The organism is Sporolactobacillus pectinivorans, assembly GCF_002802965.1.
GTDB lineage: Bacteria > Bacillota > Bacilli > Bacillales > Sporolactobacillaceae > Sporolactobacillus > Sporolactobacillus pectinivorans.
In genome coordinates, this window is sequence record NZ_NXGA01000001.1 from 598,744 (window position 1) to 656,414 (window position 57,671).

Annotated in this window: 49 protein-coding genes, 1 tRNA gene, 2 pseudogenes and 1 riboswitch (1 of these 53 running past the window's edge); of the genes and pseudogenes, 36 read left to right on the forward strand and 16 right to left on the reverse strand. The window is 45.6% G+C overall.

What is annotated here, in order from left to right; all coding sequences use genetic code 11:
• On the reverse strand, positions 1 to 682 hold a 682-nt coding region (gene istA / locus COP04_RS03205), incomplete at its 3' end, for an IS21 family transposase (RefSeq protein ID WP_157800396.1).
• 229 nt (positions 683 to 911) lie between these two features.
• On the opposite strand from istA, the gene COP04_RS20180 reads away from it, so the two are divergent.
• The 5 genes from COP04_RS20180 (at position 912) to COP04_RS03230 (ending at position 8,559) form a co-directional block, all read left to right on the forward strand.
• Complete coding sequence (locus tag COP04_RS20180) at positions 912 to 2,696, forward strand: Na+/H+ antiporter NhaC family protein (RefSeq protein ID WP_239984747.1); 1,785 nt, start codon at positions 912 to 914, stop codon at positions 2,694 to 2,696.
• A 347-nt stretch (positions 2,697 to 3,043) separates the two neighbouring features.
• Positions 3,044 to 3,286, forward strand: coding sequence for a YciI family protein (locus COP04_RS03215; protein ID WP_275656853.1), 243 nt, complete (start codon positions 3,044 to 3,046; stop codon positions 3,284 to 3,286).
• A 149-nt stretch (positions 3,287 to 3,435) separates the two neighbouring features.
• Positions 3,436 to 4,662, forward strand: a complete 1,227-nt coding sequence (locus COP04_RS03220) for a DUF2075 domain-containing protein (protein ID WP_100486667.1) — start codon at positions 3,436 to 3,438, stop codon at positions 4,660 to 4,662.
• Between the two features lie 111 nt (positions 4,663 to 4,773).
• Positions 4,774 to 5,727, forward strand: a complete 954-nt coding sequence (gene msrA / locus COP04_RS03225) for a peptide-methionine (S)-S-oxide reductase MsrA (protein WP_275656854.1) — start codon at positions 4,774 to 4,776, stop codon at positions 5,725 to 5,727.
• A gap of 684 nt (positions 5,728 to 6,411) precedes the next feature.
• On the forward strand, positions 6,412 to 8,559 hold the full coding sequence (locus COP04_RS03230; RefSeq protein WP_157800154.1) for a YhgE/Pip domain-containing protein: 2,148 nt from the start codon (positions 6,412 to 6,414) through the stop codon (positions 8,557 to 8,559).
• A gap of 120 nt (positions 8,560 to 8,679) precedes the next feature.
• Here COP04_RS03230 and COP04_RS03235 read toward each other — a convergent pair whose 3' ends face one another.
• A complete protein-coding gene (locus COP04_RS03235; RefSeq protein ID WP_239984748.1) occupies positions 8,680 to 9,174 on the reverse strand; it encodes an ECF transporter S component in 495 nt (164 codons plus the stop codon).
• A gap of 29 nt (positions 9,175 to 9,203) precedes the next feature.
• Positions 9,204 to 11,435 (reverse strand): ribonucleoside-triphosphate reductase, adenosylcobalamin-dependent, encoded by a 2,232-nt coding sequence (nrdJ, locus tag COP04_RS03240; protein WP_100486669.1) that lies wholly within the window; start codon positions 11,433 to 11,435, stop codon positions 9,204 to 9,206.
• A gap of 471 nt (positions 11,436 to 11,906) precedes the next feature.
• On the opposite strand from nrdJ, the gene COP04_RS03245 reads away from it, so the two are divergent.
• From COP04_RS03245 to COP04_RS03265, 5 genes are all read left to right on the forward strand, one after another.
• Positions 11,907 to 12,776, forward strand: a complete 870-nt coding sequence (locus COP04_RS03245) for a DMT family transporter (RefSeq protein ID WP_100486670.1) — start codon at positions 11,907 to 11,909, stop codon at positions 12,774 to 12,776.
• Positions 12,777 to 12,928: 152 nt separating this feature from the next.
• The gene (locus COP04_RS03250; RefSeq protein ID WP_100486671.1) at positions 12,929 to 13,312 is read left to right on the forward strand and encodes a hypothetical protein; all 384 of its coding nucleotides are present in this window, start codon (positions 12,929 to 12,931) and stop codon (positions 13,310 to 13,312) included.
• Between the two features lie 250 nt (positions 13,313 to 13,562).
• Complete coding sequence (locus COP04_RS03255; RefSeq protein ID WP_100486672.1) at positions 13,563 to 14,747, forward strand: pyridoxal phosphate-dependent aminotransferase; 1,185 nt, start codon at positions 13,563 to 13,565, stop codon at positions 14,745 to 14,747.
• Between the two features lie 89 nt (positions 14,748 to 14,836).
• Positions 14,837 to 16,066: an EAL and HDOD domain-containing protein gene (locus COP04_RS03260; protein WP_100486673.1), complete on the forward strand. Its 1,230-nt coding sequence runs from the start codon at positions 14,837 to 14,839 to the stop codon at positions 16,064 to 16,066.
• A gap of 139 nt (positions 16,067 to 16,205) precedes the next feature.
• The gene (locus tag COP04_RS03265; RefSeq protein WP_100486674.1) at positions 16,206 to 17,018 is read left to right on the forward strand and encodes a hypothetical protein; all 813 of its coding nucleotides are present in this window, start codon (positions 16,206 to 16,208) and stop codon (positions 17,016 to 17,018) included.
• A 283-nt stretch (positions 17,019 to 17,301) separates the two neighbouring features.
• Here COP04_RS03265 and COP04_RS03270 read toward each other — a convergent pair whose 3' ends face one another.
• The 4 genes from COP04_RS03270 to COP04_RS03285 form a co-directional block, all read right to left on the reverse strand.
• A complete protein-coding gene (locus tag COP04_RS03270; RefSeq protein WP_100486675.1) occupies positions 17,302 to 17,682 on the reverse strand; it encodes an NAD-dependent epimerase/dehydratase family protein in 381 nt (126 codons plus the stop codon).
• Positions 17,683 to 17,788: 106 nt separating this feature from the next.
• Entirely contained in the window at positions 17,789 to 18,457 is a 669-nt protein-coding gene (locus tag COP04_RS03275; RefSeq protein ID WP_100486676.1) for a hypothetical protein, read from the reverse strand.
• A complete protein-coding gene (locus tag COP04_RS03280) occupies positions 18,450 to 19,685 on the reverse strand; it encodes a glycosyltransferase family 4 protein (RefSeq protein ID WP_100486677.1) in 1,236 nt (411 codons plus the stop codon). The genes COP04_RS03275 and COP04_RS03280 overlap by 8 nt, the downstream gene beginning before the upstream one ends.
• A 250-nt stretch (positions 19,686 to 19,935) precedes the next feature.
• A complete protein-coding gene (locus COP04_RS03285; protein ID WP_100486678.1) occupies positions 19,936 to 20,304 on the reverse strand; it encodes a DUF4183 domain-containing protein in 369 nt (122 codons plus the stop codon).
• Between the two features lie 443 nt (positions 20,305 to 20,747).
• Between COP04_RS03285 and COP04_RS03290 the strand changes: the two genes are divergently transcribed.
• On the forward strand, positions 20,748 to 21,128 hold the full coding sequence (locus COP04_RS03290) for a DUF4183 domain-containing protein (protein WP_100486679.1): 381 nt from the start codon (positions 20,748 to 20,750) through the stop codon (positions 21,126 to 21,128).
• Positions 21,129 to 21,226: 98 nt separating this feature from the next.
• A complete protein-coding gene (locus COP04_RS19380) occupies positions 21,227 to 21,403 on the forward strand; it encodes a hypothetical protein (RefSeq protein ID WP_157800155.1) in 177 nt (58 codons plus the stop codon).
• 70 nt (positions 21,404 to 21,473) lie between these two features.
• Here the strand turns inward: COP04_RS19380 and COP04_RS03295 are convergent, their stop codons facing one another.
• The gene (locus COP04_RS03295; RefSeq protein WP_157800156.1) at positions 21,474 to 21,650 is read right to left on the reverse strand and encodes a hypothetical protein; all 177 of its coding nucleotides are present in this window, start codon (positions 21,648 to 21,650) and stop codon (positions 21,474 to 21,476) included.
• Positions 21,651 to 22,284: 634 nt separating this feature from the next.
• On the opposite strand from COP04_RS03295, the gene COP04_RS03300 reads away from it, so the two are divergent.
• The 7 genes from COP04_RS03300 to COP04_RS03330 all read left to right on the forward strand — a co-directional run bounded on the left by COP04_RS03300 (position 22,285) and on the right by COP04_RS03330 (position 29,895).
• On the forward strand, positions 22,285 to 23,310 hold the full coding sequence (locus tag COP04_RS03300) for an NAD(P)-dependent oxidoreductase (RefSeq protein ID WP_100486681.1): 1,026 nt from the start codon (positions 22,285 to 22,287) through the stop codon (positions 23,308 to 23,310).
• 665 nt (positions 23,311 to 23,975) lie between these two features.
• The gene (locus tag COP04_RS03305) at positions 23,976 to 24,944 is read left to right on the forward strand and encodes a ketopantoate reductase family protein (RefSeq protein ID WP_100486682.1); all 969 of its coding nucleotides are present in this window, start codon (positions 23,976 to 23,978) and stop codon (positions 24,942 to 24,944) included.
• A 143-nt stretch (positions 24,945 to 25,087) separates the two neighbouring features.
• Positions 25,088 to 26,281 (forward strand): phosphopentomutase, encoded by a 1,194-nt coding sequence (locus COP04_RS03310; protein ID WP_100486683.1) that lies wholly within the window; start codon positions 25,088 to 25,090, stop codon positions 26,279 to 26,281.
• 16 nt (positions 26,282 to 26,297) lie between these two features.
• Entirely contained in the window at positions 26,298 to 27,599 is a 1,302-nt protein-coding gene (locus COP04_RS03315) for a pyrimidine-nucleoside phosphorylase (RefSeq protein ID WP_100486684.1), read from the forward strand.
• Positions 27,600 to 27,618: 19 nt separating this feature from the next.
• Positions 27,619 to 28,266: a deoxyribose-phosphate aldolase gene (gene deoC / locus COP04_RS03320; RefSeq protein WP_100486685.1), complete on the forward strand. Its 648-nt coding sequence runs from the start codon at positions 27,619 to 27,621 to the stop codon at positions 28,264 to 28,266.
• A gap of 127 nt (positions 28,267 to 28,393) precedes the next feature.
• Positions 28,394 to 28,465, forward strand: a tRNA-Glu gene (locus tag COP04_RS03325).
• A gap of 227 nt (positions 28,466 to 28,692) precedes the next feature.
• Entirely contained in the window at positions 28,693 to 29,895 is a 1,203-nt protein-coding gene (locus COP04_RS03330) for an NAD(P)/FAD-dependent oxidoreductase (protein ID WP_100486686.1), read from the forward strand.
• Positions 29,896 to 29,992: 97 nt separating this feature from the next.
• Here the strand turns inward: COP04_RS03330 and COP04_RS03335 are convergent, their stop codons facing one another.
• The 4 genes from COP04_RS03335 to rpiA form a co-directional block, all read right to left on the reverse strand.
• Positions 29,993 to 31,300, reverse strand: coding sequence for an O-acetylhomoserine aminocarboxypropyltransferase/cysteine synthase family protein (locus COP04_RS03335; protein WP_100486687.1), 1,308 nt, complete (start codon positions 31,298 to 31,300; stop codon positions 29,993 to 29,995).
• Positions 31,301 to 31,435: 135 nt separating this feature from the next.
• Positions 31,436 to 31,536: riboswitch (SAM riboswitch) on the reverse strand.
• A gap of 160 nt (positions 31,537 to 31,696) precedes the next feature.
• Positions 31,697 to 33,193: an aldehyde dehydrogenase family protein gene (locus tag COP04_RS03340; RefSeq protein ID WP_100486688.1), complete on the reverse strand. Its 1,497-nt coding sequence runs from the start codon at positions 33,191 to 33,193 to the stop codon at positions 31,697 to 31,699.
• Between the two features lie 137 nt (positions 33,194 to 33,330).
• On the reverse strand, positions 33,331 to 34,299 hold the full coding sequence (locus COP04_RS03345; protein WP_100486689.1) for a Gfo/Idh/MocA family protein: 969 nt from the start codon (positions 34,297 to 34,299) through the stop codon (positions 33,331 to 33,333).
• A 6-nt stretch (positions 34,300 to 34,305) separates the two neighbouring features.
• Positions 34,306 to 34,992: a ribose 5-phosphate isomerase A gene (gene rpiA, locus COP04_RS03350; protein WP_338062824.1), complete on the reverse strand. Its 687-nt coding sequence runs from the start codon at positions 34,990 to 34,992 to the stop codon at positions 34,306 to 34,308.
• 246 nt (positions 34,993 to 35,238) lie between these two features.
• Here rpiA and COP04_RS03355 point away from each other — a divergent pair.
• The 9 genes and pseudogenes from COP04_RS03355 (at position 35,239) to rlmN (ending at position 44,657) form a co-directional block, all read left to right on the forward strand.
• A pseudogene (locus COP04_RS03355) lies at positions 35,239 to 35,869 on the forward strand (amino acid ABC transporter ATP-binding protein).
• A gap of 265 nt (positions 35,870 to 36,134) precedes the next feature.
• Positions 36,135 to 37,346 carry an NRAMP family divalent metal transporter gene (locus COP04_RS03360; RefSeq protein ID WP_100486691.1) on the forward strand — a complete coding sequence of 404 codons (1,212 nt, stop codon included), beginning with the start codon at positions 36,135 to 36,137 and terminating at the stop codon, positions 37,344 to 37,346.
• A gap of 39 nt (positions 37,347 to 37,385) precedes the next feature.
• The gene (locus tag COP04_RS03365; protein WP_100486692.1) at positions 37,386 to 38,144 is read left to right on the forward strand and encodes a LamB/YcsF family protein; all 759 of its coding nucleotides are present in this window, start codon (positions 37,386 to 37,388) and stop codon (positions 38,142 to 38,144) included.
• A 20-nt stretch (positions 38,145 to 38,164) separates the two neighbouring features.
• A complete protein-coding gene (locus tag COP04_RS03370) occupies positions 38,165 to 38,965 on the forward strand; it encodes a putative hydro-lyase (protein ID WP_100486693.1) in 801 nt (266 codons plus the stop codon).
• Between the two features lie 91 nt (positions 38,966 to 39,056).
• The gene (pxpB, locus tag COP04_RS03375; protein ID WP_100486694.1) at positions 39,057 to 39,788 is read left to right on the forward strand and encodes a 5-oxoprolinase subunit PxpB; all 732 of its coding nucleotides are present in this window, start codon (positions 39,057 to 39,059) and stop codon (positions 39,786 to 39,788) included.
• Entirely contained in the window at positions 39,769 to 40,764 is a 996-nt protein-coding gene (locus COP04_RS03380; RefSeq protein WP_100486695.1) for a 5-oxoprolinase subunit C family protein, read from the forward strand. The genes pxpB and COP04_RS03380 overlap by 20 nt, the downstream gene beginning before the upstream one ends.
• Positions 40,765 to 40,884: 120 nt before the next feature.
• Complete coding sequence (locus tag COP04_RS03385) at positions 40,885 to 42,228, forward strand: C1 family peptidase (RefSeq protein ID WP_100486696.1); 1,344 nt, start codon at positions 40,885 to 40,887, stop codon at positions 42,226 to 42,228.
• A gap of 215 nt (positions 42,229 to 42,443) precedes the next feature.
• On the forward strand, positions 42,444 to 43,493 hold the full coding sequence (locus COP04_RS03390) for an AI-2E family transporter (protein WP_100489503.1): 1,050 nt from the start codon (positions 42,444 to 42,446) through the stop codon (positions 43,491 to 43,493).
• 90 nt (positions 43,494 to 43,583) lie between these two features.
• Positions 43,584 to 44,657, forward strand: a complete 1,074-nt coding sequence (gene rlmN / locus COP04_RS03395) for a dual-specificity RNA methyltransferase RlmN (RefSeq protein ID WP_100486697.1) — start codon at positions 43,584 to 43,586, stop codon at positions 44,655 to 44,657.
• 459 nt (positions 44,658 to 45,116) lie between these two features.
• Here rlmN and COP04_RS03405 read toward each other — a convergent pair whose 3' ends face one another.
• A complete protein-coding gene (locus tag COP04_RS03405; RefSeq protein WP_100486699.1) occupies positions 45,117 to 46,289 on the reverse strand; it encodes an MGDG synthase family glycosyltransferase in 1,173 nt (390 codons plus the stop codon).
• 264 nt (positions 46,290 to 46,553) lie between these two features.
• On the opposite strand from COP04_RS03405, the gene COP04_RS03410 reads away from it, so the two are divergent.
• The gene (locus COP04_RS03410) at positions 46,554 to 47,954 is read left to right on the forward strand and encodes an MFS transporter (protein ID WP_100486700.1); all 1,401 of its coding nucleotides are present in this window, start codon (positions 46,554 to 46,556) and stop codon (positions 47,952 to 47,954) included.
• Positions 47,955 to 48,027: 73 nt separating this feature from the next.
• Here the strand turns inward: COP04_RS03410 and pepT are convergent, their stop codons facing one another.
• The 3 genes from pepT to COP04_RS03425 form a co-directional block, all read right to left on the reverse strand.
• Entirely contained in the window at positions 48,028 to 49,260 is a 1,233-nt protein-coding gene (gene pepT, locus COP04_RS03415) for a peptidase T (protein ID WP_100489504.1), read from the reverse strand.
• Between the two features lie 126 nt (positions 49,261 to 49,386).
• Positions 49,387 to 50,487 carry a hypothetical protein gene (locus COP04_RS03420; RefSeq protein ID WP_157800157.1) on the reverse strand — a complete coding sequence of 367 codons (1,101 nt, stop codon included), beginning with the start codon at positions 50,485 to 50,487 and terminating at the stop codon, positions 49,387 to 49,389.
• A complete protein-coding gene (locus tag COP04_RS03425) occupies positions 50,487 to 51,302 on the reverse strand; it encodes an ABC transporter ATP-binding protein (protein WP_100486702.1) in 816 nt (271 codons plus the stop codon). The genes COP04_RS03420 and COP04_RS03425 overlap by 1 nt, the downstream gene beginning before the upstream one ends.
• Positions 51,303 to 51,652: 350 nt before the next feature.
• On the opposite strand from COP04_RS03425, the gene COP04_RS03430 reads away from it, so the two are divergent.
• From COP04_RS03430 to COP04_RS03460, 7 genes and pseudogenes are all read left to right on the forward strand, one after another.
• Positions 51,653 to 52,423 carry an ABC transporter ATP-binding protein gene (locus COP04_RS03430; RefSeq protein WP_100486703.1) on the forward strand — a complete coding sequence of 257 codons (771 nt, stop codon included), beginning with the start codon at positions 51,653 to 51,655 and terminating at the stop codon, positions 52,421 to 52,423.
• 47 nt (positions 52,424 to 52,470) lie between these two features.
• A complete protein-coding gene (locus COP04_RS03435) occupies positions 52,471 to 53,298 on the forward strand; it encodes an ABC transporter permease (RefSeq protein ID WP_100486704.1) in 828 nt (275 codons plus the stop codon).
• Between the two features lie 15 nt (positions 53,299 to 53,313).
• The gene (locus COP04_RS03440) at positions 53,314 to 54,324 is read left to right on the forward strand and encodes an ABC transporter substrate-binding protein (protein WP_100486705.1); all 1,011 of its coding nucleotides are present in this window, start codon (positions 53,314 to 53,316) and stop codon (positions 54,322 to 54,324) included.
• A 239-nt stretch (positions 54,325 to 54,563) separates the two neighbouring features.
• On the forward strand, positions 54,564 to 55,019 hold the full coding sequence (locus tag COP04_RS03445) for a MarR family winged helix-turn-helix transcriptional regulator (protein WP_100486706.1): 456 nt from the start codon (positions 54,564 to 54,566) through the stop codon (positions 55,017 to 55,019).
• 12 nt (positions 55,020 to 55,031) lie between these two features.
• Positions 55,032 to 55,596: pseudogene (locus tag COP04_RS03450) on the forward strand (isochorismatase family protein).
• Complete coding sequence (locus COP04_RS03455) at positions 55,593 to 56,966, forward strand: MFS transporter (protein ID WP_100486707.1); 1,374 nt, start codon at positions 55,593 to 55,595, stop codon at positions 56,964 to 56,966. The pseudogene COP04_RS03450 and the gene COP04_RS03455 overlap by 4 nt, the downstream one beginning before the upstream one ends.
• Before the next feature lie 112 nt (positions 56,967 to 57,078).
• Positions 57,079 to 57,671 carry the 5' portion of a TerB family tellurite resistance protein gene (locus COP04_RS03460; protein ID WP_100486708.1) on the forward strand. 379 nt of this gene lie beyond the right edge of the window, so 593 of the gene's 972 nt are visible here — the first part of the coding sequence; its start codon is at positions 57,079 to 57,081; the stop codon falls past the right edge of the window.

The window sequence follows — 57,671 nt, forward strand, 5'->3', positions numbered from 1 at the left end:
CGTAATGCGCCTGGAGCGCGATAAACGCTTCCTGTTCCAGGCGATGCCGGCCCTCCAGAATTTTCTCTACGGCTGTTTTCAAATTGTCCAAGAGGCCTTCGACCGGCACACCTCCCAGAAATTCAAAAGCGTGTACAAAGCCATCCAAAAAAGCCTCCTGTTTCTGATGGGCATAGGCTCGGACAAAACGTAAACGGCTAGATGAGAGCTGGAGACAAAACAAAAAGATTCTCTGCGTCCGCCCGCTCAGGATGATATCCGCCTCACCCCAGTCGAACTGGAATTGAAGGCCCAATTGAAACTCAAGGGGGATGAACACCTCCTTCTGTTTTTGCCTTCTCCGAGCAACGAGTTTACGAATGTTAGAGGCAGATCCTTTGAAGTTGTATTCTTCGACCAATCGTTGATAAACTCTCGCCGCCGTATGTTTCTGTTTGACCCAGTGTTTTTGATCCTCAAGGAGCCACTGATCGATGACGGGCAGAATGCGTTGAGTTTCCTCTGAGTATTCTTTCTTCCCGTACGAACGTTGCCGAACCGCAAGGGTCGGAGGCTCCTTCTGTTTGAGATATTTACTCACCGTATTTCTTGAAATCCCTAAATTTCTCGCAATCTCACGTTGAGAAAGGCCTTCAACCTCCTTCATAATTTTGATACGATCATAGAGAGCCATATCGATCATCCTTTTTTCCCTCTCCCTTATGTAGAATTGCTGGTTACTTTTCTATCATAGGAAAGATGGGCTAAAAATTGGAAATCATGTGGCTCATTTCTATGCGATCATTTTGCCTATAAATGGCTCAATTCCAAGTTATCAAAAACACGAGTGAACACGCTAAATTGCATAATTACGTATCCCTAAAGCCATACTCATTTAAAGGCTCTTATTTTAAAGGGGGTAGCTTTGCTTTATGCATCCATCATGGTTATCACTGGTTCCGTTTCTTTTAGTTATTCCCATCTCAATCTTTACACGCCAGGTCCAGCCGGGATTATTTGTTGCACTGCTTGTCGGCAGCTACATCATCGAGCCCTCATTTTTCGGAGGTGTTCATAAGTTTCTTGATTATATCCTCCAAGCCATTGTTAAACCAAACAACATTAAAATTATCTTATTTCTGTATGGATTCTCGGGGCTCCTCAGCGTCATAAAGATGGCTGGAGGCATAAAAGGATTTGTCGACTTGGTCGGTAAAAAAATTAAAACAAAAAAAAGCGCCTTGGCGCTTATATGGATTTCTACCATCGGAACTTTTAGTGATCCTGATTTTCGAATAGTCACGGTAGCCCCTATTATCAATGCCCTTCAGAAACGGCTGAAAATGTCAAAACGGCAGGTCGCTTACATCATTGATGTCACCTCAAATCCCATTGTTGTTCTTGTGCCCATCGCAACAGGTTTTGTTGGATTCATGGTAAGCTTAATTAACACATCATTCAGACAAAACGGGATCAGCCAGCAGCCCTATATCGTTTATATAAAGAGCATTCCTTTTAACTTTTTCTCATTTACGATTATACTGGTCGGACTCTACTACACTTTTTTTATGCATTCAAAGGAGGAAAAGACTGAAGAGGTCTCTGCTGGTCCGAATCGCAAAAAACAATTTTATCAAAATGGTTTACACTCAAATTCAGGGACGGCACCGGGGGCTGATCACTTATCGGATAGCCATGGAACATTTCAACCCGGTAATAACAATCTGGAAATGGGACAAACGGCTTTACAGACTAACGAACATAAAACTGGAACCGGATCGATTAATCCGGCGACGGGACAAGCAGAAATCCCTGATTCTTCATCAACTTTAAATCCGACAACAATAGGATCTATGAACAATACAAGTCAACGACAATCATTAGATACAAAATCAGTGAATGACGATTATTCTGATTCACGGCTGTACCATGAAGAGTATGCCCGCCATTTAGACGTGGCAAATCGGGTTAACCAACCATCCAAGATAAGTGAAAGTGAATCGGATATTCAGAATGGTGAAGAAGAAGCGAATACACCTTCAAAACCATTCAATTTGATTATCCCAATTGCACTTTTAATTTGTCTCACTCTTTTTTTAAGCTGGTGGAATGGCCGTGCCGGAACGCGTTCATTTATTGGCGCTTTTTTAAACGTTGATGAATTGGACGTTATGGTTGAATCCGTGCTTATTACGCTGATTGTAACGATTGTCTTAGTCATATTGCAAAAATTCCCGACTGCAAAAGTGGTCACCCATTTCATAAACGGGGGCAACCAGCTGATGTCTGTCATCGTCCTGTTAGCGCTTATCTGGGGCGTTTCAGATGTCTCCACTGATCTTGGCTTTTCCCAATTTATAACTGAACACGTCAGCGGATGGATTCCGCCGCACTTTGTTGCTCCTATATTATTTGTTCTGGGTATTTTCCTGTCCTATTTTATCGGCTCCTCTTGGGGGACATGGGGCCTTTTAATGCCTCTTGGCATCACACTTACCCATCAATCAGGGGCCAACCTTTTGCTGGTGATCGGTGCTGTCTTTGCAAGTGGAACCTATGGCGCGACTTGTTCTCCGCTTAGTGACAACAGTGTTACTCTATGCACGATGATGGATATGCAGGTCATGAAATATTGCAAATGGAAGCTGCTCCCCACAACCATTGCGGCAGGACTTGCCTTAGTGCTGTTCGTCATTGCTTCGTTCATTTTTAAATAGGGGCCGAATCGGAGATTTCTGAGTTCCGATAAAATCGCTTGAGTTCTGATATATTTTACTGAGTTCTGATAAAACTGTTTGAGTGCTGATATACTTTGCTGAGTTCCGATAAAACTGTCCGAGTTCTGATATATATTCTTACTGCTTTTAAATCCCTTTAACTGCAAAAGTCAGACGACAATACTTGATAGCTCTTTTTGATATAATAAAGATATAGAAATATTTTAGAAAATTTTATAGGCTGGCAGACCACGCGTCATTATTTTCTTTATGGAGGGGTATCTATGCTGGAAAAGAAGTGTTTTGCTTTAAAGGCCATCCCACCCAGACCAACTTTTCAATAAGACATGACTGAAGAAGAAAGAAAAATGATGTTACGGCACTTTGCCTACTGGACAGACAAGCTTGAAAGGGGAATCGTCCATGTTTTTGGACCCGTATCTGATCCCAACGGCGGATACGGGCTGGCGATTATCGAGGTTGAGGGCGAAGAGCAAGTTCAGGCTTTATTTGAAAGCGATCCGGCAGTGATATCAGGGCTGCTTAGTGAGGAGTTCTATCCGATGCGTGCGGTATTGCCCAAACATTAATTAGTTTCTAAGAGCAGTAAAATGTCGCTTGACCGCGTGGCAACATATCACGGGGGAGCGGGATGCTTTTCTGTTTCCCCGTGATCAATATTTTTCTCGACAAAAAGCAAAGGGCGTTTCGGGGGCATAAATAGAAGGAGTACTAGTTCATGAGATTAAGTAATCCTTTAGAAAAAAAGCAAGATGACAGGGCAGTCTATAAACTGTCACCCTTTAAAAAGTTATCTTTTGAACAATCCACCTTAAAGGGAAAAATTGTAGCTTTTTGCAGAGCACATGTAAAAGAGAAAGCATCTTCTTTGTTTGTCATTCACGGTGAAGCGGGCACGGGCAAAAGCGTTGTGCTAAGTTCAACCTTCAATGACATTCAAAGTCTGTCAAAAAAAGAAGATCCGGAAAATCCGTTTTTTCATACTGCTAATCGCCTGATTGTCAATCATCCGGAAATGATCAAACTCTACAAGGAAATCTCTGAAGCGCTGCCCGACGTCAGAAAAAAGGATATCGAACGGCCCACCACTTTTATTAATCAAATGCAAAAACAAGAAAAATATGCTGACATTGTGTTTATTGATGAAGCTCATTTATTGCTTACCAGAAGTGATAAATACAATAAATTTAATCAGAATAATCAGCTGGAAGAGATTATTAAGCGCAGCAGTGTTGTTGTCATGATTTTTGATGAGCAGCAGGTTTTAAAACTGAAAAGCTATTGGAATGAGGGAAATGTCCGGCACTTTATGAGCCGTTTTCCAAGCGGAAGTTATCATCTTACCCATCAATTCAGAATTCATGCCAATTCGGATGTAATGATGTGGATCAAAGGTTTTGTCCATAAAAGAGTACTTCCGCTGCCTAAAGATCAGTCGTTTGATTTCAGAATTTTTGAAGATGCGGACGCGATGTACCAGGCCATTAAAAAGAAGAATGAAAAATATCATCTTTCGAGAATGGTGTCAACCTATGATTATCCGTATAAATTAGATGGTCAGGATTATTTTATTCATGAGAAAAACTTTGAGCTTAGATGGGATCGGGAGAAGCCAGGTGCAAAAAAAGCATGGGCTGAGAGAGACGATACCATTGATGAAGTAGGTTCCGTGTATACTGTTCAAGGGTTTGACCTGAATTATGCAGGTGTGATCTTAGGCCCGTCCGTATCATACAATCGGGCGAGTGACCGGATTAAGATCATGAGTGAATACTATGAAGATCAGGCTGCTTTTCTTGGTAGCAAAAACTTGAAAGATTCGGAAGCCGTCAAGGAACAAATCATTTTAAATTCGATTAATGTTTTGATGACACGAGGTGTACACGGTCTGTACATTTACGCGAGCGATCCGAAACTGAAAAGGAAGCTTATATCATTGAAGTAATCTGACAAAGATTTTAAAGAAAAGTTGCAATGTCATTTTGCCGTATAAGCGTGTCCTTGTTAATGTAAGTATAAATGCAACCGCTGTCATAATAGATGAGGAGGGGTTCAGTTGAGTCAATCAGAAAAAGCAACTTTTGCAGGCGGCTGCTTCTGGTGCATGGTTCAGCCTTTTGATCAAGAACCGGGCATCATTCAGGTTTTGTCAGGATATACGGGCGGAGAGGTTGCAAATCCAACCTATCAACAGGTCAGTTATGGGAAAACAGGCCATGCTGAAGCTGTTCAGATCACTTTTGATCCCGAAATTTATCCTTATCAGAAACTACTCGACCTTTACTGGCAGCAGATTGATCCGACTGACCGTCGCGGACAGTTTAAAGACCGGGGCAATCAATACAGAACAAGTATTTTTTATCATACAGAACAGCAGAAGCTGCTTGCCGAAGCATCCAGAGAAGCGCTTGAGAGAAGCGGACGTTACAGGAAGCCCATTGTAACGCCAATCATACCGGCAGGCCCTTTTTATCCAGCGGAGGATGTTCACCAGAATTACTATCGGAAGGCCCCGTTTGACTATAAGATGTACTACCAAAGATCGGGGCGTGAAGATTTCATCAGAAAGCACTGGGCCGTGAAAAAAAATAAAAAGATGTTAAAAACACGATTGAGTGAACGTCAATACCTCGTCACCCAGAAAAAAAAGACCGAACCGGCCTTTCAAAATGCATACTGGAACAATAAAAGGCAGGGCATATACGTTGATGTTGTCTCTGGTGAGCCTTTGTTCTCGACAACGGATCAGTATGATGCAGGCTGCGGTTGGCCAAGTTTTACACGGCCTCTGAGTGACAGCCGCATTGTGACAGAAACGGATAACACGCTTTCATTGATTCGTGATGAAGTGCGCAGCAAACTGGGCGATTCGCATTTGGGGCATGTTTTCCACGATGCGTCTGTTCCCGGCGGAATGCATTACTGCATCAATTCCGCTGCACTGCGTTTTGTACCGAAAGAAGCGCTGGATTCAGAAGGGTTTGGGGAGTATAGACATCTCTTTGATTGACCCGGGACGCGATGGTGCCCACCATGTGAAGCACAGGTACTATAAAGATTTATCTTCGGAAGCTTATTAATGAGACTAAAACCACAGGGATCAATTGACTTTTGCCAGCCGGAAGCTGCCATATATCCAGATGAGACAGGCATCTGCAACCAATGCCTGCTCAACCATCCCGATACCAAAGATAGGATTCCATAAAAGCGCCGATGGCTCCCCCGATAAAATTTGAAACCATGTAGAAGGTATCCAGGCGGTTTCCCGCTCCGGGTTTAAGCGTCTGGTTTCTTGTCTTGTTAGAAACTTCCGTGCACTTGTACCCCCAAGATCCAATAAAAATACCCAGATATGTGTGCCCAGAAAATCGAAGCAGCTTTGTCTTTGTATCTTTATCTTCTCAAAGTCATCCGGTTTCAGTTAGGGAGAGCGAATCGAGAGACTCTGAGAAACTTCATTTTAGGTATAAAGATGATATCCACCAAAATTAGGAAAAAAGGCATAGCCAAATCCCCCTCAAAACTGTACAATGAATAAAATTATTCTATAGTATCATGGATTACTATTACTCTTCGATGCCCCCATTTATATTGCAGGGTGTTTTTTCCTCAGATGCAATACAACATGTCCTTTTTCTAACTGGCATTATCTAACGGCTCTTTACATTTTACACGTGAATGGGGTGCTGACTTCGTGAAAATTATTGTTGAACAGTGGAAAGAAATTTTCTGTAAACGCTCATTGCTTGTTACTGTAATCGCTCTCATGCTCGTACCTTTGCTCTATGGTGGGATTTTTCTGTCTGCTTTTTGGAACCCATATGGACATACTAGCCAGTTAAAAGTTGTCGTTGTCAATCAGGATGCCGGAACACAAATATCTGGAAAGACGATTGATTTAGGCCACTCTCTGACTGGAAGTCTTAAAAAAGATAAAACGTTTCATTGGGTCTTTCTGAAAGACACGAAAACGGCAATGCAGGGACTTGAAGAGGAGAACTATTATATGGCCTTGATTATTCCTTCAAGTTTTTCAAAAAATGCTGCGACTTTGATGCAGGGAAAGCCAAAACAAGTCGAACTCAGCTACTATACCAACTCAGGCGAAAGTTATACCGCATCTCAGATGGTTAAAAGTATCATTCCTAAAATCGATCAGACGATTGCCAAAGAAGTGACCAGAAACTATGCGCTGTCCTTATTTTCCGTGCTTAAAAAAATAGATAATCAACGGGTTAAAGATGGTGAACAATTACCCCAGGCGACAAAAAATCTCTCGCTTTTCGTAAGCGGATCAAACAGTATAGATAAAGCAATGAAACAGTTCGCCCATTCCTCTCTGCTTTTTAAAAACGGGTTGGATCAGGCAAATCGTGGCTCACAAGACCTGGACATAGGCATGCATGCACTTCACACCGGAATGAAAACGCTTGATCAAAAAATCGCTCAATTAGCGGCGGGCCAGGATAAAATCAATTCCGGAGTCATGGAAACAGCAGATGCAAGCAAAACACTGCATCAGCGCATGAATCAGCTAAATATGGGTGAGCAGCAGTTTAATCAAGAATTAGGCATCATTCTCAGCTATGTAGAACAGGTTGACAGCATAGCTAATGCAAGGGGAATAACGATGCAGCAGCTGAATGATTTTATAAAGACCCAGAGCCAAACAACGGCTCTTGATGGGACACTTCAAGGCCAGCTGCCGATTAGTCAAGCTGACTATGATCAATGGATCAAGGGACTTATGTCCAACCCGAAAACCAGTTATACGGTTGGACAACTTTTGGCCTCTTTCCAACAGAGCAGCTCTAAAATTGCGGCAGGCACACAATCGCTGACCAATGCCTCTAAGAAGATGTCGGATGCATTGTCGCAAATCCAGTCAGGAACCCAGACTATAAATGACGGAATAAAAGGGATAAAGTGGGGAAGCACAATACTTTACTCCGGCTCAGGGAAAATCATGAACGGAAATGATCAACTCGCAAAAGGCCTTAATACGCTCCATCAACAACAAAATAAGTTAAGCAGCGGGGCTAACCGGCTTTCCGTAGGATCTGACCGGATGAATGGAAAACTGGTGAGCCTTACAAGCGGTGTCGATCAATTCAGCAACCGTTTGAATAATGGTTTGAATCGTCCCATCTCCCCGGGTAATGTTGATCAGCAGGCAGAACTGTTCTCCAATCCTGAACGATCTCAAATCAAGGATTTACACCAGGTGAACAATTATGGCGAGGGTTTATCTCCATATATACTTTCTCTCGGGTTGTTTGTGGGCGCTTTGGCTTTTGCAACCTTTTTCCCATTGCGCAGACCGGCTATAAAACCGACATCCGGGGGATCCTGGTTTTTAAGCAAATATAGCGTGACCGCAGCTGTTTCAGTTTTTCAGGCCATCTTAATCTGCATATTGCTGCTAAAAGGGGTGGGACTTCAGGTTACAAATGAGGGCCAATTCTACTTCTTTTCAATTTTGGCCAGTCTATCCTTTTTCACGCTGATTCAATTTTTGGTGACAGCATTTGGAAATATCGGCAGAGCCATTGCGGGATTGCTCTTGCTTGTACAGTTTGGAGGCAGCTCCGGTATTTTTCCGGTGTCATTAACACCGGCGTTTTTTCAATGGATTCATGCTTTTCTTCCAATGACTTATTCCGTTAATGGACTCCGGCAAATCATTTCTATTGGTGATGATTCAACTTATTTGATCCGGCAAGTGTTTATTCTCATTGGAATAACCGTTATCTCCATGCTGCTGACATGGCTGACCTTCAATACTTTACTGAAAAAAGGCGATTCGAAAGTGATTAATGATCAGCGTACTCTGAATGTGTGATCAGTCATTGGAAATGGGGAAAAACATGTGGTTCCAATCCGTCTATGTTTTTTCAGCCGTATTAAGTTAAGTGTAAAGGTATAAAAAAATCAGGCCAGTGACCTGATTTTTTTAACGTTCCTATTTAATATTTAATGCTCTTTGCTCTTTCCTGAATAACTTAAAAAGCACAGGAGAGAAGAGGCCAAACATTAAGTTCCCTACAGCATGATAAGTGTCGAAAAACAGGCCGCTGAGGTACATACCTGCAACGATCCAGATATTGGGTGACATGATGAAATAAGAAAAAGCCATAATCAAGCCGAATAAATAACCGGAAACAGCTAACCAACCGACGTAAATAAACTTATTTTTAGGGATAAAGCTGGAAATCAACCCAATTAATCCCCAGGCGGCCATTTGAAAGGGTGTCCAATAGCCAAGACCCAGAACCAAATCCGATACGAGACCGACCATTAAGCCTTCAGCTAGCCCCATCTTCCAGCCAAAAAACCATCCAGTAAGAATAATAATGATGGTTGCCGGCTGGATATTTATGCCATGAATGAGCAGCCGTCCGGCCACGGCGGCCGCAGTTAGCAGTGAGAGTACGGTCATTTTACGAATCCTTAGCAATTTAACCCCTTCTTGTGCTTATAAGATTTTTATCTAACGGGGCATGCACCGGATATGCAGTCTGTCTGGTCAACGATTTCCAGATCTTTTTGTTCATTCAGCTCTTGATTCATCGCTTGGTAAATGGCCTGAACACTGCCTTTAATTGCCGCTTTTATTTCGATATATTTTTCCCTGCTGATCGGTTCTTTGGGTGCCTGAACAAATCCGTGACCACTGTAAGGAAGAAGCGATGTTGATTTGCAGGAGTTCCGGTACTGGCGGAATAATCCGGCGATTTTCTTCTTCTCTTCCGGATGAAAAGTGACCGTGCAGCTGACTGAGTTATCTGCCCAATAAGTCTGCAGGAAGGCCTGTGTCGCAAACTGTTCTTCAATCGATACGTCATTTGCCGACACGAAATTTTTCAATTCAGCGCCCTCGGCTTTAACAGGAAATTCGACAACCATTGTATTTTCTGAGTATGCATCTTTTTCGATATGATAACCCGCTTCTTTCATGGCAGGAATGAGCGGATCACTGTCTTGGAAGCGAATCCTCTGGATGATATATTTATCAAAACTGAAATGCATCCCTTCGGAGACGCCCGCAAGCTTGGACACCGTACCGGAAGGCTTGACCGTTGTGTGCTTGATGGATGTACGGCAGCCAAGATCTCTTGAATAATCCTGGTCTGCTTGAAGCACTGCTCCATAAAAAGAATTTACAACTTGAACGGCGTTATCATTAAATGTTGCTGCTTTAAAGGTTTTTCCTGTCTCAGAATCATACTGATCATGAAAGCCGGTTACTAAGCGCTGTCCAAACCTTTTGAGTATCCAGTCCTGAATGCTGCTCATCGAAATACCGATGCGCCGGTTTTTATTAATAATATTTCTGGATATTTCCCAGTCGTAATTTGAAAAGGTCACGCGTTTGGCATATCGAGTGGCAAGGCTGAACACTTCATTCATGTCCCATTCCTGATCTTCGGCAACCAATGGGAAGACTTCAAATAGATTGCACGGCTCGCCGTTGCTAAGAGAAATTTCTCCGCAAGGGTTTGTGCCCTCTGCCTCCCCGTCAATACCTTCCTGCCGGCCGTCGGCAAGTCGTCCATAGTTTCTGATTAAGTCCATGTTGACAATGCCGGGCTCGCCGTTCTTAGCAATGGAATCCGCAATCGTTTCATATTCATCGAATTCAGGGCTGACAATGACGCTGTTGTTTGAAGCCCAGCGATGATCCATGAGCTTTTCTTTGTCTTGTTTCATTGTTACAAAACCATGATCGACCGGGCTCCCAAGCGCAATTTCGGCACTCCTGCGGACATTTCCAGCCACCACATTTTTGCCGATCAAATTGCAAAGATCCGTGCAGTCAACGGAAGTCAGTTTTCGACCATAGGCCTCATTGAGGACGGTATTAATGGAATAGAGCATCTCAATAAATGGGGTTGGGCCTGCAGCTACACCGCCAAAACCATGAATTCTTTGTCCTTTTTCACGGATTTTCGTTACATCAATGATGACCCGTTCGGCTTTTCCTGTTGTTTTTGAAAAGTGGGAGTCGATCAGAAGGGCATTGGATTCAACCCATCCTTCCCGAGTATCCTGGGTCTCAGCAAACAGGGCTGATTCTCCTTCATGGGTACTGTACCACTCGTCAGCATCAACGGCACCCGCCTCAATTGCAGTACCATAATCCTTGTTTTTCTTACTGATCAGAACAACCAGTTCAATTTTCTGATCCACTTCAGGCATTTGGCTGATATTTTCTTCTACGACAGAAAAACCGACGCCTCCGCCCTTCATCAACTGATCGAACAGAAATGAGAAGGGCATGGATACGGCAGGCTGGTCTTTTTTGAGATAGTCAGGAACGATATGACTGTTTCCATAGGCCTGTGGGCGAATGGAAATGAACCAGCAGTTGTTCAGCGCATCACCGACTCTGTCCTGATAGTCCGTACCGGAGATCCACAGGTTGCGTCCGGAAGGCGTTGCGGCAAGACTGTAAATCAGTTTATAGAGTCGTTCCGCTTCATGCTGAAGTTCGTGATAAATTTCTGCCGGGACGGCTCCTGCTTGGATTCTTGGATCGAGATTGATGTTTCCCTCAACAACACGTTTGACCGTTTCATCCCAATTTTCCGATCTGTTTTTATCTTCAAGCCATCTGGCATAGGTCCTTTTATATGTAACCCACCCAAGCTCTCCCCAATGTGGTGTTACTTCGCTTTTGATTTTTTCAATGTAGGTATCTGACAGCTTAATTTGCATTTAATAATTCCTCCCATAAGTCACTTTTACAAGTATAACTATATATTGTGTATTTGTTAATATTATATATCCACATATAGAAAATAAGCAAAAATGTAATCCTTTTTAAATTAATATAATAGCGGGATCTATTGATGATCAAGATTATAAGGTGCGAGGCTACTTAAAGAGGTTTCATCCGATGCGCGCGGTATCGACCAGACGCTGCGGTTCAATCAATATAGAAACATCATAATGTTTTCATAAGAATTTTTCAAAGCAAAATCAATTCTGGAAAGATGTATGATTAAAAAAACATGTATAATACAGGTATTAGACCGCAGCAGGATAGGGGTGAACAAAATGTTGTTAGCTCCATTATTTGAAAATGATGTACCAGCGGCACTTCTCCGTCCTTAATGGAGTAAAGTGACTGCTTCTCTCCGTTAGGGCATTTATTGACCTAATTTGTTATACGGAGGGTACAAAAAATTGAAAAACACTTGGTTGGGTTCCCTATATTTAGCTTTAGCCGCCAGTATTTGGGGTGGTATGTATGTAGTTGTTAAAGTTGTTGTCTCAGTGATCCCGCCGATAGAACTTGTTTGGATGAGATATTGTGTTGCCTTTATTACACTTCTGGTCATTGGCGTAGTCACGCGGCAGTCATGGAGAATTCAAAAACGCGATCTTGTATTAGTGATACTCATTGGAATCATTGGAAACACGGTCTCAATCGTTACACAGGAATTTGGCACAATGTTTTCTTCGGCACAGATGGGGGCAATCATTACATCTTCTACACCGGCGTTTATGGTTACTTTTGCCTGGTTGCTGCTTAAAGAACGGCTGAATGTGAAGAAAATAGTGTCGGTTTGTTTGGCTACAATAGGCGTATTGCTTATTGTCGGAAACGGTCATATCAACGTGTCCGGTCAACTTGGCGGGATTTTCCTGCTGATTGCGGCTTTAACATGGGCGCTCATGTCTGTTCTCATAAAACGTGTCCCGAAAAGTTATTCATCAATTGAGATCACAAACTATTCAATTCTCGTTGCTATTGTCGTACTCACACCTTTTGTTTTCAGCCAGTTGCATGAAATAAATATTTCTGAGTTCATTCATCCGACGATTTGGGGCGGCGTTTTATATTTGGGCATTGTTTCAACCGCCTGTGGCTTTTTACTCTGGAATCGCGGATTACAGCTGTTGAACGCTTCAAGCGGCGGATTGTTTTTCTTTTTTCAGCCCTTAATGGGAACATTCCTTGGATGGCTCCTGCTGGGAGAAAATATAGGTGGAACATTTTGGATCGGGGCGCTCTTAGTTCTCGGCGGTGTTTTGCTAGTCATCAAGGAATAGAACTGAATCATCTAAAATTAATAAAGATTTTCATAAAGCCTTTAAGCATTCATTTTAAAGGCTTTTTATTTTGAGCCAGACATAAATGATTGTTTTCTTTATTTTTTATGGCATAATATAGATAACTATCAATTGAGAGAGGCGACGCCTCAATGTCTATTTCAACGAACAACAGTTTACTTAATCCTTTATTGAAGACGCAAAGTACGGCATCACCTGCCGCGAGCGTTCAGACCAATCAGTCCACGCAGCTTTCATCGGAATTTGCTGATTTGCTAGCGATGCTATTGATGAACAACTCAAGCTCGCAAATGTTTGACGGGTTATCTTCCGACGGCACTGACACTACGGATTCTTCTTTGGATGGGCTTAGTTCAAGTCCTCAGTCTTCTGCTGATAGTCTGTTGTGGAATTTATTATCCACTTCTTTAGATCCGTCAGCGACACAGAATACTTCGGCAGCATCTGTAGCGCCCGCTTCCAGCCAAGTGGCTACGAATTCTGCCCAGCAAAGCGGTATCTATTCAATTTTGTAATAGTGCGGATAATCCATGTTAAATGCGAGGGGTGTCAGTCGAAATTTATCGATTGGCACCCTTTTCATTTAATAAAAATTTTTTAAAAGTAATGATCACTAACCGATCGGCAAAATTTTTGATTGGATTCAGTTACAGCCTCACCTTTCGCAGCCATCGGAAGACAGGTATAATGACAATAAAACCACCTTGCGAATCAGCATTTTGTGCTGCTTGGGGAAAAGAGAAACCGGCAGGAGGAAAAGCAGTTATGATTAATGAAGAATACAGGGACATGCTTGGGAAAAAGTCCGTCATCCGCCAGCTTTCCGAGTATGCTACGGAGAGGGCAAAAAAGATCGGTTGCGAAAATGTTTTTGATTACAGCCTTGGCAATCCATCGGTACCGGTACCGCAGGCTTTTTCGGATCATCTTGCTGAGCTTGCCGCAAGCCCGGACCCGGGTGCCGTCCATGGGTACAGCCCGAGTCTCGGCATTACCTCGGTCCGCGAGAAAATTGCCGCCTCGCTGAAAAGACGTTTTGGGATCGATTACGAAACAGAGGACATTTTTATGACATCGGGTGCGGCGGGAGCCATTGCGCATGCGCTACGGGCGGTGACCGTTCCGGGTGACGAGGTAATCACGTTTGCTCCCTATTTCCCGGAATACAATCCCTATGTTAATAAAACCGGTGCTGTTCTGAAAATTGTTCCACCGGATACTGAGGGATTTCAAATTAATTTCGCTGAATTTGAAGAAATGTTTTCATCTAAAGTAATGGCTGTACTGATCAATACACCCAATAACCCGACAGGCATTGCCTATTCTTCGGATACAATTAAAAAATTGGCTGGATTTCTGACGGAAAAGGAACGTGAATTCGGCCATGATATTTACCTGATTTCTGATGAACCTTACCGGGAGATCGTTTTTGAAAATGTGGATTCTCCTTATGTCGCCAAATACTATCACAATACAATAACCTGCTATTCTTTCAGCAAATCCCTGTCATTGCCTGGTGAGCGGATCGGCTATGTAGCAATTAACCCGGCATGCAAAGACGCCAAACTGATTGTTGAGATGTGCGGACAAATATCCAGAGGCATCGGCCACAATTGTCCGCCGTCGATTATTCAGCTGGCTGTCGCGGAGGTCATCGATCTGACCGCGGATTTGTCTGTTTATGAAACAAATATGAATATCCTGTACAAGGAAATGACGCGACTTGGCTTCTCATGTGTTAAACCGGGCGGGACGTTTTACATGTTCCCCAAAGCATTGGAAGAGGATGCCGTCGCATTCTGTAACCGGGCATTGAAATATGACCTGATCCTTGTTCCGGCGGATAGTTTTGGCTGTCCCGGCTATTTTAGAATGGCCTACTGCATTCCGACGGAAAAAGTTACACGGTCGCTCGATGCTTTCAGAAAGTTAGCGGGAGATTATTGCTGAGTTATTAAAAATTTGAAAGAAACGTCTGATACGCCGAAGATTAAAAGAAAGAACAATTGCTGAAATTGGGGCCAGAAGGATGATCGGGCATGGATGTTTATGTCGCACGCCAACCTGTTTTTGACAGGGAGTTAAAGCTCTACGGATACGAATTATTATATCGGCAGAGCGGAAATAATTTTTTCGAGGGTGTGGACGACCGGACTGCTACTGCAACGGTACTGGCAAATTCAGTGCTTGTGGCTCATTTTAATGAACTGATCGACAGTAAACGTGGATTTATTAATTTTCCTGAAGGATTTCTGACCGCCGGATTGCCACGCCTGCTTCCACGTCAAAAAATCGTAATCGAGATTCTGGAGCGTGTTCAGGCCACAGATGCAGTTATCAAAGCCTGCAGGCAGCTGAAAAAAGATGGCTATATCATTGCCCTGGACGATTTCAACATGAATCGCGGCAGGCAGTATCGTGCACTGATTGACTTGGCAGATATCATTAAGATAGAATTTTCAAAAGTCAGGCTTCTTGATCAGTTAAAATTGATCCGCAGCCGTCAAGGAAAAACAGTCTTTCTGGCTGAAAAGGTTGAAACAGAAAAAGAATTTCAATTGGCACTGAAAATGGGCTATCAGCTTTTCCAGGGCTATTTTTTCAGCAAACCAGCCATGATCAACGCAAAAGATATCGGGACATTGGATATCAGCCTGATTCGCATTATTAAAGAACTTGATCGTGAAGAACCGGACATGCAAGGTATCGCCAGATTAATTGAAAAAGATTTGGGCCTGTCTTATAAAATTCTGAGACTGGCGAATACAGTGAACTTTGGCACCCAGTTTCCAGTTCGGTCGATTCAGCAGGCGCTAGTCCGCGTTGGCACACAGCATTTGATCCAGTGGATGCATCTGTTCCTGCTGAACGGCGTGCGCACCGTTGAGAACAACGAATTGGTCAAGGCATCAATGATCCGCGGCAAGATGATGGCACTGCTCTGCGCGGAAATCGGCCGGGACGCGCAGGAATCGGATTATTTTATTGCAGGTATTTTTTCTTCAATCGATCGCATACTGAATGATTCAATGAACCATATTATTGACGGCCTGCCGCTTGACGATGAGGTTAAAAACGCTTTGCTTGGTTTCCCCAATGAGATTCGCCGTGTCCTCGACTCTGTGCTTGCCTTTGAAGAAGCACGGTGGGAGGCACTCGCTGGATTTGTGGCTGAAAACAATATTCGGCCTCAAAAATACATGTCTTTGTATTTAAGGGCGCTTAGGTGGCACAAAACAATTCCGAAAGAGGCACATGCCGATTTGTGAAATTTTTACAAAGGGTGTCTAAAAGCTCAAAAAATCTGTGGATCACTCAAAAACTCTGAAATCTGCTATTATATAAATAAAATAAATGGTTTGGACAGATGATCGTCAGCAATCGTCCGGCGGATTGGAGGCCTGTTCTATGAAAAAAATGATTGCAACAATTACCGTCCTGGTGCTCGTTCTCACAGCATGTGCAAATCAGCAGGATCAGTCCTACGGTAAATATATGAAACAGGGACAGCAGGCGATTAGCTCTGAGAATTATGCTGCAGCGGAAAAATATATTGATAAAGCCTTGAGCAGTAAAAAAGATGATCAAAAAGCAACAGTTCTGTTATCGCAGCTTTCTGAGATTAAAACGGTGACTCAGGGCCTGAAGAGCGGAGATTACGAAACGGCGATCAAAGCGGCCAATGCAATCCTTGTGAAAAAAGGGGGCTCAGGCGTGTTGATTATGAGGGCGAGAGAATTAAAAAATTTTGCTGAAACAGCCCGGCAAAAGCAATTAACTTCGGGGTCGGAGCAAAGCCAGTCATCTGAATCGAGCAGCCAGCCTGCGCCGGATTCACAGGTAAGCAGCAACAATAATAGTTCATCGCCGGCAGACAGCAGCACTTCGAGCGGCTCAGATAGTGTTGCTTCCGGATCAAATGCCAGCAGTGGAAGTTCGTCACCACAGGCTTCGGGCAGCGGTACAGATGAACCGGCAGGACAGCATCAGGCTGAGGCAACTGTCGCTAAAGCGGCCGGTTATTCGCTGAGTCAAGTCTATGCCGACACTACAGATAATGGTGCCTATTATTCAATAGAGCTGCGCGAAAACCACTCGGGCGATAGCGCCACGGATCCCAATACCGCTCCGTCAATCGGTTTTTTCCGTTATTACAAAAACACCGGCCGGATTACCCAGCTGGATATTATCAGCAACCAGTACAAAGATGTTAAGAATTGAGATGCAGGGTATTTATTAATTGATAGCAAATAAAAAACAACGCTCCTAATGACATTCCGGTGCGTTGTTTTTTAATTAAGCTCTAGTGCTGTTCTTCAGCACCAGGTACCTCAGCTTAATTAGTTTCCCACAATCCTTCCAGAATATTGAATGAAGGTGTAAAGTTCAGAAGCCGTTTTGCTTTTTCGTTAGCCAGACAGCTGTGCTTAATGTCCGCAGATTTTGAATCAAGACAATCGGTCTCAAGCGATGAGCCATGAATCTGCTTCAGGCTGTTAATAAGCTAATTAATGGATGTTTTCCGGGCAGTGCTTGCGTGAATCGTTTCTCCACTGCCCCGATCAATTGCCTCAAGATTTGCTTCGACAATTTCCTTTACGTAAATAAAATCACGGGTCTGTTCGCCATCACCAAAAAATTTTAAGGTCTGCCCCTTTTGATCCGGAAAGATGGCTACGGCGCCCCCTTCTCCCTTTGCTACTTGTCTTGGCCCATAGACATTGGCATACCTGAGAATGGTGTATGGAAGCTGATAGAATTTGTTCATCAGCCCGAGCCGCCAAAGGAAAACGGTGCCGAATTTTAGAAGAACAATGACTTCCTCGGGTGCAAGGCTCTCGATATCTGCAATATGCAGAACGGCCTGAGAAGAAATGTTTTCCAATCGGCCGGTTCTTAGATTGTCGCATCACCGCAGGCAATAAATGCGTCGACGAGATACAAACCGACAAAACCGGCAGCGCCGGCCACAGTTCTTTCCCCCTCATCGGTTATTCAAAAAAAATAAATTTATATTTACTCTCCTGATCTACCGGGTCTTGTTGCGGGACAGGTTTGATAATTTTTTTGTTTGATGCTAAAGGCGTGAAAGTAACGGCGGGAGGGCTAGGAACCTCAGGTTTTAATATGTTCCCGGAATTTTCAGAAACAGGGCGCTGATAGAGATCCGCAGACACCTTAGGGACAAATGTTTTAACAAGACTGATAGAAGATTTGGATACGACGGGCAGCGGGGACTGTTCGCTTTTCACACTGACTGGCAGTGGGAGAATGTAATACCCGGGAAGTGATGCTTTAATTTTTTCTAATACTTGATGGTCAATTGGTCTAGCATCATCATTTAAATCGGGTGCCGGTTTGTTGTAGGCCTCGATAATTTTTTTGAGTGTTTTAAGGTCGGGCAGCACGTAATTTGGCGGCAGATTATGAACGGTTTTCTCAAAGATAGGTTTGGGCATGAAAATTTGCGGATACTGGGTGGGGGAGGCAAAGAGTGATTGATATTTTTCAACATTTAAAAGGACAACGTCTGCGTGCAGGTCCTTCACAAAGTCAGATGGATCGCTTTTCTTCTTCCACCACAGCTTTTTGCAAAGGTCGGAAATCTTCAAGCAGCAGATGAAAAAGATATATTTGAAATAGTCGATCAGTTTATACATTTTCTCCATCTCTCCTCTTTTCGAAAGTGGCTCGCTGATATATCTTTAAGAGTTCCTTTACGCCCATGTCCATCGACCAGTGGCTCAGTCCCCATGTCCTTGCATTGGCACCGAGGGTTTTTCTGTAATGATCATCAGAAAGGAGCAGGTTCATCTCATTGCACAGTGCCCCTGCGTCTTCTGCTGGCGTTAACAGACCGGTCACGCCATGTTTGATCATTTCCGGTATACCGCCGACGTTACTCGCAATGACTGCTTTACCTGCAATTTGTGCTTCAATGACTGACAATGGCTGATTTTCGATGAGCGTCGGGAGGACGAGAATGTCAGAGTTGGCCAGAAGACTGGGAACATCGTCGCGCTTCCCTAAAAATTGAACAGATTCTCCTAATCCAAGTGAAGTTGCTTGGTTTCTAAGCTCCGCCTCTTTTTCACCGCTGCCGACAATCCAGCATTCCCAGTCATTTCTGATTTGCTTTAGTTCGCCGAGTGCGGAAATCAGGTAGTTGACACCTTTAAGTTCAACCAGTCTTCCGGAATAGATGATGACTTTTTTATCTTTTGGACGTTCAATCGTTGACTTTTCCCGCATTCTTCGGATGAAGTTTTCTGTGTCGAATCCGTAATGAAGTACTTTAAGCTGCTGACTGGGGACGAGAAATTCATTGATCAAAATGTCTTTCAGCCACTCGTTGCCGACAATGGTTGTGTCGGCCGAAATCGCTCCGTCGCGTTCAAGATCATCATAGTAGGCTCTTGCCAGATAAGACGTATCCGACTTATGGATGGTTTCCAGCTGACGCCTGATTTCATGGGCCACGGATCCGTGAAGGGTCGCGATCAATGGTGTTTCAGGTTTTTTAACTCGGTTCATGGCAACTGTGGATAAGACGTCCTGGGTATGGATGATATCATAGTCCTGAACGCCGAAATACGCTGCACTCAGTTCGTAAACATAGCGCTGGAATTCTGTCCATTTGACAAGAAAATTGACGTACATAGCAGGATAATTGTCCTTGGTCAGGTTGGCATTGATTAGCGGGATTACTTTATCTCTAGATAAAACGAGCCCTTTATTCAACAGGGTGACACTTTGATTCGACTCATCATAGCCGAGTAAATCAACTTCGTGACCATATGACTCCAGTTTTTTTTTCAACTGAGTCATATAAGTCCAGACACCACCTACATGCGGAATGGGCCAGTAAGTGGCCAGCAATATTTTCATGATTCACATCTCTCCCTAAGAGGTTCTATACTTTAACTGTATTGTGGAATGACACTATTGGTGTAGGCATGTTTCTTCCTTATAGATAAATAATCTGTTTTGTTAGCCTTAAATGAAGACAGAAGATAGAAGGATGGCCTGCTAATCCAGCAATTACGCAGAATTCCGGGACTTTCCGGCTATTGTCCTGATTTTTTCACAGCTTAAAAAAGCCGGAGTAATTTATGGACGTCAGAGAATCAGACTCTCTTCAAAATGATTTGACTAGGATCATTTGCAGAATGATAGGCGCCCCTTTAGCTGGTATATCTTCCGTGCGAATCACCAGCTTTTCTTTGCTCACTTGATAGCTTTGCCTGGGCTGCAGCATTCCATTGATGAACAGATTCATATAGGATACTTCATCCGGGCTCAGAATTCGTCTGACTCCATGACCGGGCAGTGCGTCGGCCGCTGTGTAAATCCTTTTCAGTCCGTCAGATAAAGCATAAAATTCGTACGTATCCACTTTTTGAGGACTGGAAAAACGTTGTTTCGAACCTTGTTTTATTTTTGGAAAAGACAGAAACGGATGCGGGATGGACGGTGCTTCTTTTGAATGAGAATACTCATGCCCCATTGTTATTTCCTCCTTCCGGAGCATTCAGGCAATCCATAATAGTATATAAAGCATATCGGATGAAAGTGAGTTCATATTGGTAGGTATTTGAAAGGTCACCTAACGTTAGGCGGTAATCTTTTTAGCTCGTTTCTCCGGGCAACCCGTATCGCTGATTTGCACGTTCCGGTCCTCGAAACTTGGCCGACGGTCATGAACGATCTAATGCAGGCGCCGCGATACGACATTGCGCTTTTGGGCTTCGGCCGTTCTCCTTTACCATCTTTAAACAGACTTACTGGGTAGATTTCTTATCTTTCTATTTGCCTGTGTTCGTGGATGTCCTTTTTCCTTTTCATGCATATGGTGTTAATGACCATGAGGGATTCAAAAAGAGGCCGCCGAGGTCATCCCAGTTACTTTTCAAAGAAGTCCAGACGATATTGATCAAAGGGGGAGATGTGATGGGCCTGAAAATTATTAAGCCCGTGTATACTTCTGAGAGTGAGATTACGCTGTCGCCGACTGTCACTCGGTTTTTCTATGAATTGGAACAAGCGGTTCCGGGAGAAACTATTGTGAAAATCGATGCAACTAAATTTTTTGATGACGCAGGTGATGCTGTTGAATCGTTTCCGCCATTAAAGTTAAATAATAGCTTTATTAATGTTTCAATCAATGGCGTGATGCAAATGGAAGATAATGTTGCCTATACTGCCGGTGAGAAGGAGATTGGAAACTTGATGATTACTGTTCCCGAAGGATCGGATATTGCCAAGGGAACGCCCGTTATTGTAGAAGTCATCAATTTTGATCCTGTCTATAAGGCATCCGTGAGTGAGTAGTCGGATATACTGATTTTTAAAAAAAATAAGTGAAGGCTCCATGTTTTTCTATGTGCAGCTTTCGCTTATTTTTAATTCTATGAGAGTTATTCGGGTAAATGCGCAACAAAACATCGGCTACCCCGAAGGACGGGCTTGAAGCCTGTTCGGGCTGGTCGACGTTATTGTTCGCGGTCAGGTTCGCTGTTTGTGAAGAGGCAGAGCAGGATTGTGATCAGTTTAATATAATCGTTAACCTGAATGTCCCGGCAAAGCTCTCCGACAGCAACCGATAACAGTAGGAGAGGCAAAAATCTGCTGTCGTCGATAAACACCACATCCCTTACTTACAGCAGCTTGTAACGCTTAACTTTTTTCCTTTTCCGAGAATTCTTCATGATGCCAGCAATGGTCCGAAGCAACCCTGATTGAAGTCAGTAGAAGGTCATAATCCAATGTCTTTACTGCCTTGCCAAGCGAAGGCAGCACGATCACGATTGGAAAACTTTCAAAACCCTTGACGTAGGCTTCATCATAGGGCATAAAAATCAATCTTGAGCCGCTTGCAGTCAATCTTTTAATTTCGGTTGCTCATTCATGAATGGTAATCGGTTCACGAGCACCGGGCTGGTACAGGGGCAGCCCGACAAAGCCTAAGCCGATTACTGTGATCGGACGCTGCCTCTCTCTTTTGCATTTCAGTTCCATTTCTGTTCCATCTCGTACTTGCAATAACCAGAATATGAAAGGGAAAACGGACGGTTTGGACGAATATAGCCGTTTCATAGAATTAACGGGGGCCTATCTTTGCCGGTTTAAGGGTATTTATGCACGATCAGGAGGGAAATGGGTTTTGAAAAATGGATGAACGTTTGGATGCCATAAATCCGGTATTCACAAAAAAATCACTTTTTTAACACATTGTTTGATTGCCGCCGTTGGAGCACAATGTTATAATTTTTAAGGTAAAAAAGATTTCATGATATTTTTTCCCTTCCGTGGAAAAGATAAGCGTAGCAGGTCTTGCGTCTGTGGAGGCAAGGTTCGGAAGGCTAGGGTTTAGTAATCTTGTGAAAGCGATCACGAAATTTTTTTTACTTTCACAGGTGGATTGGCTTACAGCCTGGCGTTCAGAAACGCCGGGTCAAGAATAAAATTTTTAGGAGGATGTTTGAGCATGGCTTTTAAAATCATTGCATATGGTGTTGAACCTTACGAAGAACACTTGTACGGCGAATTGAACAAATATGGTTATGAAGTGAAACTGGTTAATGACTTGCTGACTGCAGACAACGGTGACTTGGCAAAGGGATTCGACGGTGTCTTGCTGTTCGTTAACTGCCTGGCAGACCGCGCTAACTTGAAAAAATTCAATGACTTCGGTATCAAATATGTATTTACACGTACTGCTGGCTTCAACCACATTGATCTTCAGGCTGCTGCAGACTTTGGCCAGAAAGTTGCCCGTGTACCTGCATATTCTCCGAACGCAATTGCAGAACTTGCTGTTTCATTCGGTACTTCGCTGTCACGCCACACGGTGTACACAACCGGCAGAACAGCGAAACTGAACTTCCAAGTAACTGAAACGATGTTCAGCCATGAAATCCGCAAGAGCACGGTCGGCATTGTTGGCACCGGCCACATTGGCTGCGTTGAAGCTGAACTTTATAAGGGCCTTGGTGCTAAGCTGCTCGGCTATGATATTTTCCAGAGCGACTTTGCCAAGAAACTCGTTGAATTTAAGGAACTGGATGAACTGCTTGCTGAATCGGATATCGTCAGCCTGCATCTTCCTTATTTCCCTGGCAAGAATGAAAACTTCGTTGGTGAAGATTTCATCAGCAAAATGAAAGACGGAGCAATTCTGGTTAATACGGCACGTGGTGAAATCGTTGACGAAGCTGCAGTTGTCAAGGCAATCAAGAGCGGCAAACTTGGCGGCTTCGGAGCTGACGTGCTGACTGACGAGACACGCTTCTTCGGCAAGGACTTCTCGGATGGCAAAACATTCCCTGATGCAACAATCAAGGAACTCCTTGAATTGTATCCGAAAGTCTTGATTACACCTCATGTTGCAGCGATGACGGACGAAGCGGTTTCCAACATGATTTCAACAAGCTATGACAATTTCAACGCTGCAATCAACGGTGAAGATCTTGGCAGAGCTGAAGTTAAGCTGCCGGAATCGGCTGCAAAATAAGTTTGATTTTAAAATCTCATTGAATAAACATAAGGCGGTCGCACATTTTATTTGTGCGGCTGTTTTTTTGTCTGGGAAATTGGAAATTGTCGACTGGGTGGATAACTGCCCGTTAAACGATCTGCGGAACGCTTATGGGCATGGCTAAGCGACACAACGGCGTCACTAAACAAATGCTTAAAGAGCATTTTGATAGGTTCTGGAAGCTTCATTCTAGAAAATGAACCGAATCAAGGAAAAAACGAACCGAAATCGGCTGATATACTCCGCTTGAGATCCGGAACAAAATGCTAAAGAAGTGATAGGCCGCGGAAAATTATTATGTTTTATTTTTTGAAAACATTTTTCAGAATTCTTAATTTATAGATTGACATGGAACTGACCAACGTGTAGACTTAAGGTCAATCACAAGTTTACGAGGTTACTGAGAGGATGTATATGATGTTCCTTGCGCGGATAAGTGGACAGCGAGTCATTATTTTGATTAGCTAGGACTCAGTGAACGACAGTCGGAAAAACCGATGACGTTTGCTCGAGTCCTGTTCGCTTCTGTGCGGGACTTGCGCATGGCCCCATTCAGAGCGATCTGGGTGGGGCCTTTTACATCTGCGGCAACAGGTTGTGATAAAAAGAGAACTTTAAAGAGAAAAAGGAGACGAAACAGAATGAAAATTGTAGTTGTTGGTGCGGGAGCAATGGGTCTGAGATATGGCGTCCTGCTGCAGGAAGTGGGGAACGATGTACAGTTTGTGGATACATGGGAACCGAATGTTGCCGCTATCCAAAAGAATCATGGTGTGGAAGTAACGCGTGACGGAGAGAACCCGCATTTAGTAAACGTGGCCGTACGCTATCCGGAAGAATATCATGGTGAACCTGATCTTGTCATTGTGTTCATTAAAGACATGCATACAGTTGAAGTGATGGAACGCTGTAAACATTTCCTTGGTGAAAATACTTACGTTCTGACTAACCAGAATGGATATGGCGGAGCTGAATATATTGCTCAGTTTGTTGACAGGAAGAAAATCATTGCCGGGACAGCCATGGTTGCAACCGTTATGAAGGGACCGGGCAAAGTGGATTTTGTCGGCAAACGCGGAGCCGGACATGTTCATATTGTAAAAATGGAAGGGGGACCGGATCCGTTTATTTATAAAGTGGCTGATGAAATGGAAAAGGCGCTGATGCATCCTACTGTGCAGACAGACTACATGGGAACGGTGTGGACCAAACTTGTCTTCAATTCTGTTGTCAACACACTGTGCACATTAATGAATATCAAGATGGGTGAGTTCGCGGCTTATAAAAATGCGGAAGAAATGTCGCGGAAGCTGATTTATGAAGCGTATGAAGCGATTGACGCGGAAGGTATTCAGATGGAAGTGAATCGCGATGAACTGGTTAAGCAGATCATGTTCGTATCGGAAGTATCGAACCCGCTGCACTATCCGTCCATGCATCAGGACATGACCACCAACAGGCCGACGGAAGTGGACTATATCAATGGAGCCATCGTCAGGCTCGCTGAAAAGCATGGACTGAAGGCCCCTTATCACTCGATGCTTGTGGATCTCGTGCATCTGAAAGAAGCTTCCCGCAAATATGAAGAGGAATCTGTCAAACAGGGTTAAGCAAAATCTGAACTTCGGATAATCGATCAGTCGGTTGTTTGGAGTTTTTTTGCGGCTTTTTTTCCGATGGGTTAAAATAACAGGAGATAGTTTCACCAAAATAAGGGATGTCTAGGAAATCGCAATTAAAACTGGGGGATATCATGGAAGAAAAATTCAAACGGATTCATATTATTGTGATGGATTCAGTTGGAATCGGGGAAGCATCCGACGCTGCAACATACGGCGATGAGGGCTGCGATACGCTTGGCCATACGGCAGAGGCAATGGGCGGGCTGCACGTCCCGAATCTGGAAAAGTTGGGACTGTCGAATATCCGCCCCGAAAAACCAATTCAAGGGGTAGCGGTGCAGGAACATCCCACGGCTTTTTATACGAAAATGCATGAAGTGTCTGCCGGCAAGGATAGCATGGACGGTCACTGGGAGATGATGGGTCTTCCGGTCATGACGCCGCTTCACACGTTTCCGAACGGCTTTCCGGATGAACTGATCCGGAAGATAGAAAAGTTCAGCGGCCGCAAAGTCATTTGGAACAAACCAGCGAGCGGAACGGAGATCATCAAGAGATTTGGCGAACGGCAAATGAAAACCGGAGAGCTGATCATCTATACATCGGGCGATTCGGTGCTGCAGATTGCCGCTCATGAACAGGTAATTCCACTCGACGAACTTTATGAGATCTGTGAATACAGCCGCAAGCTGACCATCGATGAACCTTATCATTTAGGCAGGGTGATTGCACGTCCTTATATTGGCAACCGTGCGGATAACTTTGAGCGGACAGCCAACCGGCGCGATCTGACTTTGGTGCCGCCTGAGAAAATGGTGATGGACACACTGGTTGAGGCAGGGTTTGAATCACTGGCAATCGGGAAAATCAACGATATTTTCAGTGGGCATGGTATCTCAGAAGGCTGGCACACAGTCAGCAATGAAGACGGGATGAACCGCCTGATCCAGGTGCTGGATCGTGATTTTCGCGGCCTCAGTTTCACGAATCTGGTTGATTTTGATGCAAAGTACGGGCATCGCCGTGAGCCGGTGCTTTTTGGTAAAGCACTCGAAGCTTTTGATCACCAGTTGGGTGAAGCAGTGGCAAAACTGACGGATCAGGATCTTATGATGATCACGGCCGATCATGGCAATGATCCGGGATTCAGAGGAACGGACCATACGCGTGAATACGTACCGTTGCTGATTTATTCTCCCAAGTTTGCAGAAGGGCGGGCGCTTCCTGTCCGTCAAATTTTTTCAGACGTTGGTGCGACTGCGGCAGATAATTTCGGTGTACGCATGCCCAGGGTGGGAACCAGTTTTCTCGATGAATTAAGCTGAAACGGGATGTGGTGCGATGAGAATGGTCGATATTATTGCGAAAAAAAGGGATGGATTTGAGCTTTCTCCGGAGGAAATTCGTTTTTTCATCGATGGCTACGTTGATGGAACCATTCCTGATTATCAGGCGAGTGCTCTGACCATGGCGATTTATTTTCGAGATATGACTGATCGGGAAATCGCCGAACTGACCCGTTCGATGGTCAACTCTGGTGAGACAGTTGATTTGTCAGGAATCAGAGGGATTAAGGTGGACAAGCATTCAACTGGCGGAGTCGGTGATACAACAACACTTGTTTTAGCCCCTCTTGTTGCCTCGGTCGGGGTTCCGGTTGCCAAGATGACCGGGCGCGGGCTTGGTTTTACGGGCGGTACGATCGATAAACTGGAGTCAATCAAGGGATTTCACGCTGAACTGACGCCGGAGAGGTTCATTGAGCTAGTCAACCGTGATCGGATTGCCGTGATCGGGCAAAGCGGCGAGCTCGTTCCTGCCGATAAGAAACTATATGCGCTGCGCGATGTGAGCGGGTCTGTGGAATCGATCCCGTTGATTGCGAGCTCAATTATGAGCAAGAAAATAGCAGCCGGAGCGGATGCGATTGTCCTGGAGGTAACCACCGGAGCGGGCGCTTTCATGAAAGATGAAAAAGATGCGGTACGCCTGGCCGAAACGATGGTGCACATCGGGCAGCGTGTCGGCAGAAAAACCGCGGCGGTGATTACGGATATGTCTCAGCCGCTCGGCCGTGCTGTGGGCAATGCACTTGAAGTTAAAGAAGCTATCGATACTTTAAAAGGGCAAGGTCCGGCCGATCTCAAAGAACTGGTCCTGGCTTTGGGCAGCCTGATGGTGCAATCAGCCGGCAAAGCGGATTCGAAAGAAGAGGCTGAGAAACTTCTGGAAAATTCATTGTCGCAAGGCAAAGCACTGAAGAAATTCCGGCAATTTATAGCCAACCAGGGTGGAAATCCGGATGTGGCAGATCATCCGGAACAATTGCCTCAGGCCAGGTTTCAAATCGAGCTTCTGGCAAAAACTTCAGGTTTTGTGACTGAGATGGCAGCGGATCAGATTGGACTGGTTGCCATGCAGTTGGGTGCCGGAAGAGCAACCAAAGAAGACAGCATTGATTTTGCTGCCGGAATCATGCTCCACAAAAAAGTCGGCGATCCGGTAACGGCAGGGGAATCCCTTCTGACGATTCACTCAGATCATGCCGATGTCGATGATGTGAGAGACAAGCTTTACCGTAGTATCAGAATCAACAGCCATGCGGAAAAACCACGGCTGATCCATCAAATAATTACAGAATGAGAATAAAGGGAGATAAAAAATGGTCAGCCTCGCAAAATATATTGATCATACGGCTCTAAAGCCGAATGTGACAAAAGCAGATATTCTAAAACTGACAGACGAAGCGAAAAAATTCGGTTTTGCTTCGGTATGTGTCAATCCATATTGGGTGAGTCTGGCAGCGCAGCAGCTGAAAGACTCAGAGGTGAAAGTCTGTACGGTTATTGGCTTTCCTCTTGGAGCAAATACAGCTTCAGTAAAGGCCTATGAAACGCGGGAAGCGATTGAGAACGGTGCCGGTGAAGTGGATATGGTGATCAATATAGGTGCACTGAAAAGCGGCCTTGAAGATGCGGTGGAGGAAGATATCCGTGCCGTGACAAAAGTTGCCGGTGGAAAGGCGCTGGTAAAAGTAATTATTGAAGCTTGCTTGCTAACTGATGAAGAGAAAATTAAGGCATGCCGGCTTGCTGTTAAAGCAGGCGCAGATTATGTCAAAACATCAACCGGTTTTTCAACGGGTGGAGCGACTCCTGAAGACGTTGCGCTGATGCGCCAGACTGTTGGGAATGATATCGGGGTCAAGGCGGCGGGGGGCATCCATTCTAGAATCGATGCGGAAGCTATGATTGCAGCTGGAGCTTCGCGGATCGGAGCCAGTTCTGGCGTGAAAATTATTGCTGAATGAGCGACGGGCAGTTGGTTCATCTGCACAAGACTGATAGTCTCAGACTGTTCAAGAGTTTGGCACTTGAAATATATTCATCAATTGTGTTATAATTTTTTTCGTGCTCAATAAAGGGCAATATGACGATAGGGCGTTGGGCAAGTGGTTAAGCCAATGGATTCTCATTCCATGATCACGGGTTCAATTCCCGTACGCCTTATTATTTTTTAAGAGAAACCATCTGATGCGGCCACTCAGGCGTCCGTATTGGGTGGCTTTTGCATTTTTTCGACTTGCAAATTGTACAAAAAGCTGTAATTTATGCCACAGATTATTGAAAACGCTTACGAACGAGGATACAATAGAAATGGAAATAATGTGAACAAATTGTGACGAAAACATTTAAGGTAAACTTCTTGATGAATAGATCGAAGGGGGCGAACTATTTTGGGACGAAAGAAAATTGTCATTCTTGGCGCAGGATACGGAGGGCTCAGGGCATTAAAAAAATTGCAGGATATGCATCCGGATGTCGATCTGGTGATCATTAACAGAAATGATTATCATTGCGAAGCGACTCTGCTGCACGAGGTGGCAGCAGGCACGACAGAGGCTGAGGGTATCTGTTATCCGATCAATTATGTGATTGACAGAAAGCAGACTTTGTTTATTCAGGATACGGTTCTAGGCGTTGATCAGAAAGCAAAGAAAGTGATTCTGGAAAGACATGCACCTCTAGTTTACGATTATTTGCTGATTGCCCTCGGTTTTGAACCTGAATCATTTGGTATACAGGGTATATCGGAATATGCACTTGCTATTTCCGATATTCCTTCAGTAAAGCGGATCCGTCGGCATTTAGAAAATGAGCTGGTCAAATGGCGTGAAGACCCTAATGACGAGCATCTGACAGTTGTTGTCGGCGGCGCAGGATTTACAAGTTTCGAATTTCTCGGCGAATTGACGGATCACCTGCCAAAGCTGGCAGAACGCTACCATATCGATCAGGATAATATGCATGTGGTTTGTATTGAACCAACACCGAACGTGTTACCCATGTTTGATCGACGCCTCGCAGATTATGGCAGCCGGAAATTGAGGGACCGCGGTGTTGAATTTGTCATTGGTCGTGTCAACCGAGTTGTCCCCGGACACGTCTACTATAAAAACGGTGATAATTTAAAAGTGATTCATGCAGGAACCTTTATATGGACGGGCGGGGTAAGAGGCAGCTCTGTTATTGCGGCATCCGGGTTTCGGCAGCATCGCGGCAGGGTTCCGGTAAATGCGGATCTGACCGTTCCTGATGCCGGCGATATCATGATTATTGGTGACTGTTCTGCGGTAATCGATCCGGAGAGCGGGCAGCCCTTTCCGACAACTGCACAGATTGCGATTCAGCAGGCCAACTATGCGGCCTATAATCTGAATGCTCTGGTCAGAGGAAAGCCGATGAAAAACTTTGTTTATAAGACAAAGGGAACAGTCTGCTCTCTTGGGAAAAATGATGCCATGGGCCAGGTGCTGGGGAAAAATTTTAAGGGATATCCGGCATCATTCATGAAGAAAGTGATTGAGAATCGTTCGCTCGTGCAAATCGGCGGTGTTGAAACCATGCTGAAAAAGGGCCGCTTTAACTTTAACAGATAATTATTTGCAAAGAAGAACCGCCTCCGGTATTTATTCCGAGAGGCGGTTCTGATTTATTTGACCCTTGTTAAACGTTCTTTATCTTTTTATAGCAATCTTATTTAATTGTGACAGGTTCAGGGATCTTGGCAAGTGCCTGATCCAGATCCCAGATAATGTCATCCACACTTTCAATGCCGATTGATACACGAATCAAATCCGGTGTAACACCGGTGACAGCCTGTTCCTCAGGGGTCAGTTCTGCGTGTGTGGTGCTTGCAGGATGGATGATCAGTGACTTGGCATCGGCAACATTGGCAAGCAGAGAGAACAGCTTAACATTGTTGATCAGCGTTTTTCCTGCTTCCAGTCCGCCTTTGACACCGAAAGTAAAAATCGATCCGGCACCTTTTGGCAAATACTTCTTGGCCAGTTCGCGATAAGGGCTGCCTTCGAGTTCAGGATAATTGACCCAGGTGACCTTTGGATGGTTGCTGAGGAACTTAACCACTTTGCGCGCGTTCTGAACGTGGCGTTCAACACGGACTGACAATGATTCAAGTCCCTGCAGGAAATAGAATGCGTTCTGCGGGCTGATTGTCGCGCCGGTATTGCGAAGCAGCTGGACGCGGGCCTTTGCTGCGAATGAAGCAGGAGCCAGATCTGCGTAAACCAATCCACCGTAACTTTTATCCGGTTCTGTGAAGTCCGGGAATTTACCGCTTGCGCGCCAATCGAATTTACCGCCATCAACAATGACACCACCGATAGCCGTGCCATGTCCGCCAATGAACTTTGTGGCAGAATGGACAACGACATCCGCGCCGAAATCGATTGGCCGGATTAGATAAGGTGTACCAAAAGTGTTGTCGATAATGAAAGGAATCTTATTTTCATGGGCAATTTTAGCAACCGCTTCAATATCAAGGACGTTGATTTTTGGGTTGCCTATGGTTTCACCATAAATAGCTTTTGTTTTGTTATCAATCGCTGCACGGAAGTTTTCAGGATCATCGGGGTCAACGAATTTAACGTCGATTCCCAGTTTTTTCAGCGTCACGGAAAACAGCTCGAACGTACCGCCATACAGTGTGCTGGCAGAAACGATATTGTCGCCGCTGCTTGCTACGTTCAAAATGGCATAAGTGATTGCCGCCAGCCCTGAAGCGGTGGCCAGCCCGGCCACACCGCCTTCCAGTGCAGCAATGCGTTTTTCAAAGACATCTTCCGTAGGGTTCATGATGCGTGCGTACACATTGCCTGGTTTTTTCAGTTGAAAAAAGTCCGCCGCTTCGTCAGCGTCTTTAAAAACAAATGAACTTGTCTGGTAAATCGGTACGGCACGTGCCCCTGTGGCCGGATCGGGAACCTGCCCGGCATGCACCTGCAATGTTTCAAAACCAAACTGCCTTTTTTCTTCAGCCATTTCGATCTCTCCCTACACTCCTAATTTTAATTAAATAAAATCTTAGATTTGGAAAGAATTACAGATTGGAAAGGGCTGCAAATAAAAAAGCTGCTCCCGCCAGAATAGAGGGAAGCAGCTTTTTCGCCGATTCTTTTCTTATCTGCCAGAATTTAATCTGCTGGAATTAACACCATACACTGCGTGCTGGTTGTCGGGCTTCGCAGGGCCAGTCCCTCCGCCACTCTTGATAAGATTTATTTAATTGACGTTAGTTTACTACCATTTACAAACTTAGTCAACACATAAATACAAGTAAATTGCTGGCTTTAATATATTTTTTTAACTATAAAAAAGGAGGAGGGCAGCGCTGCTCTCTTCCTTTTAAAAATGATTAGATATCTTAAAAATATCTGATTAGTAGAGTCCGTCAACTGTCTCTTTTGTGCTGATGAAGATATTCTTAGTCTGAGTGTATGCTTCGAGAATACTCTTGTACGTTTCACGACCGATGCCGGATTTTTTATAGCCGCCAAACGGCGCACCTGCAGGCAGCTGGTTGTACGTGTTGACCCACATCCGTCCGGTGCGGACGCCGCGTGCAACTTTAAGCGCCGTATTCAGATTGCTCGTCCAGACCGCTCCGCCCAGACCGTAATCAGACTGGTTAGCCAGCTTGATGACTTCATTGGTGTCCTTGAATTTGATCACGGTCGCAACCGGTCCGAAGATTTCCTCCTGTGCAATCCGCATGTTGTTCGTGGCATTAGCGAGGATGGTTGGTGCCATGAATTCACCATTTTCCAAGCCGTCCCTCATCAGTTTCTTGCCGCCGGTTACCAGCTTTGCGCCTTCATCTTTGCCGATCTTGACGTAATCCAGAATTTTTTCCAGCTGGCGCTTGTTGACCTGGGCACCCATCTGAACGCCGTCTTCCCAGGGAAGGCCGACTTTGACATTTTCAAAAGCATCTTTCAGAGCGCCCACGAATTTGTCATAGATACCCTCCTGAACAAAGATTCGCGAACCTGCGCAGCAAACCTGGCCCTGGTTGAACAGAATGCCGAGCTGTGCCCCTTCAATCGCTCTGTCCCAAGGTGCGTCATCGAAGAAAATATTCGCCGATTTGCCGCCGAGTTCCAGTGTAGCTGGAATCAGGCGTTTAGCTGCGGCATCGGCCACTTCATAGCCGACCTGAGTAGAGCCGGTGAATGCCAGCTTTGCAAAACCGTCATGATGCAGCATGTAATCGCCGGAATCGGATCCGCGGCCGGTAATGACGTTAACAACACCTGCCGGAAGAGCCTGATCCAGCAGCTTAGCCAGTTCGAGCAGACTCAGCGAGGTAGAGGATGAAGGATGGATAACAACGGTATTGCCAGCGGCGATAGCCGGTGCGATTTTCCAGGCCGCCATCAGTAGCGGGAAGTTCCACGGAACAATCTGGCCGACAACCCCGATCGGTTCCTTAAGGTTAATGGTCAACGTGTTTTCATCAAGTGCTTTGGCTGTGCCTTCTTCTGAACGGATAACTCCGGCAAAATAGCGGAAGTGGTCAGAGCTGGCGGGAATATCCACTGTGCTCGTTTCTCTGAAGGGCTTGCCGTTGTCCAATGTCTCAACGAGTGCCAGATGATCGGCATTTGCATCAATCAGATCGGCTATTTTCAGCAGAATAGCACTTTTTTCCTGAACACCGACTTCTTTCCAAGTTTCGAAAGCTTTTGTTGCTGCTTCAACGGCAGCATCTACATCTTCATGACTGGCGTTAACGAATTCGGTCAGTTTTTCGCCGGTACTAGGGTTATAGCTTGCGATTTTTCTTCCATCAGAGCCTTCAACCCACTTTCCGCCAATGTATAATTTGTAATCCGTGTCAATGGCATGATCAAGAACGGTGCTTTGGATACTCATAAACTAAACTCCCTTTCTTGTTTAAAGTGTAATTTATAGCACGCTTTCATTGTAGAACACAATAGGAGAAAATAAAATGAAAACGCTCTATTTTTTATATGGTTGATAGAATCATATGGAAGAGTTACCGAACCGGCTTATTCAAAAGGATAGCGGATACCCCATTGGTTCCTGACATGAGTCATAATGCTGATAACGTCTGAAGTAAGTGACAGCGTGTCCTCACTGCGTTCTCCGAGAACGGCTGCATTCATATCCTCATATTCGTAGGCCATGGCCTTCGCCGTTTCACCGGCATCGACGGTTTCCGTCGTTCCGTCAGGGTAAGCCAGCGTCGCTTGATCAGCCCTTGGGAAGTTATCGACAGTAATATAAGCTTTATCTCCGGTAATAATACCTCTCTTCGGGAGTTTCGCACGCATGGTCAGCGCAACTACTGCCATCTGGTCATCAGAGTTTTTCAGGATGATACCGGATGATTCATCAACGCCGGTTTCAAATGTTTTGACCGTGGTAAGCACTTCATCAGGCTGGCTCGACAGAAAGAATCGCGCAAACGACAGAGCATAAGTGCCGATATCAAGAAGTGCGCCGCCGGCAAGGTTCATATTGAAAAAACGGCTCTTGGTATCATAAGGTTTTAAGCTCCCGAACGAGACCTGAACCATTTTCAGTTCACCGATTTTTCCGCTGGCTACCATTTCTTTCAGCTTTCGGTAGAGCGGCATATGGTAAATGGTCATAGCCTCGGCAACGACCAGGTGCTTTTCTTTTGCCAGACGAATTACAGGATCCAGCTGTTCGCTGCTGACTGTGATTGCTTTTTCACAAAGCACGTGTTTACCGTTTTTCAGACTCTTGACCAGATAGTCGTAGTGATTGGAATGCGGCGTCGAAAGATAGATGATGTCGATATTCGGATCCTTCAGCATTTCATCGTAATCCCCGTACGCCTTTTCAATATGGTGCGCGTCTGCGAATGCCTTGGCACGTTCCAGATTGCGGGAACCTACCGCGTAAATTTTTCTACCGGCTGCATGAACGGTATCCGCGAATTCGGACGCAATACTTCCGGGACCAATAATGGCCCACTTGAACTCTTTCATAATCGATTACCTTTCCGATTCATTTTTGGTAATCCACTTCATGCCGTTGCTGCCTGCGACAAGCACTTTGGAGACAACACCTGTAAAAAGTGAAGTATCAACAACGCCACTGATGGATTTCAATTGTCGTTCCAGAACCTCAATGTCATCCACATCGGTAAAAAAAGTGTCCATCAGAAGATGCCCGTTATCGCTCACCGTAAATCCATCCTTAGCAGCACTTTGCCGCATGACCGGCCTCCCGCCGAGCTCTGACACCTTCCTTTTCACATAGGAAATGCCGGCTTCAAGCACTTCAAGGACAACCGGCAGCTCGAACGTCAGCTTTCGGACAAACTTTGTTTCATCGACAAGCAAGATGTAGTCATCCGCCATGGAAGCGATCAGCTTCTCCTTAGTGTGAATACCGCCGCCGCTTTTCAGTGCGTGAAGCTGTTCATCCACTTGGTCGCAACCGTCGAATGCCAGATCAATATGATCGACGGTCTCCGTATACAGGACATTGAGTCCGCTGTCCAGGCAAGCCAATTTTGTCTTCACGGAAGGGGTTACAATTTTCAAATCAAGAGCTTCATTTTCTTTAATAAAACCAATCAGATAACTGATCGTGCTTCCGCCTCCGAGACCAACGACCGAATGCTTTGGGATGATCTTTAGAGCCTCCCGTGCGCAGTCTTGCTTTATATTGCCCATACCCATCATCTCCCTCAAAAACATGCACATGTGTGCTAATAGACATAATATGTGCATCTTAATGACTTAAGTATAGCTTTGGCTTTTTTGACTGTCAAACAATAATTATCGGCAATCAGCAAATATTTACATAGGAAAATGATGCAGATATAATTTTTTGAAAAGAATGTACAAAAGATTATTTTGTGAACATATGTGAAAAGGAACAGTCGCTCATGAGTGTTATGCTGACTCAAAGTCAGCGATATTCATAAATCATTTGAAGGGCACCAAATTTTGAGGGGCATCAATTTTTCACTGGATGAGGGCAAAGTACTGGTCATCATCGGTCTCTCGGGTTCCGGAAAGACAACGATCCTTCTCAGTCTCAATCTGCTGGAGATTCCTGAAAAAGGATTCCTGGGGATAGACGGGAAACAGGCGAATTTCAGTCAGCTGGTCGCAAAGAAAACGATCAGGGAAATCCGGCGGAAATCCGCCATGGTTTTTCAGGGGTATAACCTTTTCCCGCACAAGACCGTACTTGAAAATGTGATTGAAGGACCCGTATCAGCTTTCAGGCGGGCAGCAGCAGCGGGTCGGTATCGCACGCGCTGTAGCACTGAAGCCGAAACTTCTGCTTTTTGACGAACCAACCTCTGCTCTTGATCCGGAGCTCGTCAGCGATGTCCTGAAGGTCATGAAGAATCTGACTCAGGAGGGCTGGACGATGGTGGCCGTTACACATGAATTAAAATTTGCTGATAAAGTGGCTGACGAAGTCCTGTTTATAGACGACGGAGAGATTCTGGAGAAAGGGACTCCGGATGATATCTTTAAACGGCCGCAGCATGAACGGACAAAACAGTTCCTGAGCAGGATTCTGAAACGGGTGTGATCCGAAGTATAACTGATAGATTGACACGAATGTCCCGAGATATTTTTTGTCCCGGGGTTTTTTAATGAGTTCAGCTGATATTCGACAAACAGCAGCTGCTATCTTTTACAAGAGAGGTAGTCTGCCTGAGATTTTCTTCAAATGGCAATGAATCGGCCCCGAAAACGCTGCTATGGAGATAATTTGCAGAAAATATTTTAATTTGAAAATAATTTTGCGAGTGTGTATAATTCGCTTATAGTTGCTTCTTTGGGGAGGAAAGATGATGGTTAAGAAAAAAAATGTGGCTTTTAATGTAGCCATGGGTGCGGCATTTTTGATGGCCATGTCCGCCGTTGGCCCGGGATTTTTGACACAAACGGCTACATTTACATCACAATTAGGCGCAGATTTTGGCTTTGCCATACTTATTTGCATCTTGGTAGACATTGGTGTTCAGTTGAACATTTGGCGGATCATTTGCGTGTCAGGGAAGAAGGCGCAGATGATTGCCAATGAGCTGTTCCCTGGACTTGGTTATTTATTGACCGCCTTGATTGTGCTAGGCGGTCTGACTTTTAATATCGGAAATATCGGCGGTGTCGGGCTTGGACTTAATGTCCTGTTCGGTATTTCCCCGGAGAATGGCGCTCTTATTGGCGGGGCCATTGCCTTGGTTATTTTTCTAGTCCGTAATGCGCTGCTGGTGATGGACCGTACTGTTCAAGTCCTTGCCGTTGTCAAAGTGTTCCTCATTATTTTTATCGTGGCGATCAGCTCACCTCCAGTTGGGGAGGCTGCACTGCATACTTTTGTTCCATCACATATCGACTTTTATTCCATTGTAACCATTGTCGGCGGAACGGTTGGCGGGTATATTTCTTTCGCAGGTGGTCACAGATTGCTGGAAGGCGGGCTCAAGGGGAAGAAAAGCATACCTTATATTAATGGAGGAGCGCTGACAGGCATCGGCGTTGCCTCGATCATCCGGATCTTGCTTTTTCTCGCAGCCTTGGCTGTTATCGCAGAAGGGTTCAAGCTCAATCCTTTAAATCCTGCGGCAAGCATCTTCCAGTCGGCAGCCGGCAATTTCGGCTATAAGTTTTTTGGCCTTATTTTGTTTGCGGCCGGAATGACGTCGACTTTAGGTTCAACCTTTACATCGGTGTCATTCTTGGATTATTCTAAATCTGACAGTGAAGATAATCTGTACCATAAGATACGCCCTTATCTCATTATTTTCTTTATCGTTTTTTCTACAGCAATCTTCTACTTTATCGGCAGCCCTGCTAAGGTGCTTGTTGTTGTCGGGGCAATTAACGGATTAATTCTTCCGATTGCATTGGCCATTCTCTTGATTGCTGTGACGAAGAAAAAGATTATGGGAGAATTATATAAACACCCGCTCTGGCTTTCGATTTTCGGCTGGATCATTGTCGTATTTATGGCTTATGCGGGTATTCAGTCCGTGTATAAGGGATTGATATCTCTTCTATGAAGTCCATACCAGTGATTACTGAAGGGGAATGGTTCTGCAATGACTCAAATTGATTTAAACTGTGATTTGGGGGAAAGTTTCGGACATTATGTGATTGGAAATGATGCACGCGTTCTGCCATTGATCTCGTCGGCAAACGTCGCTTGTGGCTTTCATGCCGGCGATTTTTCCGTGATGCACAGGACAGTTACACAGGCAAAAGATAACCATGTAGCTGTCGGTGCACATCCCGGCCTTCCGGATCTTGAAGGCTTCGGTCGCCGGGAAATGAAGGTCACTCCCTCTGAGGTCTATGATATGGTCGTCTATCAAATCGGGGCGTTGCGTGCGGTGGCTGCAGCTCAGAAAATCAGGCTGAATCATGTTAAACCGCATGGTGCACTGTATCATATGGCAGCCGAGCATGAGAAAATTGCCGAGGCAGTCGCTCAGGCGATTGCCGATCTAGATCCTGAACTTCTTCTTTTTGGCATGGACGGCACATACCTGACAAAAGCCGGTGAGAAAGCCGGCCTTCATGTGATTTACGAGGCATACGCCGACCGAACGTATCAGCCTGACGGGTCGCTGACACCGCGCTCTCAGCCAGGCGCACTGATCACAAATACAGATCAAGCACTGAATCAGGTGCTTCAAATGATACAGAGGGGCGTAGTGAAAACGGCTGGTGGGCGGGAAATACCGGTCAGGGCGGAAACAATCTGTGTTCATGGGGACGGAGCTGCAGCACTGGCTTTTGCTGGCACTATCAGGAGCGAACTGCAAAAGTGTGGAATAACAATAGCAGCCTGGCACTAATAAACTAAGGGATGAGCCAAATGACTGATTATGAAACACTTTCGGGAGAAATACCTTCCAAAGTCCGGAAATTTATTCGTGAAGGTAAGTGGAATCAACCGACGAGTGGCCTTTCCAATGGGTACACGCAGGCGAATCTAGTGATACTGCCTGAAAAGTATGCCTATGATTTTTTGCTTTTCTGCCAGCGTAATCCGCGTCCGTGCCCATTGCTGGAAGTTTTGGATACCGGTGATCCATTTGTTGCATCGACAGCAGATCACGCGGATATACGGACGGATATTCCGAAGTACCGCATTTACAGAAAGGGCATTTTAAGTGCTGAAGTGCCAGACATTCGTTCCTTTTGGCAGAAGGATTTTGTCACATTCCTGATCGGTTGCAGTTTTAGTTTTGAACAGGCGCTGCTGGAGAATGATATTCCAGTCCGCCAGATTGAAGAACAGTGCAATGTGCCCATGTTTCGGACAACGATTTCCTGTAAATCCGCTGGAATTTTTAAAGGCCCGCTGGTTGTCAGCATGCGTCCCATGTCTGAAAAACAGGCAATCCGGGCCATTCAGGTGACCAGCCGTTTTCCGTCTGTACACGGCGCGCCGATACACTTTGGGAGTCCGGAAAAGATAGGCATTCATGATCTGTCTCATCCTGATTTTGGAGACGCAGTGACCATTCACAATGGAGAGATTCCCGTATTCTGGGCCTGCGGAGTCACGCCGCAGGCTGCCGTCATGGCTTCACAGCCCGAAATCGCGATTACGCATGCCCCCGGTCATATGTTTATTACCGACCGTAAAGATACAGCATTCAGTATTTTATAAAGCAATCATGAAATTTTTACCTGGAACTTGCCTAAGGGCAGGTTCTTTCATTAATGGACGTAACAAGAGAGGAAAAAGGAGGGTAATCGATGTGACTATTGAACCGTTTGGTGATCAGGCAGTCCGCGTCATTTTCGGCGATCAGATCGCTCCCTCTGTTCAGTTGAAAATCAGCCGTTTTATCCAGCTTTTTGATCAGAACCCGTTTAGTGGTTTTATCGAATACGTGCCGGCCTATACAAATGTCGTTTTTTATTATGATCCGATGAAAGTCATCGGGAGCGGGCATAAAAATCGTTCAGCCCAGCGGCAGGTGATCGACTACCTGACGGAGCTGTCTCAAGATGTTAAGAAAGGTTCGGAGCATGAATCATTTAGGAGGGTGGTTCATATTCCGGTGTGTTACGGGGGAACATTCGGACCGGATCTCAATGAAGTGGCAGCCGCCCACGATTTGCAGCCTGACGAAGTCATTGCCCGGCATTCTGCTCCGCACTATCTCGTCTATATGCTTGGTTTTGCACCTGGTTTTCCTTTTTTGGGCGGGCTTCCGGAGGAGTTGGCTACCCCGCGCCGGGCCACACCGCGTTTGAAAATTGCAGCGGGATCGGTGGGCATCGCCGGCAAACAGACAGGCGCCTATCCCCTGGATTCACCGGGCGGATGGCAGATCATCGGGCGGACACCTGTACCCTTATTTACTCCGGAAACGAATCCGCCAACTCTGCTTCAGGCCGGGGATCTGGTTAAATTTGATCCGGTCACGGAGCAGGAGTTCAAATGCATATACGGGGGGTGCAATGATGGCACTCACTTTGCTTGAAAAGGGGTTCGCTGCTTCGATTCAGGATCTGGGACGATTCGGTTACCAAAGATATGGCATCATCGCGGGCGGTGTAATGGATCCACCATCGGCGAAACTGGCAAACTGGCTGGTTGCCAATTCCGAATCCATGGCACTCATTGAATTTTCTTTTAAGGGGCCAAGTATTCTTTTTACGGAGGACACACTTTTCGCTTTGTCGGGAGCCGACTGTCGTCCGGAACTTGATGGATTGGTGATTCATACTGGGAAGCCATATTTTGCACAGGCCGGTCAGATCCTTGTGATCGGAGGACTGATTTCAGGCAGCCGAGGCTATCTGGCTGTTTCCGGCGGTATAGATACACCCGAGTGGTTCGGTAGCCGCTCAACTTATACGCGCGCGGGGAAAGGCGGATACAAGGGCCGGCTGTTGCAGGAACAGGACCGGATTCCTGTCGGACAACCTTCACAGCTGGCAAAAAAGCTGATGGATGGGGTGCCGGTTAAATCAGATTTGGGCGGCTGGTTTTTTTCCCTATTCAGAGCGTATCGCCGGATCCAAAATATACGGGTGATGCCCGATACACTCTGGCCACGGTTTTCTGAATCGAGCCGACAGGCATTCCTTCATTCGGAATATAAGATCACGGCTTCGTCAGACCGGATGGGCTGCAGGCTGGAAGGGGTGGCACTCTCCCTTGATAACCCCTTTGAGATGTATTCGGAGGCTGTAACGAATGGCTCGATTCAAGTTCCGCGGAGCGGCCAGCCAATTATTCTGATGACCGACCACCAGTCTACAGGGGGCTATCCGCGGATCGCCCAGGTGGCGTCTGTTGATCTGCCGCTGCTGGCTCAGTTGCCTCCGAACAGCCGGATAAGCTTTAAAAAAATAACGATTGCCGCGGCTGAACAACTTTTGCTGAAACAACATGAAAGTCTGAACCTCCTTCATAAACGTATAATCCACAAACTTGAGAGCCTGATTCAGTGAAATTACTTTCTGTGTCAGAAAATGTAACATCGCCCTGTTTTTAGTGTACGTTGTCTTTGCTTAGAACCTGTATTTGGCATATAATGAAGCCTGGAGTTGTGAACATAGGGGGAAACGGAATTGGCAAAAGAAATATCGACATCAATGGTTGAGAAATATTCTGAGAAAATCCAGGCGAAGCCAAAGAATAAAATCATTAAAGATGCAGTGATGAAAAATGGCATCAATGCAGCCACATTAAATAATGATTCTGTCGTTTCCATGAATCCTGTATTTTCAGAAGAGATTGAGACCGGAAAAGTAACGGATCAGAAGATGAGCGGAAGATGCTGGATGTTTTCGGCATTAAACACATTCCGTCACAAGCTGAACAAAGCATTCGATCTGAAAGATTTTGAGCTATCGCAGAACTATACATTATTCTGGGACAAATTCGAGAAGTCAAACTATTTTCTTGAAAGCATTATCGAAACTGCGGACGAGCCGCTGGAAGGGCGTTTGGTATCCTGGCTGATGACGACGCCGCAGCAGGACGGCGGCCAGTGGGATATGCTGGTATCTATTATTGAAAAATATGGCATTGTTCCGAAACAGGTTATGCCGGAAACGTTCCAGAGCAGCCGTACCGTGGAACTCAACAGGCTTCTAAATACAAAGCTGCGTGAAGATGCCGGGGCTTTGAGAAAGCTTCATGAACAGGGAAAATCAAATTCGGATCTTGAAGCGGCCAAGGATGAAATGCTCGAAGACATTTATAGGATTCTTGTATTATCGCTTGGCGAGCCGCCTAAAAAATTTGATTTTGAATACCGTGACGAAGAAAAAAAGGAGTTTCATAGAGAAACCGGTATTACGCCTCAGGAGTTTTTTAAGAAGTATGTAGACATGGACTTGAATGATTATGTCAGCATCATTAATGCACCGACCAAGGATAAGCCATTCAACAAGACGTATACCGTCCAATATCTGGGCACGGTCGTTGGCGGACACAAAATCAAGTATCTGAATGTTGATATGGAAACACTGAAGAAACTGGCCATTAGCCAGATTAAGGACAAACAAACTGTCTGGTTCGGCTGCGATGTCGTTCTCTATACAGAACCTAAGCTCGGTGTTATGGATAAAGATGTATTTGATTACGATACTGCATTCAGCACTGAATTTGGCCTGACAAAAGCGGAACGTCTGGACTATCACGAAAGCTGCCTGACCCACGCTATGGTGCTTACCGGAGTCAATCTTGTCGACGGCAAGCCGAACCGTTGGAAGGTTGAAAACAGCTGGGGCGAAACTCGTGGAAATAAAGGGTATTTTGTCATGAGTGACAAATGGATGGATGAATTTACCTATCAGATTGTCGTTAATAAAAAGTATTTGTCTGACGAACTGAAAGCAGCCTTTGAACAAAAACCTACTGTGCTGAAACCATGGGATCCGATGGGTGCCTTGGCATTGACGAAATAATAAGCATAGAAGTAAGAAAGAACCGCTTCTCCTGAATTTAAGGGGGGCGGTTTTTTCGATCCTGAATGATAAACGGGATACCGACGCCTGATCGTTCTTCCGCAAATTATTTTTTGCATAATTTTCAAAAAGCCACTACAATAAACTATGTGTCTGTCTCTAGGATTAAGACAGAAAAATGTTGGACACAGATAAAGAATGGGGAAACTGCGATTATGGATCTGCTGATTAATTTTCTGAAGAAGCGGTCAGTAAGGCGTGTGCTTATTTTTGCTTTGCTGATCCTCATATTGTATCTGGTTAGAAGTATGATGGATCTCCTTTTGCTGACTTTTATTTTCTCGTTTCTGATTGACAGGCTGGAGTCATTTTTACATCGCCATTTGAATGTTCCGAGGCGGCTTGTACTGATTGTTCTTTACTGTATGATCGGCCTTGCCATTTATGCGGCGATAACCATTTATTTGCCGATTGTCGCTGTGCAGACCGTTGAACTGTATAAGTCGGTTACGAAGGCGATCCGGGACATTCACGGTTCATTTCTTGTAACTGCTGCCATGGATCAACTGAAAAAATACAATATCGGATCTTATCTGGGATCCGGAGTCAAATTTTTGATTGATTCGTTCTCATCCTTCGGTACATTTACGATTGACTTATTTCTAGCTTTGCTGCTCAGTCTTTTCTTTTCGCTTGAGAAAGATCGCCTGATCCAGTTCACCAAAGGCTTTAAGACAAGCAAAATCGGATTTCTGTATGATGAGATTGCTTTTTTTGGTGCCCGGTTTGTAGATACTTTCGGAAAGGTGCTGGAAGCGCAGTTCATGATTGCTCTGGTCAATACAGCGATCACTTCAATCGTTCTGGCCGTGCTGCATTTTCCGCAGCTGTTCAGTCTAATTTTCATGATTTTCGTCCTCAGTCTGATTCCTGTGGCCGGCGTGATCATTTCACTGATTCCACTGTGTATTATCGGCTACACAATCGGCGGCATTCAGGACGTGATTTACATGGTTCTGACCATTCTGGCCGTCCACGTGGTTGAAGCCTATGTCCTGAATCCGAAACTGATGTCGGCCAAAACTGAGCTCCCTGTTTTTTATACATTCGTTGTGCTGATCTTTTCGGAACATTTTTTCGGTATTTGGGGCCTTATTGTCGGGCTGCCGGTCTTTGTTTTCCTGATCGATGTGCTGGGCGTCGAATATAAGCGTCCGGCGAAAAAACTGCCCTTTCGCAAATCCAAAGGTCAAAGAGAAGACTGATTTGTTTAGTTCCTGATGCTTCCGTTTGCAGAAAACAAGAATATTAATGGATATAGAAATTATGAGTAGAAATGAAAAAGAGGTATTTTGATGGATAAATATTCCATTTTTGGGTTAACGCAAGATCAACTGACTGCATGGATGCTGAAACATGGAGAAAAAAAGTTCCGGGCAGCTCAGATTTGGGACTGGCTTTATATCAAACGCGCCGACAGCTTCGATGAAATGACCAATCTGTCTAAAAAAGGCATTCAATTGCTAAAAGATCATTTTGTAATGGGGACGCTGGAAGAACAGGTTGCGCAGAAAGCAAAGGACGGAACAACCAAGTATCTGTTTCGCCTGGCTGATGGCAATTTGATTGAAACGGTACTGATGCCGCATGAATATGGGCTTTCGGTCTGTGTCACTTCGCAGGTTGGCTGTAATATCGGCTGCAGTTTCTGCGCCAGCGGACTGTTGAGGAAAAACCGCGATCTGACGAGCGGAGAGATGGTGGAACAGCTGCTGGCGATCCAGAAAAGTTTAGATCGACAAGGGAACGATGAACGGGTTGGACATGTTGTTGTCATGGGTATCGGCGAGCCATTTGATAACTTTGATCAGGTGATGAATTTTTTGCGGATTATCAATGATCAGAAGGGTTTGTCGATTGGGGCACGGCACATTACCGTGTCGACCAGCGGCATCGTACCGAAAATTTATGAATTTGCGGATATTGACTGGCAGGTCAATTTGGCTATTTCACTTCACGCGCCGAACAATGAGCTGCGCAGCCGGATCATGAAAATCAACAAAGCATATCCGATTGAAGAATTAATGAGCGCTGTCGACTACTATCTGAAAAAGACAAATCGGCGGATTACCTTTGAGTATATTATGCTGAGAGACATCAATGATCATAAGGAAGAAGCCTTTCAGCTGGCCAGGTTGCTCGAAAACAAGCGCCATCTGGCCTACGTGAATCTGATTCCGTATAATCCCGTCGAGGAACATTCTGAATACCAGCGCAGTGAGAAGGAAGCGGTCAAAACCTTCTATGATACGCTGAAAAGCCGGGGCGTTAATGCGGTCATCCGCAAAGAGTTCGGAACCGACATCGATGCTGCGTGCGGACAGCTGCGCAGCAAGCAGATTAAGAAAGAGCGCGTGCGTAAAGCGTAAGATAAACAATCAAAAGTGAATCATGACAACCCCGGATGGAAACGGAATCCTGTTTTCACCCGGGGTTTGTTTAAAAAGCAGAGAGAGTTTCTCTCACATGATGCAGAAGCGGCGCGGATCATTCAGAGAATCATTTCTTGAATGGCAGTGAAAATGAGTTGCTTTTAGAATGGCTCTACCACTCTACATGAGCAAAAAACTGTTCTGAACGTGTTGCTCACCCTAAAAAACTGCAAACACGCTCATAACAGTGAAAGTTACTCCTGACTAGATAAAGTCGCTCCTAAGTTAACGAAATTGACCAATTGTCCTTCTTTTGAGAAAAGTTGATTGAAAGCTTCGAAAGTGGAGAAGATGATAAAAAACCTTTTCAAATTCAGCGGCAGTGCAAGTAGATGTAAAAAAAGAAGCCGCCGATATTCAGGCAAGCTTCCAAGATGTTGCATCTTGCGCGTTTGTTCAAGATTCATAGTTGATTTTATCTATGTGCGGCAGTTCGTGTGAAGCACCGGCGGGCTGCAGGCTTTCATCCGGAATATTCAAGATAAACTTGACGATATTTTCCGGGATCTGCGGATTGACATACTCCTGCTGCGATTTTTTGATTTCTTTGAGCATGGCGACATTATTCTCAAGCAGTTCATTAATGGTAGGGACAAGATCGTTCATTGAATCACAAGTGATCGCCAGATGGTACTTTTCCGCAAACCGCGGATTGCCGGCTTCCTGGCCAGGAAGCGCCCCTGTAATCACAATCGGTGTATTGCACGAAACAGCCTCCATCATGACATTCGGGCTGCTGCGGACAAAGGCGATATCGGAATCCGCAATCAGATCCTGGATATTTCTTGTGAATCCATAAATGGTGACTTTATCGCCATATTTCTTGCCCAATGTTTTTTTCAGGTGAGCTTGTAATTTTTCATTTCTACCAGCTACAATAGTAATATTGAATCCAAATGTTTCGATCAGGGTCTTAGCCATTTTGCCCATGTTGCCAACACCCTCGCCGCCGCTCATAATCAGGCAGTTCAGCGGCTTGTCAGGCTGATAGTGTTCCGCATCTTTGGGTGTGTGGCTGTAAAAGCGCTCGCGAACCGGGAATCCCAGGACTTTGATCTTATCGGCCGGGACACCGAATTCAATACATTTTTCTTTAGCTTCTATTGTCGGGCTGATAATATAGTCGGCACGCGGATCCGCCCAGAACGGGGTGATACTGATCAAATCTGCGATTAAAGTAACAAAAGGAATACGAATGTCATTTTTCCCAAGTATGTTAAGTATGGAACCGTTAAAGTTCGGGTGTACAGTCAAAATCAGATCCGGCTTGACTTCATCAAGCAAAGCAAGAAATCTTGTACGTATTTTCAGCTCAATCAGGTGATTGACAAAAGACGCCTTGACAGATGTGTAGTCCCAAATGATCTTCCATAAATGTTCCGAATTTCTTGTTATCGGCCCATACATCTTGCCGACTTTCAACAGCGTGCTTCCTCCGAGGGAAAAGCCGTCGACGACATGGATCTTCACATCCGGCACAATGTCGAACTTTTCGCTCAGAGCTTCGGTAATGCTCTTGTGGCCATGGCCGGTGTAATTAGATGAAATGATGAGTATGTTTTTAATCATCGAAGATATCCTTTCTCTAACATTGGACTGGCTCGCTAGATAAGCAGTCTCTTCTGTCTAAATAACATTGTATGATAAACTGGGACAAGAAACAATTTTTTTTCATGAAAATTTGGTAAAAACGGATAGGCAGGCGGAATTTGCACTTGGTCTGTATGAAAATTTTACACCGATCAAGACTGATTGTCAGGGAAAAGTTATGAAGCAATCTTACCCAGAGAAGATAATCGACCTGTAACATTGATCTTAAGGAGACACTTTTTTATGCCATTTCAGAAAGTAAAAACCATTTATGCCATTACGGTTTATGTCAGTCTGGCAGCCTTTGATAATATTGTCATCGGACTGTTTCCCCCGCTCTTTTCAAATATTGCACATGACGTGCATGTTAAGCTTGCATACATGGGCGTGGTCTCAGCAATCAATATTCTGGCCACGTCTTTTTCATCACTGTTTTGGGGTTATCTGTCGGGCAAATTTCATCGCAAAAGACTGATCATCATCGGAACCTTAATTTGGGTGCTTGGTGTTTCTTTGACTGCGCTGAGCGGCTCTTACGTTCAACTACTGGCATACCAGGTCATCACCGGCATCGGACTGGGCTGCGTAGCATCCATCGGTTTCAGCGCGCTGACCGATTATGTCCCGTACCGCTCCAGAGGAATGATCCTCAGCCTGTGGGGTATGTCACAGGGATTCGGCGGAATTGCCGGTGCCTTGATTGCGGCGATTATTTCCGCATTGTCCAACTGGCGCCTGCCGTTTGAAGTCCTGGGACTCATCGGTCTGCTGCTCATTGTTTTCTACTTCTTTGTCGAGGAACCGAAATTTGGCAACGCCGAACCTGAACTGCAGAGACTGATCAAGGGCGGGAAAAGCTATATGCACCGGATCAGTATGAATCAGGTGATGCTGATGGCTCGAAAAAGGAGCAATCTGCTGCTTTTCTTTCAGGGATTTTTCATGAATATCGCGACCGGAAGCCTGATCTGGTTGCCCACACTTTACAAATTCAAAATGATTGAACAACTTGGGTACAGCAGCGCCATCGCGATGCTTGTTGCCACTTTTTTGTATGGTATTTTTCAGATTGGCGGCACCTTATCCTCAGTATTCGGTTATATCGGGGACGTGCTGCAGCGCCGGAGTTACGCAGCGCGTGCCCGGACCACGGCAGCGCTTGTTCTGGTAACCATGCCCCTCTATATCTTATTATTTATTTTTCCAGTTCATAATTTATCACTCCCAAGCACAACCAATTCAGTCGTGCTTTTTTTTAGCCTGCTGGAGCAGCTGTTTTGCAATCCGTGGATGCTGACCCTGTTCATCATTTCATTGTTTGCTTCTGCCGCCCAGTCGGCCAATACGCCGAACTGGCTCGCGCTGATCACGGATGTCAATCTCCCGGAACATCGCGGAACAGTGTTCGGAATTGCCAATCTAGTAAACAGTCTCGGCCGTACCATCGGCAATCTGGGCAGTGTAGGGGTTGCCATTGCAGCCATCTTTCTTCGTTCTAAAACAAATGATTACATACTGATAATGAGCCTGCTGCAGCTGTCGCTGATTCCGTCTGCATTCTGCTATTTCGTTATGGCGAAATATAATGTCCGTGACATCAGTTCGGTGAAGCAGACGCTGAACGAACGTGGAAAGATTGTGTGAGGGTTTGAGCCACGCTGAATAGAGGAAAAGGCCCCCGATCCGCGCCAACGGTTTCGGGGGCCTTTTCCCGGGCTTATTTTGTTTCGGCAAACAGCCTGATGATTTCCACAATGGTTTTTGTTGCTTTGACCATATTGTCAACAGAGATGTATTCAAACTTGCCATGGAAGTTTTCGCCGCCGGTGAACAAGTTCGGCGTTGGCAACCCCATGTAGGAGATCTGCGCGCCGTCTGTGCCGCCGCGGATCGGGAGAACCTGGGGCTCAATATCAAGATTCTTCAGTGCCTGATAGGCGACATCGACCACTTCTTTATGTTCTTCCACTTTTTCTTTCATGTTGTAGTACTGATCTTTCAGTTCGAGGACAACACTCTTTTCCCCGTATTTTTTTTGCAGCTTTTTAACAGTTTCCTGAACAAAGCTTTTTTTCTCGGCGAATTTGGTCTTGTCAAAATCGCGGATAATATATACGAGTTTGGACTGTTCGACATCGCCGTTAAAAGTCAACAGATGGTAAAAGCCCTCATAGCCGTCGGTCAGCTCCGGTGCTTCATTGGCCGGGATTCTGTTTTGAAAGTCAATAGCCAGCTTGATTGAGTTTACCATTTTGCCCTTGGCCGAACCAGGGTGGACGTTGCTCCCGCTGAAGAAAAGTTTGGCTTCAGCGGCGTTGAAATTTTCATATTCAAGTCCGCCAAGAGCCCCGCCGTCCACAGTGTACGCCAATTCCGCACCGAACGCGGCGACATCAAATTTGTGCGGGCCGCGGCCGATTTCCTCATCGGGTGTGAAGGCGACGCGGACCTTCCCGTGCTTGATTTCCGGATGATGTAGCAGATAGTCCATGGCAGTCATGATTTCTGAAATGCCGGACTTGTCATCGGCACCGAGCAATGTTGTGCCGTCGGTTGTAATCAGCATATGGCCAACATATTTTTTCAGCTCAGGGAACGTACCCGGGCTGAGTATAATGCCGCGCTCCTTGTTCAGCACGATATCTTTTCCATCATATTTTTCAATAACCTGGGGATTGACCCCTTCACCGGTAAAATCGGTGGCCGTGTCAACATGGGACATGAAACCGATGGTTGGAACTGCCTTGTCTGTATTGGACGGCAGAGAGGCCATCACATAGCCGTTCGCGTCCATCGTCACGTCAGCCATACCGAGTGCTTTAAGCTCAGTAACAAGCTGACGGCCTAGCGCCAGCTGGCCGGGCGTCGACGGGCAGCCGGGGTTGTCGTCATTCGACTGGGTATTGACTTTCACATATGACGTAAATCGTTTAATGATGTCTTCTTTCAACACATTCAGCTCCCTTTTTTCATCTTTTACTATCTTACCACGAGCGCGCTCTGCACACATGATGCAGAGTCAACCTCGGCGAAGGCACTGTAATGGGGTGTGCCGGGCGTCAGTCCTTTCTCCCCCTTAGAAAGCTTTTCGCCAGACGACAAAATTTCCGGCAAACAGGATCAGAGCATAGAGCCATAAACCATAACCAGGAAGAAACCAGCCGATCAGTGCATGAAGGCCAACAAATGGAACTGCGCCAACCATTAGAACCAGTGCCTGCATATTTCCGCCTTCCTGAACTGTTTCAAAGGGCATTGAAAAGGGAAGTGTGCCTTCACCGTTGATGGTTCTGTAGCAGATGACACTGTACAGGCAGGCGGTCAGGAAAATAACAACCAGATCAGGGAGAATGAGTCCCTTAAAGATGAGTAGAAACAAAAAAGACAGAATCAGATAAACAGGGAAAAATAGCCTTATGAGGAAGGCTTTCAATGCACCGGAGAAAATGCTTACCCGATTTTGAATGGGTGCCGCGCTGAAAATCCACGCTCCTTTATAAGCACCGGAAAATTTCAGCATGGAAATCGCCGTCGGAATCATGAAAAGACTGAAATAGAGAAAATAATAGGATTTTCCCGTGCCGATTTCCTGCCAGGACTGACCTTGCAGAGACGTGAATATAAAAATGAACGGGAAAATCAGTGAGATGCCGAGCGTCGGATAGACTTTCAGTTTAAACGGCCGGTCATTTTTCATATTCAGCGCCGCAAAACGGAAGAATATCCGCTCTTCACGCTGAAAACAAACTATCCGCGCGATGGCTTTATTTATTTTCCCTTCATGCATTTTGCTTTCCCCGCCGCGGTCCGACAGCTTGAAAATTGCTGCTTCAAAGACTGCGCTGCATTTATTGTAAATCAGGGCAGAAAGAAGCGGCAGGACAATGCTTATGACGGAAAAGGCGATAATTTCCGGACTTCTGCTGCCGCCGATCAACCATTCGAAGGACGAACTAAACCACAGAGGCGGTAAGAATAGTTGCCACCATGCCGGATGAAGAGCGAAGTGCGTATTTGTGAGGTCAAAAATATGGATCAGCAGCTGGTAACCGATGGCGATCGAAAAGCTTAGCAGAATCTGCACATAATTGATGGCATCTTTCAGCCTTTCCCCGTCGAAAAATTTCATAATCAGCAGATAGATGAGAGCAGTCATAATCACAACAAAAAGATCCATCAAAACAAGTTCAATAGAAAATAGAAGCAAAAACAGCGGGCCGAAACGAAATCACGGGCGATCTTCTCATGCTCATGAAATCCGGTCAGTTGATTGAAGATTTCTTCCAGTGTCCCTTCTTTGTTTTGTCCTTTCAGTTCGTCAAAGCTCCCGTCAGCAGCAATATGGCCGTCGGACAGAAGCACGATACGGTGGCTGATCTTTTCGACTACATCCATGATGTGCGAGGAATAGAAGATCGTTTTCCCCTGCTTGGAAAGTTGGGCGAGAATCTCCTTAAAGACAAGAACGCTGTTTGCATCCAGACCGCTGAGCGGCTCGTCAAAGAACAGCAAGTCCGGATTGTGCAGCAGACTGGAAATGATCAGAACTTTCTGCCGCATTCCTTTTGAAAAAGAAGACAAGCGGGTGTCGAGGACGTGAGCAAGGCCGAACTCTTCCATCAGCAGGCCGGCTTTACGTTCTGCCCGCCTGTCCTCCATTCCATAGCACGCCCCGGAGAAAATCAGATATTCCCGCGCTGTCAGTGTGTCATAAACTTCCGCAGTCTCCGGCACGTATCCAATCCGTCCCTTGTAGGCTACGCCGCTTGTCCGGATATCTTCTCCGAAAAGTCTGACCTCACCGTCATAACCTTCCTGAAGCCCAAGCACAATCCGAACGGTCGTGCTTTTGCCTGCTCCGTTCGGGCCAATGTAGCCGACAATCTGGCCCCTGTACACTTCGAGATTGATGCCTTTCAGGACGGGCCCATATCCGTAGTTCATGCTCAGATCCTTCATCGATAGAACACTTTCCTTTTCAGTTTCGATCATCATCACCTTCAATCATCACGTTTGAACTTAGCGTATCACTTAATGATTATAATTTCCGCAAAAATCACAATATTGTTAAATCATCCTGAATCGCTCATCTATTTTTTATATAGGCTATGTTAAAAGTTCAATGTTGGTTTTGCCACCCGTTGATTGGAGCGGATCGCCCGCAGAAAGCGAGTGCATGGAGTGAAAAGCAGCAGATTAGTTTGACAAAGCCTTTATATAAAAAAAGTTATCTGCATTCTTTCGAGTGTCACGGCTGAAGCCCAGAGCATATATCATTATCAAAGCCCATTTTTTAATATGAGCGGCAGTGGAATTCATATTTAGAAGGATGTGATCGTGGCATGAGCGAGCTCAATATTCAACACTGCAGCAAGTATTTTAAAAAAAACGGCAAGCCCTTGTGTGTGCTTGAAACGGCCGACATGAAGGTCGAAAACGGTAAGTTCGTAAGTATCATTGGCCCGAGCGGCTGCGGTAAATCTACTCTTTTTAACATCATTGCCGGACTCGCCAGGCCATCGGAAGGGCAGGTTCTCCTTGACGGAAAAAATATAACCGGTGAGAGCGGCCATGTCGGCTATATGCTTCAGAAAGACCTGCTGCTGCCGTGGCGAACGATTCTTGACAATGTCATTATCGGACTGGAAATCCGCGGTGTTTCGAAGAAGAAGGCACGCGAGAAGGCACTGCCGATGCTGCAAAAATACGGGTTAAAGGGATTCGAATATGATCACCCGGACGCGCTATCCGGCGGGATGCGCCAGCGGGCCGGGCTGATCCGTACTCTGTTGGATAATAAAGAAGTCATTCTGCTGGATGAGCCATTTGGGGCGCTTGACGCTCAGACAAGGCTGCAGATGCAGAACTGGTTGCTTCAGATCTGGAGCGATTTTCAAAAAACGGTGCTATTTGTCACACATGATATTGATGAAGCCATTTATCTTTCTGATGAAATTTATGTTTTTACACGCCGGCCCGGACGGATCAAGACGAAAATTGACGTCAGGTTGCCGCGTCCGCGCGGAGAACAGACGTTAATGGAGGAGCGTTTCCTGTATCTGAAAAGAAAACTTTTGCTGATGTTGCGGGAAGAACGTGAACCTTCCGGATAATCTGATGGTTTCCCGGGGGGATGCTCTGAAAAAAGGTGGTGATAAAAATGGCGGAAAAGCCGAAGCAGGGTCGAACCGAACTGTTGATTGAAGATCAGAACGTGGAGCAGGCAAAAATCCGGCATCGGGCACTTGCCGGACAAATTTTTGTCGGTCTTTTTATTATTTTTCTCTGGGAATTTTCGACGCGGATCGGTTGGCTCGACAGTTATTACTGGAGCAGCCCAAGCACGATTGTCCGGACAGGTTGGGTGGCAATAACGGAGGGTACGCTGCTTCAGGATCTTGCTTATACTTCAGGCGCAACGATCGCCGGGTTTATTCTCGGTACCGTGGTTGGCTCGGCGCTCGGTCTTTCATTCTGGTGGTCGGAGCTCTATTCGAGGATTACTGAACCGTATCTGATCGCCATTAATGCGGTGCCGAAGCTTGCGCTGGCACCGGTACTGGTCATTATGTTCGGAATTGGTTTTGATTCGAAAGTGGTTCTCGCATTTCTGATGACAGTAATTGTCGCGTCGATTGCGGCGTATAGTGGTGTGAAAAACGTTGACAGGGATTTGGAAAAAATGTTGCTGTCGCTCGGCGCCAGACGGCACCATATTTTTTTCAAAGTCGTGATTCCCTCATCCGTTCCCTGGATGGTCAGCACTCTGAAAATCAATATATCTCTTGCGCTTGCAGGAACGATTGTCGGTGAGTTTATTAGCTCACAGCAGGGGATCGGCCGAATGATTCTTTATGCCGGTCAGATTCTTAATATTGATCTCGTCTGGGTCGGCGTGATCGTGCTTTCGGTATTGTCGATTGTCATGTATCTCGGAACGGTGTGGTTAGAGCGTTTGCTGATGAGAGGAAGAACGCCAAAATCATAAGCGGAGGTAGAAATAATGAAAAAAATAAAAGGGGCGCTGGCGCTGATGCTTGCGGCGGCATTGATTCTGTCGGGCTGCGGGGCAAATAGCGGGAAGGGAGCCCTTAAGGATATTGTGATTGCCGAACCGGTGCACCTGATTGCGTATTTGCCGCTCTATGTGGCCATTGATAAGGGCTATTTCAAAGAAGAGGGATTGAATGTCAAGCTAATCACGGCAACCGGCGGTGCACACGTCACGTCCGTCGTCAGTGGTGATGCGTGGGGTGTAATCGGCGGACCGGATTCCATACAGATTGCCAACAAGGGCAGCAAAGATCCGATTACTGCGGTAGTCAATGTCGTGAACCGTGCCAATGTCTATCTAATGGCCAATAAAAAGCTGAAACTGAAAGGAAACAGCGATAAAGATCTCGCCGCTTTTTTGAAAGGAAAAAGCATTGCCGCAGGCCGCTATGGCGGGAGTCCGGATCTGCTCACGCGCTGGTTGCTGCTGAAAGTCGGTCTTAACCCGAACAAGGATGTCAAACTTGATGAACCGGCGGATGCGACGGCAGTCGTGTCGCTGGTCGCGCAGGGCAAAGATGATATAGCGAACGGTGCGGAGCCGCAGATTAATGACGGTATCAAGAAAGGGGCGTGGGGGGAGCCCTTCTATGGATTCCCAAGCCTCGGAGATTATGCATACTCAGTGATCAGCACGAAGGAATCCACGATTAAAAAAGATCCGCAGACCGTGCAGAAAGTAGTCAATGCGGTACTTAAAGGACTTAAAGTGGTGAATGATAACAAGAAAGAGGCTTATAAAATTCTGAAAAAAGAATTCCCGACGGCTTCAGACGCCAGTCTGAAAGCTTCCATGGATCGCGCCTACAAAGACCAGCTCTGGAGCAAAGACGGTTACATCTCTCCAGCCGCCGTTGCCAAACCTCTGGATGTTGTCAAGAAAACCGGCATCTACACCCAAGGCTACCAATACAGTAAACTTGTTGATATGTCTTTTGTGAAAAAAGCACAGAAAAAATAAAATTTTTCCCCGCAATTGATATGAAAAGGCGCGCAGTTTTTTGCGCGCCTTTAAATCTGGGCTGGTCAGAACTTATTGACTTATCGGGAACTTCCTCGTTAAGAATCGAAGCTTGCGTGTTGATTATCGCTTTTAGCAAGGCAAACATGATCACGGGCAGCATCATTGGCAGTAGGCTTCATTTAGTTGTATAATACAACTTGTTTGCAAATGATCCTGCTTGAATCGAGGGATAAATCATGAAAGCCTTAAGTTCCGATCCGGCTTTGGAACAGATCGAGCACGAAGTGGTGATGCTTCTGCGCCGGGCTGATTTTAAGAAAACGCTGGATGGCGATGAAAACAGTTTATTTCGGTCAGGTTACCTGATTTTGAATTTGTTGCTGAAAAAAAGCCCGCTGGCGGCTTACGAATTGGCGGATCATTTTCAGCTCGATGTGTCAACCATCAGCCGTCAGGTCAAAACACTAGAGAATAAGCGTCTGGTGGAACGAAAGATCGGAGAACACGACGGACGGGTGAATCAGATTTTTATTACGGAGGCGGGAAGACAATCTGTAATTTCTTTGAAAAAAGAACGGCTGATGGTCTATGCTGATCTGCTTGCCGATTGGAGCGGGGTAGAAAAAGCTTCATTTGCGGAACATCTGGCCAAACTAAACAGAAAAATAGAGAGCAGACACCGTCTGCACTGAAAGGGGATCAACATGGAAGAGATGAAAATTGATTTTGAAAAAGCAGCTTTGGTTCTAATTGACTTGCAGAAAGGGATCGTTGGCCTGCCCGGGGGCAGGAAAGTGGTCGAGAACGCGGAGAAACTAGTCGGATTGTTTCATAAAAAAGCAGGGGTTTATTGTTTTCGTTAATGTTGATTTTCATGACGGGAAGGATATGCTTAGGCCGCTTACAGACAAACCTACCTTGTCTCTGAAGACACCGGATGACTGGGCTGTGCTGGATCCGCAGCTCGATATTCAGGAAAAAGATTACAGACTTACGAAACGGCAATGGGGTGCATTTTTTGGAACAGATTTGGATCTTCAGTTGAGGCGCAGAGGAATTAATACGATTGTGTTAGGCGGTATTTCGACAAACAGGGGTGTGGAGAGCACCGCCCGGGAGGCTTTTCAGTACGGATACAACCAGGTTTTTATTGAAGATGCGATGACTGCGCATACTGAAGACGAACATCTGGCTTCGGTTCGTTTTGTTTTTCCACACATCGGAAGAGTGCGCCGGACAAGAGACTTTATCGAGCAGGCTGGCCAATGACTCGCTTGAGAAACAGCCATACAGTATTTTTGGCGGCAATCTGTACCGGCACGATTCTAAATCCGCTCAACTCGTCGATGATCGCGCTGGCCCTTCACAGCATCCAGAATGACTACCGGCTCTCGTTTGCCACTGTCTCATGGCTTGTTTCAGGATTTTATCTGGCCAGCGCGGTCGGTCAGCCATTGACAGGAAAAATGGGCGATCTCGTCGGCAGAAAAAGGATATTCATGATCGGACTTGTAATTGCCGCTATTGCCGCTATTGGTGCACCGCTCGCCCCAGCTTTTCTTTTTCTGCTTCTGATGCGGATCTTGCAGGCTGCCGGCAGCAGTGCTGTTTATCCTTCCGGGGTCGCACTCGTACAGGGGCATGTTATTCACGATAAGCAGGCTTCTTCACTGGCGGTTCTGGCCATCTGTGCTTCTGTGATGACCGCCTTCGGACCGACTGTCGGCGGCTTTCTGATTGTCTGGGGCGGCTGGCCGGGCATTTTCTACGTCAATCTGCCTTTTATTTTTGTCAGTTTTACGCTGGGCTGGCTTGTGATCCCGAAAGATGTGAAGAAGACGGGCGTAAATTTCAGATCAGTGATTCACGATCTGGATCTTCCGGGCATCTTCTTGTTTTCCACTGGCATGATCTGCCTGCTTTGGTTTCTGCTGACTCTGGAAGAAGCTGTTCACGTTTTTGTCGCTGGGATAGGGCTGTTGAGCTTTGTCTTTTTTGCCTGGCGTGAATGGAGAACAGAAAAACCTTTTGTCGATCTTCGGCTGTTAAAAAAGAATCATACGCTTTCTCTTGTCTATCTGCTTTTTGTGCTGATGAATTTAGCGAATTATTGCCTTTTCTACGGCATGCCGACCTATTTTCAAAGCGCCTTGCATTTCAACGTGCGGCTCAGCGGGATGATGATGCTGTTTATGTCGATGGCGAGCGTTGCTGTTTCATTGCTGACCGGCCGCTGGGTCGACCGTATTGGTCCTGGCGCGCCCATTAAAACGAGCGCAACAGCCACCGTGGCCGGGGCGATCCTGCTCCTTCTTGTTACCCTGAATCAGTCGGCAGCGATGATCGGCATTGCATTAATCGTACTTGGCGCAGGATATGGCGTCGGTAATGTGGCACTTCAGTCGGCGATGCTCGATGTTTCCCCAAAGGAATCGGTCGGTATCTCGTCCGGACTTTTTCAGACGTGCCGGTACATTGGATCGATTCTCTCGTCTGCGGTACTTGGCCTGATTTTCGGCAAAACGGTTACTGCGGCCCATTTGCTCACACTGTCATGGGTACTGATTGCTGTCAGCATCCCTGCCCTTCTGCTAAGTCTCGTCTTTTTCAGAAATGGCCGCCGTCTCTCTGCACATTGAAAGGATCGTCTCAATTTTCCGGTTGCGGCAGATTCGTCTGTGCGGTGCCGAATTTTCTGCTATATAATGAGATAAAGGCTTTTCCGGAGATTGTACGAAAGAAGGGGCTTGATTGTTCTTCACAGAAATCCTGCCAAGATTTTTCTGGGGACTTGCATCCGCAGGCATCGCATTGATTAAGAGAAGAAACCTGCTTCTATGGTTTCTCTTTGGTTTTACTTTTAAATGGGTTTCGCTGATTGTCATTCTGATTATGCCAACATCAAACAGAGTACGGATATTTCCACGGATCCGAAGAAGAACAGGGCAAACAGGCGTGGACTGGCATAAAAAAGTTTCCAGAGCATGCCCTTATTGCGGAAATGAAGTCGTTTTTGACGACATTCCGGGCAACTGGGTCTGTCCGGAGTGCGGCCACACGTTTATATACGACACGGACGGCAAAGTGTACATGAACAGAGAGGATCATGTACTGCCGCAGATCGAGTGGATCGTCAGGCTTTTTGCCAAACTGGCTAAGCAAGACGGAGTTGTGACGGAAAATGAGGTCCGTCAAGTTGACCAGATTGTAAAACAGGCTTTCCGGCCGAACAGGGAGCAGCTTCATCAGATCATGGACATTTTTAATGCAGCCCGCTATTCATCCGAGACGTTTGAAGAAGATGCCCGAAAACTGGCGGAAACAGCCGACGGGCGGCGGGATGT

Bases quoted from the DNA above. Each gene is read 5' to 3' on its own strand.
- COP04_RS20180 (WP_239984747.1), top strand. From the start codon at position 912: ATGCATCCATCATGGTTATCACTGGTTCCGTTTCTTTTAGTTATTCCC.
- COP04_RS03215 (WP_275656853.1), top strand. From the start codon at position 3,044: ATGACTGAAGAAGAAAGAAAAATGATGTTACGGCACTTTGCCTACTGG.
- COP04_RS03220 (WP_100486667.1), top strand. From the start codon at position 3,436: ATGAGATTAAGTAATCCTTTAGAAAAAAAGCAAGATGACAGGGCAGTC.
- nrdJ (WP_100486669.1), bottom strand. From the start codon at position 11,435: ATGCAAATTAAGCTGTCAGATACCTACATTGAAAAAATCAAAAGCGAA.
- COP04_RS03250 (WP_100486671.1), top strand. From the start codon at position 12,929: ATGTCTATTTCAACGAACAACAGTTTACTTAATCCTTTATTGAAGACG.
- COP04_RS03255 (WP_100486672.1), top strand. From the start codon at position 13,563: ATGATTAATGAAGAATACAGGGACATGCTTGGGAAAAAGTCCGTCATC.
- COP04_RS03260 (WP_100486673.1), top strand. From the start codon at position 14,837: ATGGATGTTTATGTCGCACGCCAACCTGTTTTTGACAGGGAGTTAAAG.
- COP04_RS03265 (WP_100486674.1), top strand. From the start codon at position 16,206: ATGAAAAAAATGATTGCAACAATTACCGTCCTGGTGCTCGTTCTCACA.
- COP04_RS03275 (WP_100486676.1), bottom strand. From the start codon at position 18,457: ATGTATAAACTGATCGACTATTTCAAATATATCTTTTTCATCTGCTGC.
- COP04_RS03280 (WP_100486677.1), bottom strand. From the start codon at position 19,685: ATGAAAATATTGCTGGCCACTTACTGGCCCATTCCGCATGTAGGTGGT.
- COP04_RS03285 (WP_100486678.1), bottom strand. From the start codon at position 20,304: ATGGGGCATGAGTATTCTCATTCAAAAGAAGCACCGTCCATCCCGCAT.
- COP04_RS03290 (WP_100486679.1), top strand. From the start codon at position 20,748: ATGGGCCTGAAAATTATTAAGCCCGTGTATACTTCTGAGAGTGAGATT.
- COP04_RS19380 (WP_157800155.1), top strand. From the start codon at position 21,227: ATGCGCAACAAAACATCGGCTACCCCGAAGGACGGGCTTGAAGCCTGT.
- COP04_RS03295 (WP_157800156.1), bottom strand. From the start codon at position 21,650: ATGCCCTATGATGAAGCCTACGTCAAGGGTTTTGAAAGTTTTCCAATC.
- COP04_RS03300 (WP_100486681.1), top strand. From the start codon at position 22,285: ATGGCTTTTAAAATCATTGCATATGGTGTTGAACCTTACGAAGAACAC.
- COP04_RS03305 (WP_100486682.1), top strand. From the start codon at position 23,976: ATGAAAATTGTAGTTGTTGGTGCGGGAGCAATGGGTCTGAGATATGGC.
- COP04_RS03310 (WP_100486683.1), top strand. From the start codon at position 25,088: ATGGAAGAAAAATTCAAACGGATTCATATTATTGTGATGGATTCAGTT.
- COP04_RS03315 (WP_100486684.1), top strand. From the start codon at position 26,298: ATGAGAATGGTCGATATTATTGCGAAAAAAAGGGATGGATTTGAGCTT.
- deoC (WP_100486685.1), top strand. From the start codon at position 27,619: ATGGTCAGCCTCGCAAAATATATTGATCATACGGCTCTAAAGCCGAAT.
- COP04_RS03335 (WP_100486687.1), bottom strand. From the start codon at position 31,300: ATGGCTGAAGAAAAAAGGCAGTTTGGTTTTGAAACATTGCAGGTGCAT.
- COP04_RS03340 (WP_100486688.1), bottom strand. From the start codon at position 33,193: ATGAGTATCCAAAGCACCGTTCTTGATCATGCCATTGACACGGATTAC.
- COP04_RS03345 (WP_100486689.1), bottom strand. From the start codon at position 34,299: ATGAAAGAGTTCAAGTGGGCCATTATTGGTCCCGGAAGTATTGCGTCC.
- rpiA (WP_338062824.1), bottom strand. From the start codon at position 34,992: ATGGGCAATATAAAGCAAGACTGCGCACGGGAGGCTCTAAAGATCATC.
- COP04_RS03360 (WP_100486691.1), top strand. From the start codon at position 36,135: ATGGTTAAGAAAAAAAATGTGGCTTTTAATGTAGCCATGGGTGCGGCA.
- COP04_RS03365 (WP_100486692.1), top strand. From the start codon at position 37,386: ATGACTCAAATTGATTTAAACTGTGATTTGGGGGAAAGTTTCGGACAT.
- COP04_RS03370 (WP_100486693.1), top strand. From the start codon at position 38,165: ATGACTGATTATGAAACACTTTCGGGAGAAATACCTTCCAAAGTCCGG.
- COP04_RS03380 (WP_100486695.1), top strand. From the start codon at position 39,769: ATGGCACTCACTTTGCTTGAAAAGGGGTTCGCTGCTTCGATTCAGGAT.
- COP04_RS03390 (WP_100489503.1), top strand. From the start codon at position 42,444: ATGGATCTGCTGATTAATTTTCTGAAGAAGCGGTCAGTAAGGCGTGTG.
- rlmN (WP_100486697.1), top strand. From the start codon at position 43,584: ATGGATAAATATTCCATTTTTGGGTTAACGCAAGATCAACTGACTGCA.
- COP04_RS03405 (WP_100486699.1), bottom strand. From the start codon at position 46,289: ATGATTAAAAACATACTCATCATTTCATCTAATTACACCGGCCATGGC.
- COP04_RS03410 (WP_100486700.1), top strand. From the start codon at position 46,554: ATGCCATTTCAGAAAGTAAAAACCATTTATGCCATTACGGTTTATGTC.
- COP04_RS03420 (WP_157800157.1), bottom strand. From the start codon at position 50,487: ATGGATCTTTTTGTTGTGATTATGACTGCTCTCATCTATCTGCTGATT.
- COP04_RS03425 (WP_100486702.1), bottom strand. From the start codon at position 51,302: ATGATCGAAACTGAAAAGGAAAGTGTTCTATCGATGAAGGATCTGAGC.
- COP04_RS03430 (WP_100486703.1), top strand. From the start codon at position 51,653: ATGAGCGAGCTCAATATTCAACACTGCAGCAAGTATTTTAAAAAAAAC.
- COP04_RS03435 (WP_100486704.1), top strand. From the start codon at position 52,471: ATGGCGGAAAAGCCGAAGCAGGGTCGAACCGAACTGTTGATTGAAGAT.
- COP04_RS03440 (WP_100486705.1), top strand. From the start codon at position 53,314: ATGAAAAAAATAAAAGGGGCGCTGGCGCTGATGCTTGCGGCGGCATTG.
- COP04_RS03445 (WP_100486706.1), top strand. From the start codon at position 54,564: ATGAAAGCCTTAAGTTCCGATCCGGCTTTGGAACAGATCGAGCACGAA.
- COP04_RS03455 (WP_100486707.1), top strand. From the start codon at position 55,593: ATGACTCGCTTGAGAAACAGCCATACAGTATTTTTGGCGGCAATCTGT.